This window comes from Pseudomonas sp. EB271-G4-1, from assembly GCF_058791355.1.
Genome location: NZ_JBYTEO010000043.1, coordinates 1 through 57,671, shown reverse-complemented (window position 1 = coordinate 57,671; position 57,671 = coordinate 1). Strand labels below are relative to the sequence as shown.

The 57,671-nt window shown below is 61.6% G+C and carries 40 protein-coding genes and 2 pseudogenes (1 of these 42 running past the window's edge); 33 read left to right on the top strand and 9 right to left on the bottom strand.

Going from position 1 to position 57,671, the window contains the following annotated elements; all coding sequences use genetic code 11:
• The 6 genes from AC3WWR_RS20735 to AC3WWR_RS20710 form a co-directional block, all read left to right on the top strand.
• Positions 1-817 carry the 3' portion of an aldehyde dehydrogenase (NADP(+)) gene (locus AC3WWR_RS20735; RefSeq protein ID WP_151142312.1) on the top strand. 764 nt of this gene lie to the left of the window's left edge, so the window shows 817 of its 1,581 coding nt (coding positions 765-1,581); its start codon lies beyond the left edge, outside the window; its stop codon occupies positions 815-817.
• A 90-nt stretch (positions 818-907) separates the two neighbouring features.
• Complete coding sequence (locus tag AC3WWR_RS20730; RefSeq protein ID WP_492599020.1) at positions 908-2,290, top strand: MFS transporter; 1,383 nt, start codon at positions 908-910, stop codon at positions 2,288-2,290.
• Positions 2,287-3,027 carry an SDR family oxidoreductase gene (locus AC3WWR_RS20725; protein WP_083349051.1) on the top strand — a complete coding sequence of 247 codons (741 nt, stop codon included), beginning with the start codon at positions 2,287-2,289 and terminating at the stop codon, positions 3,025-3,027. The genes AC3WWR_RS20730 and AC3WWR_RS20725 overlap by 4 nt, the downstream gene beginning before the upstream one ends.
• A 39-nt stretch (positions 3,028-3,066) precedes the next feature.
• On the top strand, positions 3,067-3,915 hold the full coding sequence (locus AC3WWR_RS20720) for an ureidoglycolate lyase (RefSeq protein WP_083349052.1): 849 nt from the start codon (positions 3,067-3,069) through the stop codon (positions 3,913-3,915).
• 126 nt (positions 3,916-4,041) lie between these two features.
• Positions 4,042-4,791 carry an electron transfer flavoprotein subunit beta/FixA family protein gene (locus tag AC3WWR_RS20715; RefSeq protein WP_083349053.1) on the top strand — a complete coding sequence of 250 codons (750 nt, stop codon included), beginning with the start codon at positions 4,042-4,044 and terminating at the stop codon, positions 4,789-4,791.
• The gene (locus AC3WWR_RS20710; RefSeq protein ID WP_083349054.1) at positions 4,791-5,732 is read left to right on the top strand and encodes an electron transfer flavoprotein subunit alpha/FixB family protein; all 942 of its coding nucleotides are present in this window, start codon (positions 4,791-4,793) and stop codon (positions 5,730-5,732) included. Before AC3WWR_RS20715 ends, AC3WWR_RS20710 begins: the two co-directional genes overlap by 1 nt.
• Positions 5,733-5,766: 34 nt before the next feature.
• Here AC3WWR_RS20710 and AC3WWR_RS20705 read toward each other — a convergent pair.
• Positions 5,767-5,949 (bottom strand): annotated as a pseudogene (locus AC3WWR_RS20705) (LysR family transcriptional regulator); the annotation flags it as partial.
• Positions 5,950-6,080: 131 nt separating this feature from the next.
• Here AC3WWR_RS20705 and AC3WWR_RS20700 point away from each other — a divergent pair.
• Positions 6,081-7,862: an acyl-CoA dehydrogenase C-terminal domain-containing protein gene (locus tag AC3WWR_RS20700; RefSeq protein ID WP_454865852.1), complete on the top strand. Its 1,782-nt coding sequence runs from the start codon at positions 6,081-6,083 to the stop codon at positions 7,860-7,862.
• A 204-nt stretch (positions 7,863-8,066) separates the two neighbouring features.
• Positions 8,067-9,251 carry an acetyl-CoA C-acyltransferase gene (locus AC3WWR_RS20695; RefSeq protein ID WP_020799135.1) on the top strand — a complete coding sequence of 395 codons (1,185 nt, stop codon included), beginning with the start codon at positions 8,067-8,069 and terminating at the stop codon, positions 9,249-9,251.
• Positions 9,252-9,299: 48 nt separating this feature from the next.
• Here AC3WWR_RS20695 and AC3WWR_RS20690 read toward each other — a convergent pair whose 3' ends face one another.
• Complete coding sequence (locus AC3WWR_RS20690; protein WP_020799133.1) at positions 9,300-11,996, bottom strand: winged helix-turn-helix domain-containing protein; 2,697 nt, start codon at positions 11,994-11,996, stop codon at positions 9,300-9,302.
• A 222-nt stretch (positions 11,997-12,218) separates the two neighbouring features.
• Between AC3WWR_RS20690 and AC3WWR_RS20685 the strand changes: the two genes are divergently transcribed.
• On the top strand, positions 12,219-12,971 hold the full coding sequence (locus AC3WWR_RS20685) for an SDR family NAD(P)-dependent oxidoreductase (RefSeq protein ID WP_151142304.1): 753 nt from the start codon (positions 12,219-12,221) through the stop codon (positions 12,969-12,971).
• Positions 12,972-13,300: 329 nt separating this feature from the next.
• Here AC3WWR_RS20685 and AC3WWR_RS20680 read toward each other — a convergent pair whose 3' ends face one another.
• The gene (locus AC3WWR_RS20680) at positions 13,301-14,362 is read right to left on the bottom strand and encodes an MBL fold metallo-hydrolase (RefSeq protein ID WP_492599019.1); all 1,062 of its coding nucleotides are present in this window, start codon (positions 14,360-14,362) and stop codon (positions 13,301-13,303) included.
• Between the two features lie 221 nt (positions 14,363-14,583).
• On the opposite strand from AC3WWR_RS20680, the gene AC3WWR_RS20675 reads away from it, so the two are divergent.
• From AC3WWR_RS20675 to AC3WWR_RS20630, 10 genes and pseudogenes are all read left to right on the top strand, one after another.
• Positions 14,584-16,278, top strand: a complete 1,695-nt coding sequence (locus tag AC3WWR_RS20675) for a DUF1302 domain-containing protein (RefSeq protein ID WP_492599018.1) — start codon at positions 14,584-14,586, stop codon at positions 16,276-16,278.
• A 99-nt stretch (positions 16,279-16,377) separates the two neighbouring features.
• A complete protein-coding gene (locus tag AC3WWR_RS20670) occupies positions 16,378-17,463 on the top strand; it encodes a WD40/YVTN/BNR-like repeat-containing protein (RefSeq protein WP_492599017.1) in 1,086 nt (361 codons plus the stop codon).
• Positions 17,463-19,955 (top strand): efflux RND transporter permease subunit, encoded by a 2,493-nt coding sequence (locus tag AC3WWR_RS20665; protein WP_020799128.1) that lies wholly within the window; start codon positions 17,463-17,465, stop codon positions 19,953-19,955. The genes AC3WWR_RS20670 and AC3WWR_RS20665 overlap by 1 nt, the downstream gene beginning before the upstream one ends.
• A gap of 25 nt (positions 19,956-19,980) precedes the next feature.
• The gene (locus AC3WWR_RS20660; protein ID WP_083349061.1) at positions 19,981-21,129 is read left to right on the top strand and encodes an acyl-CoA dehydrogenase family protein; all 1,149 of its coding nucleotides are present in this window, start codon (positions 19,981-19,983) and stop codon (positions 21,127-21,129) included.
• 120 nt (positions 21,130-21,249) lie between these two features.
• Entirely contained in the window at positions 21,250-22,395 is a 1,146-nt protein-coding gene (locus tag AC3WWR_RS20655; protein WP_454865855.1) for an acyl-CoA dehydrogenase family protein, read from the top strand.
• Positions 22,396-22,462: 67 nt separating this feature from the next.
• Positions 22,463-24,433: an alkyl/aryl-sulfatase gene (locus tag AC3WWR_RS20650; RefSeq protein WP_020799125.1), complete on the top strand. Its 1,971-nt coding sequence runs from the start codon at positions 22,463-22,465 to the stop codon at positions 24,431-24,433.
• Between the two features lie 252 nt (positions 24,434-24,685).
• Positions 24,686-26,116 carry a hypothetical protein gene (locus AC3WWR_RS20645; RefSeq protein ID WP_020799124.1) on the top strand — a complete coding sequence of 477 codons (1,431 nt, stop codon included), beginning with the start codon at positions 24,686-24,688 and terminating at the stop codon, positions 26,114-26,116.
• A 3-nt stretch (positions 26,117-26,119) separates the two neighbouring features.
• Positions 26,120-27,577: pseudogene (locus tag AC3WWR_RS20640) on the top strand (acyl-CoA reductase).
• A 144-nt stretch (positions 27,578-27,721) separates the two neighbouring features.
• A complete protein-coding gene (locus AC3WWR_RS20635) occupies positions 27,722-28,783 on the top strand; it encodes an NAD(P)-dependent alcohol dehydrogenase (protein WP_020799122.1) in 1,062 nt (353 codons plus the stop codon).
• Positions 28,784-28,892: 109 nt separating this feature from the next.
• Complete coding sequence (locus AC3WWR_RS20630) at positions 28,893-30,245, top strand: DUF1214 domain-containing protein (RefSeq protein ID WP_155943734.1); 1,353 nt, start codon at positions 28,893-28,895, stop codon at positions 30,243-30,245.
• Between the two features lie 234 nt (positions 30,246-30,479).
• Here the strand turns inward: AC3WWR_RS20630 and AC3WWR_RS20625 are convergent, their stop codons facing one another.
• From AC3WWR_RS20625 to AC3WWR_RS20610, 4 genes are all read right to left on the bottom strand, one after another.
• Entirely contained in the window at positions 30,480-32,051 is a 1,572-nt protein-coding gene (locus AC3WWR_RS20625) for an AMP-binding protein (protein ID WP_141195478.1), read from the bottom strand.
• A gap of 85 nt (positions 32,052-32,136) precedes the next feature.
• Complete coding sequence (locus tag AC3WWR_RS20620) at positions 32,137-33,057, bottom strand: SDR family NAD(P)-dependent oxidoreductase (RefSeq protein ID WP_042955605.1); 921 nt, start codon at positions 33,055-33,057, stop codon at positions 32,137-32,139.
• A gap of 87 nt (positions 33,058-33,144) precedes the next feature.
• Positions 33,145-34,389 (bottom strand): thiolase family protein, encoded by a 1,245-nt coding sequence (locus AC3WWR_RS20615; protein WP_020799117.1) that lies wholly within the window; start codon positions 34,387-34,389, stop codon positions 33,145-33,147.
• Positions 34,390-34,540: 151 nt separating this feature from the next.
• Positions 34,541-35,314 (bottom strand): enoyl-CoA hydratase/isomerase family protein, encoded by a 774-nt coding sequence (locus AC3WWR_RS20610; protein WP_020799116.1) that lies wholly within the window; start codon positions 35,312-35,314, stop codon positions 34,541-34,543.
• A 164-nt stretch (positions 35,315-35,478) separates the two neighbouring features.
• On the opposite strand from AC3WWR_RS20610, the gene AC3WWR_RS20605 reads away from it, so the two are divergent.
• The 8 genes from AC3WWR_RS20605 to AC3WWR_RS20570 all read left to right on the top strand — a co-directional run bounded on the left by AC3WWR_RS20605 (position 35,479) and on the right by AC3WWR_RS20570 (position 46,104).
• Positions 35,479-38,190 carry a winged helix-turn-helix domain-containing protein gene (locus AC3WWR_RS20605; protein ID WP_492599016.1) on the top strand — a complete coding sequence of 904 codons (2,712 nt, stop codon included), beginning with the start codon at positions 35,479-35,481 and terminating at the stop codon, positions 38,188-38,190.
• A 114-nt stretch (positions 38,191-38,304) separates the two neighbouring features.
• Positions 38,305-39,450 carry an acyl-CoA dehydrogenase family protein gene (locus tag AC3WWR_RS20600; protein ID WP_042955607.1) on the top strand — a complete coding sequence of 382 codons (1,146 nt, stop codon included), beginning with the start codon at positions 38,305-38,307 and terminating at the stop codon, positions 39,448-39,450.
• Between the two features lie 83 nt (positions 39,451-39,533).
• Positions 39,534-40,334, top strand: a complete 801-nt coding sequence (locus tag AC3WWR_RS20595; RefSeq protein ID WP_248677557.1) for an enoyl-CoA hydratase/isomerase family protein — start codon at positions 39,534-39,536, stop codon at positions 40,332-40,334.
• A gap of 130 nt (positions 40,335-40,464) precedes the next feature.
• Positions 40,465-41,652 carry a lipid-transfer protein gene (locus tag AC3WWR_RS20590; protein WP_020799112.1) on the top strand — a complete coding sequence of 396 codons (1,188 nt, stop codon included), beginning with the start codon at positions 40,465-40,467 and terminating at the stop codon, positions 41,650-41,652.
• A 13-nt stretch (positions 41,653-41,665) separates the two neighbouring features.
• Complete coding sequence (locus tag AC3WWR_RS20585; RefSeq protein WP_432669588.1) at positions 41,666-42,862, top strand: acyl-CoA dehydrogenase family protein; 1,197 nt, start codon at positions 41,666-41,668, stop codon at positions 42,860-42,862.
• Positions 42,863-42,877: 15 nt separating this feature from the next.
• The gene (locus AC3WWR_RS20580) at positions 42,878-44,017 is read left to right on the top strand and encodes an acyl-CoA dehydrogenase family protein (RefSeq protein WP_020799110.1); all 1,140 of its coding nucleotides are present in this window, start codon (positions 42,878-42,880) and stop codon (positions 44,015-44,017) included.
• A gap of 36 nt (positions 44,018-44,053) precedes the next feature.
• Positions 44,054-44,509, top strand: a complete 456-nt coding sequence (locus AC3WWR_RS20575; RefSeq protein ID WP_020799109.1) for a MaoC family dehydratase — start codon at positions 44,054-44,056, stop codon at positions 44,507-44,509.
• Between the two features lie 245 nt (positions 44,510-44,754).
• A complete protein-coding gene (locus AC3WWR_RS20570; RefSeq protein WP_371106616.1) occupies positions 44,755-46,104 on the top strand; it encodes a DUF1329 domain-containing protein in 1,350 nt (449 codons plus the stop codon).
• A 336-nt stretch (positions 46,105-46,440) separates the two neighbouring features.
• On the opposite strand, the gene AC3WWR_RS20565 is transcribed toward AC3WWR_RS20570, so the two are convergent.
• A complete protein-coding gene (locus tag AC3WWR_RS20565; RefSeq protein ID WP_020801051.1) occupies positions 46,441-48,018 on the bottom strand; it encodes an AMP-binding protein in 1,578 nt (525 codons plus the stop codon).
• 235 nt (positions 48,019-48,253) lie between these two features.
• Here AC3WWR_RS20565 and AC3WWR_RS20560 point away from each other — a divergent pair, with 235 nt between their 5' ends.
• Together AC3WWR_RS20560 and AC3WWR_RS20555 are read left to right on the top strand one after the other, a co-directional pair.
• Positions 48,254-49,198, top strand: a complete 945-nt coding sequence (locus tag AC3WWR_RS20560; protein WP_042955920.1) for a SphA family protein — start codon at positions 48,254-48,256, stop codon at positions 49,196-49,198.
• A 188-nt stretch (positions 49,199-49,386) separates the two neighbouring features.
• The gene (locus AC3WWR_RS20555) at positions 49,387-50,847 is read left to right on the top strand and encodes a flavin monoamine oxidase family protein (protein WP_020801053.1); all 1,461 of its coding nucleotides are present in this window, start codon (positions 49,387-49,389) and stop codon (positions 50,845-50,847) included.
• A 36-nt stretch (positions 50,848-50,883) separates the two neighbouring features.
• Here AC3WWR_RS20555 and qhpR read toward each other — a convergent pair whose 3' ends face one another.
• Positions 50,884-51,894 (bottom strand): AraC-like transcriptional regulator QhpR, encoded by a 1,011-nt coding sequence (qhpR, locus tag AC3WWR_RS20550; RefSeq protein WP_020801054.1) that lies wholly within the window; start codon positions 51,892-51,894, stop codon positions 50,884-50,886.
• Positions 51,895-52,153: 259 nt separating this feature from the next.
• Between qhpR and AC3WWR_RS20545 the strand changes: the two genes are divergently transcribed.
• The 4 genes from AC3WWR_RS20545 to AC3WWR_RS20530 all read left to right on the top strand — a co-directional run bounded on the left by AC3WWR_RS20545 (position 52,154) and on the right by AC3WWR_RS20530 (position 57,364).
• Complete coding sequence (locus AC3WWR_RS20545) at positions 52,154-53,602, top strand: arylsulfatase (RefSeq protein WP_083349068.1); 1,449 nt, start codon at positions 52,154-52,156, stop codon at positions 53,600-53,602.
• Positions 53,603-53,742: 140 nt separating this feature from the next.
• Positions 53,743-54,114 (top strand): c-type cytochrome, encoded by a 372-nt coding sequence (locus tag AC3WWR_RS20540; RefSeq protein ID WP_432669594.1) that lies wholly within the window; start codon positions 53,743-53,745, stop codon positions 54,112-54,114.
• Between the two features lie 102 nt (positions 54,115-54,216).
• Entirely contained in the window at positions 54,217-55,974 is a 1,758-nt protein-coding gene (locus AC3WWR_RS20535) for a DUF1302 domain-containing protein (RefSeq protein WP_083350154.1), read from the top strand.
• 19 nt (positions 55,975-55,993) lie between these two features.
• A complete protein-coding gene (locus AC3WWR_RS20530; protein WP_020801058.1) occupies positions 55,994-57,364 on the top strand; it encodes a DUF1329 domain-containing protein in 1,371 nt (456 codons plus the stop codon).
• Positions 57,365-57,671 lie beyond the last annotated feature (307 nt).

Genomic DNA, 57,671 nt, shown 5'->3' with positions numbered 1-57,671 from the left:
TGCGCAGCCGATCCCGGTGTTCGCCGAGATGAGCAGCATCAACCCGGTATTGGTATTGCCTCAAGCGTTGCAGGTTCGCGGCGAGCGTATCGCCAGCGAACTGGCGGCGTCGGTGGTCATGGGGGCGGGGCAGTTTTGCACCAATCCCGGCCTGGTCATCGGCATCCGCTCTGCGGCGTTCAGCGGGTTCGTGCAGACCCTCGCGGCTTTGTTGGCCGATCAATCGCCGCAAACCCTGCTCAATGCCGGTGGCCTGCGCAGTTATGTGCAGGGTTGCGAAGCGTTGCTGGCGCACCCGCAAATCACCCGGCTGGCCGGCCAGGCGCAGCAGGGCAACCAGGCTTGTGCCCAGTTGTTCCAGGCCGATGTCAGCCTGCTGCTGACAGGTAATGAACTGTTGCAGGAAGAAATCTTCGGCCCGGCCACCGTGGTGGTTGAAGTCGCTGATCGAGCTGAGCTGTTGGCGGCCTTGCAAGGGTTGCGCGGTCAGTTGACAGCGACATTGGTGGGTGAACTCGAGGAGCTTGAAGCGTCTGCCGACCTGGTCGCGCTGCTTGAGCATAAAGTCGGCCGCGTACTGATCAATGGCTATCCAACGGGTGTGGAAGTCTGCGAGGCCATGGTCCACGGCGGCCCTTGGCCGGCGACGTCGGATGCCCGTGGCACGTCGGTAGGGACTTTGGCCATCGATCGCTTCCTGCGTCCGGTGTGCTATCAGAACTTCCCTGATGCCTTGCTCCCGCAAGCCCTGCAGAACCGCAACCCATTGGGGCTTGCGCGCCTGGTCAATGGAGAAAAAACCACAGCGGCACTCTAGTCATCGTTCCATCGCCGAGTGAACGGTTCGCTCGGCCTGACCCATTCGATAAAAACAATCAGGCATGTCCACATGCCCAGGGGTTACCTCATGCAAACGATATCCGAGCAAATACCTGCGCAGGCGAGCGCTGGCGAGCTCGACTTTGAAGACCGGACCTACCGCAAGGTCATCTGGCGCATCCTGCCCGTCCTGCTCCTGTGCTATATGGCGGCCTACCTGGACCGGGTCAACATCGGCTTTGCCAAGCTCGACATGCTCAACGAGCTGCAATTCAGCAATACCGTCTATGCCTTGGGCGCCAGTATGTTCTTCTGGGGCTACTTCCTCTTTGAAGTGCCGAGCAACCTGTTGCTGCATCGCTACGGTGCACGCTTCTGGATTGCGCGGATCATGTTGACCTGGGCCGTGATCTCCATGGCCGTAGCCTTCACCGTACCGCTGGCGGGTTTTTTCCATATCGAATCGAGCACCATGTTCTACGTGCTGCGTTTCCTGTTGGGGATCTGTGAAGCCGGCTTCTTCCCCGGGGTGATTCTCTACCTCAACTACTGGTTTCCGACCCATCGGCAAAGCCGGGTGATGTCCGGATTCCTGATGGCCATGCCGATCAGCCTGACCTTGGGCGGTATCCTTTCCGGTTGGTTGATGAACAGCATGCAAGGTGTGCATGGTATGTCCGGCTGGCAGTGGATGCTGATCATCGAAGGCATTCCTTCGGTAATCATGGCGTTCGTCGTGATCGTCTGCCTGGCCAATAACATCGACTCCGCCAAATGGCTGTCGGCTGCGGAAAAAGCCTTGCTCAAGGCTAATCTGCAAACCGACAACCAGGGCAAGGCCTCGCGCTTGAGCGAAGTGTTCTTCAACCCGCGGGTGTGGCTGCTGGTGCTGATCCTGCTGACCTTCAACACCGGATTCTACGGCCTGGCGTTCTGGATGCCCTCGATCATCAAGAGCACGGGTATCACCAACAGCCTGCACATTGGCTTGCTGACCGCCATTCCCTATGCCGTGGCAGTCGTGGCAATGCTGCTCAACGCCCGCCACTCCAACCGCACCGGTGAGCGACGCATGCACGCGGCGATTCCGGCATTCATCGGTGGCGTCGGCCTGATCCTCAGCGCTTACTTTGCGAACAACCTGGTGCTGTCGGTGTTCTTCCTCAGTATCGCCGCTTCCGGGATTCTCAGCCTGATGCCGATTTTCTGGACCCTCCCGGGAACCGTGCTGTCGGGTGTCGCTGCGGCAGCCGGCATCGGCATGATCAACGCCTTCGGCAATCTGTCTGGCTTCACCGGTTCGATGATCACTGCCGTGGCGGAGAACCTCACCGGCAATATCAACAACGGAACTTATGTATTGGCGCTGTGCCTGTTCGTCAGCGGCGGGCTGATCCTGGCCATTCCCGCATCGATGCTCGGCAGGACTGCCAAAACCGCAATCACTCTCGCGAAGCTGGAGACGGCATGAACCTGCAGGACAAACGCGTGCTGATCACGGCAGCAGGCCAAGGCATCGGCATGGCCAGCGCCCTGGCCTTTGCCAGGGCCGGTGCCGAGGTGTTTGCCACGGACATCGATATCCAGGGGTTGGCGGGCGTCGAGGGCATCACTGCCCTCAGCCTGGACGTGACGTCAGCCCGTGCCATCGGCGAAACCAGTGAACGTATCGGTGGACTGGACGTACTTTTCAACTGCGCGGGTTATGTGGCCAGTGGCAACATTCTCGAATGTGACGAAGCGTCCTGGGCGCGTTCGATGGACATCAACGTCACCGCCATGTACCGGATGATCCGCACGTTCTTGCCTGGCATGCTGGAGCGTGGTGGCGGTTCGATCATCAACATGTCTTCGGTGGTATCGAGCGTCAAAGGCGTGCCCAACCGATTCGCCTATGCTGCCAGCAAGGCCGCCGTGGTGGGATTGACCAAAGCCGTTGCCGCTGACTTCATTGGCCAGGGCATTCGCTGCAATGCGATTTGCCCGGGTACCGTGGAGTCGCCGTCGCTGCGCCAGCGCATTGCTGTCCAGGCCGCGCAACAAGGCGTTGACGAAGCGCAGGTCTACCGGCAATTCCTCGACCGCCAGCCCATGGGACGAATCGGCAGCGCCGAAGAGATCGCCCAGTTGGCCTTGTACCTGGGCAGCGATGCGTCTGCCTATACCACGGGCGGTGTGCATGTCATCGATGGCGGCATGAGCATCTGACACCCGCTTTGCACTATTGCGTTCAAGCAGGAGAACCACATGAAACTGTTGCGTTATGGCGAAAAGGGGTCGGAGAAGCCGGGCCTGCTGGATGCCGACAATCAAATCCGCGATCTCTCTGGGCACGTGCAGGATATCACCGGGCAGGTCCTGAGCCCTGAAAGCCTGGCAACGCTTGCTGCGATCGATCCAGCCAGCCTGCCGATCGTTGCCGGGCAGCCGCGTATTGGTGCTTGTGTGGGGCAAGTCGGGAAGTTTATCTGCATCGGGCTGAACTACGCCGACCATGCGGCAGAGTCGAACATGGAAGTGCCCAAGGAGCCAATCATCTTCGGCAAATGGACCAGTGCCATCTGCGGCCCGAACGACAACCTTGAGATTCCGCGGGGCTCGCTCAAGACTGATTGGGAGGTGGAACTTGGCGTGGTCATCGGCAAAGGCGGGCGATACATCGATGAAGCCAACGCCATGGAGCATGTCGCCGGCTACTGCGTGATCAACGATGTCTCTGAGCGTGAATGGCAACTGGAGCGCGGCGGTACCTGGGACAAGGGCAAAGGCTTCGACACGTTCGGCCCGCTCGGCCCGTGGCTGGTCACCCGGGATGAAATTGCCGACCCTCATGCCCTGGACCTGTGGCTGGAGGTTGACGGCCACCGCTACCAGCAAGGCAACACGCGCACGCTGATCTTCAATGTGCCGCAACTGATTGCCTACCTGAGTCGCTGCATGAGCCTGCAACCGGGCGATGTGATTTCCACGGGCACGCCACCGGGCGTCGGGCTGGGCATCAAGCCGCAGCCGGTGTTCCTGCGTGCGGGGCAGACGATTCGCCTGGGCATCGCGGGCTTGGGCGAGCAGCGACAGGTGACCGTGCAAGCGGATTGACCAAGGATAACGACGCCGAAGGAGGGGGGTGTACGGACGTATCACCCACCCATTCAAGGGAGGGTAAGGCATGTCGCCCTTTGGGTAAGCTTCGAATACCCAATCTTTATGCAGGCGACAATTCCAATGAAAGTAATGGCTGCAGTAAAGCGAGTGGTCGACTACAACGTCAAAGTCCGGGTGAAGGCGGACGGTACTGGCGTCGACCTCTCCAACGTGAAAATGGCAATGAACCCCTTTTGCGAAATCGCCGTGGAAGAAGCGGTTCGCCTCAAGGAACAAGGGGTCGCCAGCGAAGTGGTAGTAGTCACCGTGGGTTCTTCGGGTGCGCAGGAGCAGTTGCGCACCGCACTGGCGCTGGGTGCTGATCGTGCCATTCTCGTCGAAGCGGCAGATGACCTGGGTTCGCTGGCGGTTGCCAGGCTGCTCAAGGCGGTGGTCGACAAGGAACAACCGCAATTGGTGATCCTCGGCAAGCAAGCGATCGACAGTGATAACAACCAGACTGGCCAGATGCTTGCTGCATTGAGCGGCTACGGTCAGGGCACGTTCGCCTCCAAAGTCGAAATCAGCGGCGACAGCGTAGCCGTCACCCGTGAAATCGACGGCGGCGCGCAGACCGTTTCCCTGAAGCTGCCGGCCATCGTCACCACCGACCTGCGTTTGAACGAGCCGCGCTACGCGTCCCTGCCCAATATCATGAAAGCCAAAAAGAAGCCTCTCGAGACGCTGACTCCCGACGCTTTGGGCGTTTCCACTGTCTCCACCAACAAGACCCTAAAAGTCGAGGCCCCGGCGGCACGCAGCGCGGGAATCAAGGTCAAGTCGGTGGCAGAACTGGTCGAGAAACTGAAAAACGAAGCGAAGGTGATCTGATGACTATTTTGGTAATTGCTGAACACGACAACCACACAGTGGCTGCGGCCACACTGAATACCGTGGCTGCCGCTGCCAAAATCGGTGGTGAGGTGCACGTGTTGGTGGCAGGTGCCGGCGTGGCTGCGGTGGCTGAAGCCGCCGCAAGGATCGTGGGTGTGGCCAAGGTTTTGCTGGCCGACAACGTTGCGTACGCCCATCAACTGCCTGAGAACGTTGCGCCGCTGGTGACCGGGCTGGTGCTGGAACAGCGCTCGATCTACAACCACGTCCTGGCCCCGGCGACGTCCAACGGCAAAAATGTCCTGCCCCGGGTTGCCGCCGCGCTGGACGTCGACCAGATTTCCGAGATCATCGCCGTGCAAAGCGCCGACACCTTCCAGCGTCCCATCTACGCCGGTAACGCCATTGCCACCGTGCAATCCAACGCCTCGGTGAAAGTGATCACCGTGCGCGCTACCGGTTTCGATCCGGTGGCCGCTGTTGGCGGCTCGGCAACCGTCGAAGTCGTTGACACGCTTTACGACGCCGGCACTTCCAGCTTCGTTGGCGAAACCCTGGCTAAATCCGACCGCCCCGAGCTGACCGCCGCCAAGGTCATCGTTTCGGGGGGGCGTGGTATGCAGAACGGTGACAACTTCAAGCACCTGTACGCGCTGGCGGACAAACTCGGCGCAGGTGTCGGCGCTTCGCGTGCGGCGGTCGACGCAGGTTTTGTCGCCAACGACATGCAGGTCGGGCAGACCGGCAAGATCGTAGCGCCGCAGCTGTACATTGCCGTCGGTATTTCCGGCGCGATCCAGCACTTGGCGGGGATGAAGGACTCCAAAGTGATCGTGGCGATCAACAAGGACGAAGAAGCGCCGATCTTCCAGGTGGCGGATTACGGGCTGGTGGCGGATTTGTTCGAAGCCGTGCCGGAGTTTGAGCGACTGGTTTGATTTTTCACGTGCTGAATTGGAGTTCGCTCATAGAGCGCATGCGCCGCCCAACCCGTACCAACAGCGGGTCATCGAGTTGTTCGCGCAAACGCGCCAGGGCGTTGCTCACGGTTGGCTGGCTGAGCGCCAGGCGCGAGGCAGCGCGGGAGACGTTCTGCTCGCGCAGCAGCACATCGAGGATGCGCAGCAGGTTGAGATCGAAGTTGGTTGTATTCACTTAGCAAATATCACGCATATGAAAATGAAATTTCTCAAATATTAGGCGGCTGCTTAGGGTGTCGGCAATCCTTGTTTTTCTACTTGGAATATGGGTGTGGGCAAACTTTTTGACGATGTGGAGAGTAGGGCATGAGTTATCAAGCGCCGCTGCGCGATATGCGTTTTGTGCTGCACGAACTGTTTGACGTGAGCGGGCATTGCCAGCAACTGGACAACGGTCTGGACCGCGACACCATCGACGGAGTTCTCGAAGAGGCCGCGCGGTTTGCCGCCGAAGTAGTAGCACCGCTCAACCGCAACAGCGACGAGCAGGGCTGTCGGTTGCAGGATGGCGAGGTGACCACGCCGGATGGTTTTCGCCAGGCTTATAAACAGTTTGTCGAGCAGGGCTGGGCGAGCATGACCGGACCGCTGGAGTTCGGCGGGCAAGGCTTCCCGCAGATGCTGTCGGCGAGTTTCCACGAGATGCTGATGAGTGCCTCGTTGTCGTTTCGCGTCTACTCCGGGCTGACCGAAGGCACGGTCCTGGCCCTGGATCGCCATGGCAGCGCCGAACTCAAGCAGCGATACCTTGCGCAACTGGTCAGCGGCGAGTGGACGGGCACCATGTGCCTCACCGAACCCCAGGCCGGCTCAGACCTGGCACTGCTGCGCACCCGCGCCCAGCCCCAGTTGGATGGCAGCTACCAGCTCAGCGGCAGCAAGATCTTCATCAGCGGCGGCGAACAGGATTTGAGCGACAACATCATTCACCTGGTGCTCGCTCGATTGCCGGATGCACCGCCGGGTATCAAAGGGATCAGCCTGTTCCTGGTACCCAAGCGGCTGCTCGACGCCGATGGATCGCCCGCTGCGCGCAATGCCCTGAGCTGCGGGGCGCTGGAGCACAAGATGGGCATCAAGGGTGCGTCTACCTGCGTGATGAATTTCGACGGCGCCACGGGTTGGTTGGTCGGTCAGCCGAATCAAGGCCTGGCCTGCATGTTCACGATGATGAACGATGCGCGCTTCCAGGTTGGATTGCAGGGCCTGGGCATTGCCGAAGCGGCATTCCAGGGCGGCCTGGCCTATGCGCGCGAACGCTTGCAATCACGCGCCATCAAAGGTCCCGTGGCACTGGACAAGCCTGCCGATCCGATCATCGTTCACCCTGACGTACGGCGCATGCTGCTGATCCAGAAGACCCTCAGTGAAGGCTGCCGGATGCTTGCGGCCTATGCGGCCAGGCAACTGGATCTGGAGCACGGCGCCAGCGATCCGGCGGCACGTGAAGCCGCGGCCCGTCGTGCCGCTTTCCTCATTCCTGTGGTCAAGGCGTTCTTCACCGATTGCGGCCAGGAGGTGGCCAGCCTTGGCGTGCAGCTGTACGGCGGCCATGGGTTTATCCGCGAGTGGGGCATGGAGCAGTTGATGCGCGACAGCCGCATCACCCAGCTTTACGAAGGCACCAACGGCATCCAGGCACTGGACCTGATCCGTCGCAAGTTACTCGGTGATGGCGGCAGCGAACTCAACGCGTTGATCGACGAGTTGGCCACGCAGGTGCATCAGGCGACGGCTCAGCCAGAGATGGCCGAGCGGGTCGGACAGCGCCTTGAAGAGTGGCGAGCGCTGGGCCACTCGGTGCTGCAAGCCTGTCGCCACGATCCCGAGGAAATCGGCGCGGTGTCGGTGGATTTCCTCGCCTACTCGGCGTACGTGATGTTGGCGGCGCTGTGGTTGCAGGCGGCTGTACGTGCCAGCCAGGCATTGGCGGCGGGCAGTGGTGACGCGGCGTTCTACCAGGCCAAGCTGCAATCGGCGGACTTTTATCTGCGCCGGGTCCTGCCACGGGCCGGCGCGCATCGAGAGGCCTTGCTGGCCGGTGCGGGCTGCCTGATGGCCATGCCGGAGCGATCCTTCGCGTTCTGAAAAACCTGGGCTGTAACCTCAAAAGGGGGGGGCGGCCCAGCCAGTGAGCTGGCTACGCTTGCCCCACCCGGATCCTCTCGTTCTCATTAATCCACCTGCCCAACAGATGGACACTCGAACGCCGGAAATCGCCCGGTCCCTATCCCTCACCCCCAGCGGGCGGCACGTTGCCGCCTCTGCGACTGATCGTTGGAGCGCAATACCATGCAAGACGCCGTTATCGTTTCCACTGCCCGCACGCCCATCGCCAAGGCCTTCCGAGGGGCGTTCAACGATTTCAAATCGCCGTCGATGAGCGCGGTGGCGATTCGCGCCGCCGTCGAACGCGCGGCCATCGAGCCGGGCGAAATCGATGACCTGGTGCTGGGCACCGCCATGCAAAGCGGCACTGCAGCAACCAATCTGGCGCGCCTGTCTGCCTTGGCGGCTGGCTTGCCATTGTCGGTCAGCGGCCAGACCATCGATCGCCAATGCGCTTCGGGCCTGATGGCGATTGCCATTGCCGCCAAACAGATCATGGTGGATGGCATGCAGGTGACCATCGGTGCCGGTCAGGAGCAGATCAGCCTGGTACAAAACCCGCACACGCAATTCGCCGCCAATGAGCAGGATGCCAATGTGCAGCGCATGGCCGAGCATGCCTATATGCCGATGCTGCAGACCGCAGAAATCGTTGCCCGGCGCTACAACATCAGTCGCGAAGCCCAGGACGCCTACAGCCTGCAATCCCAGCAACGTACCGCAGCGGCCCAGGCAGCCGGCTTGTTCGCCGACGAGATCATACCGGTCAGCGTGCGCAAGAAAGTCGTCGACAAGCAAAGCGGTGCCATTAGCTACGAAGATGTGCGCCTGACCCTGGACGAAGGCAATCGCCCGCAAACCACCCTGGCCAATCTGCAAGCTCTGGCGCCAGTGCGCGAAGGCGGTTGCATCACCGCGGGCAATGCCAGTCAATTGTCCGATGGCGCCAGCGCGTGTGTGTTGATGAGCGGTGCATTGGCAGCCCGTTCCTCGGTAAGTCCATTGGGCTTGTATCGCGGCATCGCGGTGGCAGGTTTGGCGCCGGAAGAGATGGGCATCGGCCCGGTGCTGGCAATCCCCAAATTGCTCCGTCAGCACGGCCTGCGCGTGGATGATATCGGGCTGTGGGAAATCAACGAGGCCTTTGCCTGTCAGGTGTTGTATAGCGCGCAAACACTGGGCATCGACCCCGCAAAACTGAACGTCAATGGCGGGTCGATCGCCATCGGTCATCCCTACGGCATGAGTGGCGCGCGCATGGTTGGCCACGCGTTACTGGAGGGCAAACGCCGTGGGGTGAAGTACGTGGTGGTGAGCATGTGCGTCGGCGGTGGCATGGGCGCCGCCGGTTTATTCGAAGTGCTCTGATTTTCCCGGGCGCGCCATGTCATCTGGACGGCGCGCAATTGGCAAAAATCAGTCGATCAGCTTGTGATTGCGTGCCCAGACCATGGCGTCGTACCGGCTCGAAACGCCCAGCTTGGCGTAGATGTTGCGCAGGTTCCATTTCACCGTGTCCAGGCTGATGTCCAGCGTGTGGGCGATGCGCTTGCTCGACATGGCCTGGGAAACGAGGCTGAGGATCTCGCGTTCGCGTGGCGTCAATTGCGGCGCTTGCCCGGTGGTCGTGGTCCGCCGCGAACGTGATGTCGGGAGGGGCGGCGCGCAAGGGCCGGTGAGCTTGCCGAGCAGTTCGTCGACGTACTGACGCAGGGGGGTGTCCAGGGGGCTTTGGGATAGACGCGAAAGCAGTTTCTCGCTCAATGCCCCTTCATCCAGCAAGGTACGGACCAGCCCCAGGCGTCGCCCGTTCTCCACGGCCTCACGGAGTCGTGCGAGGGAGTCTTCCGGGCGATCGAGATCATCCAGCACGCCGGCACGCAGCAGGTCGGCGAGCACGCCAAGGCGGTGGCGCTGGAAACTATCGGCGTAGTGTCTCACTTCGTCCAAGGCTTGCAGGGCGGCTTGGGAGTCGACGCTAGTGAGAATCCGCGCCCGCGCCAAAGCGGCAATGGCCGGCAGTTCTGCCCGGCCACCGTGCTCGCTGCTGTGGTCGCGGGCAATCTCTTCGAGGGTTTGCAACAACTCCACGGCCTGATTACGCTGGCCCTTGACCAGGCTCACGCGGATCTGTTCGCCCAATAACTGAGCCACTGGGCGAATTTGTCCGAGGCTGCGCAGGTGGGAAATTTGCTGGCGCAGGAAGGCGAGGGCGGTATCCGGGCCTTTTTGCAACAGGTCCAGGCGGCTGCGGCTGATGTTGGTGCGCACAATGACATCGGGAACGGAGGAGTGCAGTAAGCCAGAGCGGTTGGCGATCAACTCGCGCGCGTCATCGATCCGGTCAAGCTCGTAAAACGCATCGGCCAGCAGGCTGGCACAGAGGTTGGCGCAGATCGATCGATGCCCACCCTCGCGTGTGGAGCGCTCGAGCAGTTCGGATACCAGCGGTTCGGCCACGCCGATTTCGCCGCAAACGATATAGGTGGTCAAGCGTGCCGATTCCGCGACCAATGCCATGTCATTGCCGCGATCCTGCGGGGGTATAGGATGAATGTCGAACAGGCGTCGGGCATCGGCATAGCGTCCCGCCGTGTAATAGGCCACGCACAGTGCCGCCAGCAGCATGTAGCGTAAGAAGGGATTGTCCATAGGTGCATCACGCACAGGTTCCAGCAAGGCAATGGTACGCTCGCTGTCATCTTCCTGCACGGCGATGGCGGCATGGATCAGCGGTATGCCGCTGGCCAGTTCAGGGTGTTCGCTCAGGCCACTGGCCTGTAGACGCTCTAGCCAGGCTTTTGCACGTTCCGGACGCGAGGTCAGCGAAACCGTGATGCAGGCCAGGAACAGCAGGCGCTGGTGGCGAAACAGCACGTCCTCGGGCAAACGCTCCAACAGGCGTAAGGTCGGAGCGAGATAAGCCAGGCTCCAGGTCTTTGGCGCGCTCTGCTCTATCACCTGAATGGCAAACTCGACGTCGTCGCCCAGGCTGGCGTGGCGAACTGCCTCGGTCAGGCAGCTGTGTCCGGCGAACCAATGGGCTGCGAGGCGGTGCAAGGCACGGATGTCCTTTTTTCGACGCTCCAGGCGTGCGCTGAGGAATTCCCCGAACAGCGGCTGGAAGCGATACCAGGTCATGCGGTCTTCGGAGTCGACCCGATTGATCAGCAGGTTCTCGTCTTCCATGCGCTGAAGCAGTTCACCGGCGTTGGCATGGCCGGTCACGGCAGCGGCCATCGGGGCGTTGAAGCGGCGGAAGATCGACAACGTTTCGGCAACTTCGACCAGTTCTTCGGGCAGGTGCGCCACCACTTCTTCGCTCAGGTAGCTTTGCAGGTCGCTTGAGCGCCAGACCAGATCGTTGAGAATCGAGCGGGTTGAAGGGCGGTTCTTGAGCATGATGACGATCAGTTGCAGGCAAGAGGGCCAGCCGCTGGTCAGTTCCTGGATCAGGCTCAGTTCATCGGCATTGATCTTGTCCGTGCCCAGGTTCTCCTCCACGAAGGTGCGGGTCTCGGCCAGGTCAAACGGCAGTTCGACGCTTTCGATTTCAGCCAGTTGGTCCATGACGCGCAGTCGAGAGAGGCTTAACGGCGGATTGACCCGCGACACGAGCACCAGGTGCAGGTTGCCCGGACTCTGGTCGAGCAGCTTTTGAATCAGCTTGTGGGCAAGAGGGGTTTCCACATGGTGATAGTCGTCGACAATCAGGTAGAGCTCTTTGCTCAACTGGGTCGCAGCCTCGACGATAATCGCGACGCAGGCTTGCAACGCAGGCTCCGTGGTGTCCTCGCGGAGCAGGTCAACGTCCACTTCAATGCCCAACCGCCGCAATCCTTCGAAAAACGCTGAGCAGAAGGCGGTGTAGCCCTTGTCCTCGACCGTCAGCGACACCCAGGCCACTTCCGCGCCGGCCATGAGCCGGTCCTGGCGCCACTGCGCCATCAGGGTCGTTTTACCGTAACCCGCAGCGCCGGTGACCAGCGCCAATTTGCAATGCTGCATGCGCTGAAGCTGAGCGAGCAGCGCGGTGCGAGGCACATGGCGGGTACCGATGCGCGGTGGTGAAAACTTGGTCGAAACCAGATGTCTGGCTGGGGTGTCTGGCAACTTCTTATCCTCGCGCCACGGTCACGGCGACTCACGCGCCGGGCGAAACTAGCCAACCTGTCGATGCAGGTCAAGATTTTACGATAGCTGCAGTTAAGCGCTTGTGGGATCAGGAGGTGCTCCAGTCAGTTCATGTCCTTCCGCAATGGGAGGGACGAGCGGGTGGATTTGTTTTTTAAGATCCGCCAGGTCCCCAATCCGGGTGCCAACGAAGGAATCACAATGAAACTGGATAATAAAGTAGCCGTCGTCACGGGCGCGGCATCAGGGCTTGGCCTGGCCACTTGCAAGGCGCTGGCGGCCGCGGGAGCCCAGGTAGTGGGGTTTGACCTGGATCAACAACGGCTCGATGCCGCGCTGGATGGCATCACCGGTATCACCGGCATCGCGGTCGACGTTGCCGACGAAGCCAGTGTCAGGGCGGGTATCGATACGGTGGTGCAGCGCTTTGGCGGGGTGCATGTGGCGGTGAACTGCGCGGGGATCCTGGGCCCCTGCAAGACGCTATCCAAAGGCCAGCTGTTTCCGACCGAGCTGTGGAACCGGGTGTTGGGGGTCAACCTCACGGGGACTTTCAATATCATCCGCCACGCGGCGTTGGCCATGTCCACGAACACACCCGAAGACAGTGGCGAGCGCGGTGTGATCATCAACACCGCCTCGGGTGCTGCCCGTGAGGGGCAGATGGGGCAGGCGGCCTACAGTGCGAGCAAGGCCGGCATCATAGGCATGACGCTGCCGATTGCCCGCGACCTGGCTGAACACGGCATACGCGTGGTGAGCCTGGCGCCAGGACTGTTCGAGTCCGGGATGTCCGCCAGCATGCCGGAAAAAGTCTCGGAAACCATCGTCAACGGTTTGCTGTTCCCACGCCGCATGGGCCATCCGCAAGAATTCGCCGCGCTGGTGCGACATGTGGTCGAAAACGCCTACCTCAACGCGCTGACCCTGGACATACAGTGCGGCACTCGTTGAGTTGAACACGATCCTTGGCGGTGGCCCGGGTCATTATCGATCGCGTGAGGGCCTGAATCCTCTGTAGGAGCGAGCATGCTCGCGATAAACCCGAGAACGCCGCGGGGTATCAGGCTTGCCGCGTTATCGTTGACTTCCATCGCGAGCATGCTCGCTCCTACGCACACCGCAGCGACAAGGGATTGAGACAGTAGACGACCCTCGCGAGCGAGCGCGTGAGCGGCCTGAGTCTTCTGTAGGAGCGAGCATGCTCGCGATAAACCCGAGAACGCCGCGGGGTATCAGGCTTCCCGCGTTATCGTTGACGACCCTCGCGGGCATGCTCGCTCCTACAGGGGGGCGTACCAGGCTACGCCTTGTTCATCAAGAGAGACACTGACCTCACCGCGCAGCAACAAGTGGTTGAGGCAGGCCAGGGTTTCGCCGGTCGCCAGGGTGAAGCGGGTGGGGTCGTCGTTGCATACGGCGGTGCTGAACAGCAGCGTGAACAGATCGATGGCGCGTGCGGGCTCGTGCAAGCCTGCGCGTAACCGATCCAGCGCTCCCCATGCATCGGCTTGCAGTTGTTCGATGCGTGCATGCAGGCCCCGGAAAGGTTTACCGTGAGACGGCAGCACCAGCACGTCGTCGGGCACACGACGACGCAGGGTGGCCAGGGATTCAAGCCAGTCGCTCAGCGGATCGGCATCCGGCTCGCTGGGCTGCACCGAGACGTTGGACGAGATACGCGGCAGCACCTGGTCGCCGGATATCAGCAGATTGCGGTCGGCGTCATACAGGCAAGCGTGTTCCGGCGAATGGCCGGCGCCCACCACCACTTCCCATGAATGCCCGCCGATGTTCAGCCGCTCGCCGTCGCGTATGCGTCGGTAGCTATCGGGCAAGGGCGAGATCATGCGGCTGAAACTGCCGAAGCGCTGGCGGTATCGCTCCAGGGTCGGCCCGTCCCATCCGGCGCGCCGGTAGAACGCCAGCGTCTCCTCTGGCGCCGCGCGTGCGCTATCGCTGGCCAGCAGGCGGCCTTGCAGGTACTCCAGGCGCGTCATCCACAAGCGACTGCCGGTGTGCCGGGTCAGCCAGCCGGCCATTCCGACATGGTCCGGATGAAGATGGGTGGCGATGACCCGGGTCAGCGGAGCCTCGCGTAACGTGCCTTCCAGCAACGGGCGCCATAGCGCAACTGTCTGCTCGTCATAAATGCCGCTATCGACCAGTGTGGTGCCAGCCCCGTCAGCCAGGAGCCAGACGTTGATGGCGCCCAGGGACACCGGCAGCGGTAGCCGCAGCCACTGCACGCCCGGCGCTATCGGTTCGGGTGCTCCGGCGGTGGGCAGCATGGCGAAAGGGTAGCTGATCGGCGCGCCCGCGCTGGCCGGTGTGTCGTGCGTCATGGTGTTCTCCCGTTTGTTGTTACCGCCGCCGCACCCGGTCAGGTGCGCAATCAGCTCGATGGGCCAGACGTTACCGGAGGGGGGGTAGGGGGGGCACCCCCCTTTCAGAAAGGGGGGGGAGGACATCGGGCTGACGCTGGCACCCTTCGGAGCACTCGATCACTGATTGAGTGGCTTGCGAACCTGGATGTCCAGGTTCACCCAGGGGAGGAGGCACCCAGATGAATAACAAGAACAAATCGAATCAAAGTCATCCCGCCAGTTCTCATGCATTGAAGGCTACGGTCGTGGCCATGTGCGCGATTGCCTGCGGCAGCGCCAGTGCTATCGAGATCGATACCGGTAACGAAGACATCCAGCTGCGTTGGGACAACACCCTGCGCTACAACTTGGGTATGCGTACCGAAGGGCAGGACAGGGCGATCCTGGGCAACCCGAACAACGATGACGGCGACCGCAACTTCGACAAGCATCGACTGGTCAACAATCGCCTGGACGTACTCACAGAGTCGGACCTCATCTACAAGGGCAAGTATGGCGCCCGTGTCAGCGCCGCCCTATGGTATGACGCCGCCTATGCTGGAGATCTGGACAACGATAGCGTTGCCACCTCCAACCACCTCAACTCCAGTGGTCGCCCAGCCACCGGTCTAAGCCGCTACACCGACCGCTACTACGAAGGCCCGTCCGGTGAATGGATGGACGCCTTCGTGTTTGGCGAGTACGAAATGGGGGACATGCCGCTCAAGGCGCGCCTGGGTCGGCATACGGTCAACTGGGGTGAGTCGTTGCTCGGGGCTGGCGCCATCCATGGTATCTCCTACGGCCAGGCGCCACTGGATCAGGGCAAGGCATTGGCCTTGCCGGGGATCGAGGCCAAGGAACTGTACCTGCCGCGCAACCAGATTTCCGCGCAGTTGCAAGTCAACCCAGAGTGGTCGTTTGCTGCGCAGTATTTCTTCGAATGGCGGCCTTCGCGCGTGCCTGAGTCCGGCAGTTACCTGGGCTTCGCCGACATCTACCAGCAAGGTGGCGAGTCGTTCATCCTCAGCCCGACCCTGCGCGCCATCCATGGCGACGACATCGAGCCGCGCAACTCCGGTGACTGGGGCGTGATGACGCGCTGGAGCCCGGAATGGCTGGACGGCACCCTGGGGTTCTACGTACGCCAGTTCTCCGACACCCTGCCGCAGGTCATTCTGCTGGCCAACGCCCGCCCGCAGTACTACCTCAACTACGCCGACAAAATCGACATGTACGGCATCAGCCTGTCGAAGGAAATCGCCGGCATCAGCGTCGGTGCCGACCTCAACTACCGTCGCAACATGCCGCTGGTGAGTTCGGCGGCGCGGGTCACCTCGACCGCGCAACTGCCGGACGACGGCGACATTCTCGGCGCCCGTGGCGACACCCTGCACGGTGTGCTCAACGCTATCGGCACCGTCAGCCCGACACCGTTCTTCGATGGCGCCAATTGGTCTACCGAGCTGACCTGGAGCCGCTGGATCTCGGTCAACGACGACCCGCTGCACCTGTTCAAGGGCTCGTCTGCCTACAAGGCCGTACCGACCAACATCGACGAAGTGTCCCGCGACGCCTACGGCATCGCCATCAACTTCACGCCCAACTGGTATCAGGTGTTCCCCGGTGGCGACCTGTCGCTGCCGATCAGTTACTCCCAGGGCCTCTCCGGCAACTCGGCGGTGGCGTCCGGTGGCAACAAGGATGCTGGCAGCTACGCGGTGGGCCTGGCGCTCGATCTCTACAGTCGCTACCGCTTCGACCTGAAGTACGTGGACTACTTCGGTGACTACTCGACCAACCCGGTGACCGGCGCGGCCCTGACCCCGAGTGGCAGCCAGGCTTTGCTGGAAGACCGTGGTGCGGTGTTCTTCACCTTCAAGACCACGCTTTGAGCTGCGCTTGACGTAATCGCAAGTCCGCCCACGGCGGTCCCGCCGCGGACCGCCGTTGGTGCAATGCGCGCCCGCGCGCAACTGATGTGAGGTGACAACGTGTTCAAACAACTCTTGCGACCACCGCTGCTGATCCTGACCACGCTTCTGGCGGTGCCGGCGTTCGCCCAGTCGGGCTTTGTCTCGCCCCTCGACACGCCTGCGTTGCAAAGCGCCAAGGCGATCCAGGCACCCATCAACGCGTTGGCCAGGGCCGCAGGAAGGCTGATCGCGGCCGGCCAGCGCGGCCATATTCTTTATTCAGACAACGCCACCGACTGGGTCCAGGCCCAGGTGCCGGTCAGCTCGGACCTGACGGCACTGGCGTTTCCCACTGCCAACCAGGGCTGGGCCGTTGGCCACGAAGGCGTTGTGTTGCACAGCAGCGACTCGGGAAAAACCTGGACCAAACAGCTCGACGGTCAGCAGATCGCCGCGATCCTGCTCAAGCAATACGGCAACCCCGCCAACCCGGATGATCCCCAGGCGCAGCGCTTGCAACAGGATGCGCAATTGTTCGCCACCCAGGGCGCCGACAAACCGCTGCTGGACGTGTGGTTTGCCGATGAACGCACCGGGTTCGTCACCGGCGCGTTCAATTTGATCCTGCGTACCGAGGATGGTGGCCAGACCTGGACCGCCTGGCAGGACCGAATCGACAACCCGCGCAGCATGCACCTGTATGGCCTGCGCCCGGCAGCCGGCACGCTGTTCATGGTCGCCGAACAAGGCCTGGTGCTGAAACTGGACCCCGCCAGCCAGCGTTTCGTCAAGGTCGAACTGCCCTATGAGGGCACGTTGTTCGGCCTGCTCGGCGACGACCGTCTGGTGCTCGTCTACGGCCTGCGCGGCAATGCCTTGCGCAGTCTCGATGGCGGGGCAAGCTGGAGCACGGTCGACACCGGCATCAAGGAGGGCATCACCAGCGGCCTGATCGCCGAAGACGGCTCGATCCTGCTGGCCAGCCAAACCGGCCAATTGCTGCGCTCCACCGACCGCGGGGCAACGTTCAGCCGAGTCCCACTGGACCACGTGGCACCCAACTTCGCACTGGCACCCGCCGCCAACGGGGCCGTCGCCCTGGCGGGACTGGGTGGCGTGCGCGTGCAAAGCCTGCAACAGAACAAGCAAGTCGGAGAGCTGTGATGGGTATCCACAACGCCAGCGACAACCTGCAGTCCATCAGCAACATTGCTGATTTCAATCACCAGTCAGGCAGTCGTCTGGAGCGGTTGATCTTCAACCATCGGCTGCTGGTCATCCTGCTTTGCAGCGTGGTCACGGTCATCCTCGGCTGGGATTCGTCGCGCCTGACGCTCAATGCCGCGTTTGAGAAAACCATCCCGCTGAACCAGCCGTACATTCGTAACTTCCTGGAAAACCGCGACGAGCTCAAGGGCCTGGGCAATGCCGTGCGGGTGGTGGTGGAGAACCGCAAGGGCGATATTTTCGATCCCGCGTACCTGCAGGCACTCAAGCAAATCAACGATGAGCTGTTCCTGACGCCGGGTGTCGACCGGGCTAACGTCAAGTCCCTGTGGATGCCGGTGGTGCGCTGGAACGAGGTCACCGAAGAGGGCTTCGCCGGGGGACCGGTGATGCCAGACAACTACACCGGCTCCCAGGCCAGTACCGACGCCTTGCGCCAGAACATTGGCCGGGCGCAGTTGCTGGGTAATCTGGTGGGGACCGATTTCCGTTCCAGCATGATTTTCGTGCCGCTGCTGGACAAAGACATCAATACCGGCCAGCCGCTGGATTATTGGGAGTTGTCCAAGCGCCTGGAGGGCATCCGCGCGCAGTTCTCCGGTACCCAGGGCAGCGCTGACCTGGACATCCGCATTGTCGGTTTCTCCAAGGTCGTGGGCGATCTGCTCGACGGCTTGCAGCAGATGATCCTGTACTTCGCCGTGGCGGCGGTGATCGCCGCGCTGATCATTTTTGCCTGGACCCGTTGTGTGCGCAGCACCGTGCTGGTGCTGGGCTGTTCCTGCATCGCCGTGTTGTGGCAGCTCGGCCTGATTGCCCGCCTGGGTTACGCGCTGGACCCTTATTCGATTCTCGTGCCGTTCCTGGTGTTCGCCATTGGCGTGTCCCATGGTGCGCAGAAAATGAACGGGATCATGCAGGACGTGGCCCGTGGCACCCATCGGCTGGTCGCCGCCCGCTACACGTTCCGCCGCCTGTTCCTGGCCGGGGTCACGGCGCTGGTGGCCGACGCCGTGGGCTTTGGCGTGTTGATATTGATCGACATCCCGGTGATCCAGGACCTCGCAATCACCGCGTCCATCGGCGTTGCCCTGCTGGTGTTCACCAACCTGATTCTGCTGCCGGTGATGCTGTCCTACACCGGCGTCAGTCCCAAGGCTGCGGCGCGTAGCCTGCGCAAAGAACAGCGTGAAACGAGCGGGGCCTGGCGTCTGCTGGAGCGTTTCACCGAGCGCCGCTGGGCCACGGCATTGCTGCTGGGCTCGGCGTTGCTGACGGTGGCGGGCTTTGTCGTCAGCACCCATCTGCAAATCGGCGATCTGGATGCCGGGGCTTCGGAACTGCGACCCAACTCGCGCTACAACCTGGACAACGCCTATATCAACAGCAAGTACTCGCTGTCTTCCGACCAGTTCGCGGTCATCGTCAAGACCAAGGCCGAGGGCTGCCTGGAATACCAGACACTGGTCGATGCCGACCGACTGGGCTGGGTCCTGCAGCAAGTGCCGGGGGTGCAAAGCACGGTGTCCTTGGCCGATGCGGTGCGCAAGATCACGGCGGGTTCCTACGAGGGCAGTCCCAAGTGGATGTCGATCTCGCCCAACCAGGACGTACTCAACTATGCGGCGCGGACCGCGAGCACCAGCAATCCGGAACTGTTCAACAACGACTGTTCGGTGATGCCGGTGGTGGCCTACCTCTCCGATCATAAGGCGCAGACACTCGATCAAGTGGTGCAGGCCGCGCAAGCCTTTGCCAGCGCGCACAGCACGCCGGACCGCCAGTTCCTGCTGGCCGCCGGCAGCGCCGGGATCGAAGCGGCCACGAACATCGTGGTCAAGAAGGCCAACCTGACCATGTTGATGTACGTGTACGCGGCGGTCATCGTGCTGTGCTTCATCACCTTTCGCAGCTGGCGCGCGGTGGTGGTGGCCGTGGTACCGCTGGTGATCACTTCGATTCTGTGCGAAGCGTTGATGGTGCTGCTGGGCATGGGCGTCAAGGTCGCGACCCTGCCGGTGATCGCACTCGGGGTGGGTATCGGCGTCGACTACGCCCTGTATCTGTTGAGCATCCAGCTGGCCCGTCAACGTGCAGGCGACACCTTGGCCCAGGCCTACCGACATGCCTTGCGGTTCACTGGCAAAGTCGTGGCGCTGGTGGGCGTGACCCTGGCCGCGGGGGTGATCACCTGGGCGTTCTCACCCATCAAGTTCCAGGCCGACATGGGCATCCTGCTGACCTTCATGTTCCTGTGGAACATGCTCGGCGCCCTGGCCCTGATCCCGGCGCTGTCGCACTTCCTGCTCAGGAACGAGCATGTCTGCGGTTCGCCGACGGTCACCCCGGCAACCACAGACACATCCACCGTCATTGCATCCAAGGTCCGGACTGTACAGCGTGTACAGGCCGATCCGAACCCTGTCTGACCCCCTGAATTCATAAGGAATCACCATGAGCGATACAAACGCAGCGTTCCTCGGCGAACAGGAACTCATGATCCGCGATTCGGCGCGCAAGGTTGCCGCCGAAGTAGTTGCCCCCACGGCTGCCGAACGTGATCGCAGTGCCGCCTGGCCTCGCAATGAGCTGCAAGCCGTTGCCGAACTGGGCTTCCTCGGCATGCTGATCCCTGAAGAGTACGGCGGTGCCGGTGCCAGCTTCGTCGAGTACTGCCTGGCCATCGAGGAGTTCGCCGCCGCTGACACCGGCTTCGCCACCCTGATTCACGTCCATAACTCAGTGGGCCTGACCGTGGCGCGACTGGGTAACGAACAACAGAAGCGCAAATACCTGCCGGACCTGGCCAGCGGTAAACGCATCGGTGCCTTTTTGCTCAGCGAGCCGCACGCCGGCTCCGACACGGCAGCGTTCCGCACTCAGGCACGGCGCGAAGGCGAGCACTACGTCATCAATGGCAGCAAGCAATTCATCTCCAACGGCAACGAAGCGGGCCTGGGCCTGGTGCTGGCGGTCACTGACAAGGCTGCCGGCAAGAAGGGCAGCAGCCTGCTGATGGTCGACCCGCAGGAAAGTCCCGGTTACGTCGTGGCTCGCGTCGAGCACAAGATGGGCCAGCGCTCGGCCCATGTCGCGCAAATCCAGCTGGACCAATGCCGGGTACCGGTGGCCAACCTGCTGGGCGAAGAAGGCGCTGGCTATCGCAACGTGATGGGGTCGTTGTCGGAAGGACGGGTGGCGATTGCCGCTGTCGCCACCGGCACCGCTCGCGCTGCGCTGGACTCGGCGGTGGGCTATGCCAAGGAACGCGAAGCCTACGGCGAGCCGATCATCAAACTGCAAGGGGTGGCGTTCGACCTTGCCGACATGGCCGCGCAAGTGGATGTCGCCCACCACTACATGGTTCATGCCGCGCGATTGTGTGAAGCACACGTGCCCTGCGCCAAGGAAGCCTCGGTGGCCAAGCTGTTCGCCAGCGAAATGGCGGAGAAGGTGTGCTCCGACGCGCTGCAGATCCACGGAGGCTATGGCTACCTCAATGATTTCCCGGTGGAGCGTTACTGCCGGGACGTACGGGTGACCAAAATCTATGAAGGCACCAGCCATATCCAGAAATTGATCATCGCGCGCAGCCTGGCCTGACATGTGTGCAGCCCCCCTCTACTTGGAGGGGGTGACCGGACAGCTATCGGGCATAACCTGTTGTTCAAAGCGGGCTCGAATACGCCGGTGGATTCGCGACGATTGGCAGGGAACCAGACCATGCAGATACAGAACTCGACCGATGCACAGCGTCATGCAGTGGACAGCTTCCGTATCTTCCTTGCGACGGAGGTGGCGCCGGTCGCCAGTGCGTTCCGGGGTGGGCCGATTCCCCGGGAGAGAATGCGCGAAATCGCCCAGGGCATCGCCGAATTCGGCCTGCCCGGCGCCAGTATTGCGCCGCACCTGGGTGGCATGGGTTTATCGGTGGTCACCGAAGCCATGCTCCTGGCAGAGTTGTGCGTGGTTTCCAGCGAAATCGCCCACTGCGTCATCGTCAACATGCTCGTCGCCAGCGTCCTGGTCGAATTGCCTGAAGCGCAGCAACCGCTGCGCGAACGCTACCTGCCGGACTTGCTCGCCGGTCGCCGCTTCGGCGGCTATTACCTGCATCAGGCCGATGCTCAGGCAACGCTAACCGAAGGGGGCGTCAACGCCTGGACCACGGCGCACGGTTGGGTCATCAACGGTGCCCACGAGCGGGTGTGCAACGGCCATTACTCGGACATCCTCATTACCGGGATGCTGACCGAGGAGGGCGTGTCATGTCATGTGCTGGTGGACCGTGAGCAGCAGGGTTACTCCTCGCGCATCATCGACAGATCGACCCCGACCGGCACGTTCAATACCCGGGTGTCCTTCAACAATGTGCGCGTGCCGGCCGGCCATACGATCTGGCAAGAACAGGAAGGCCAGGCCGGGCTGCTGGAAAAGATCGACGCCGGCGCAGCCTTGCTGTCGATCGGCCTGGCCCGGTCGGTTCTGGAGGCGTGCATCAACAACGCGCGAAATCCTGACGATTGCGGCAGGGCGGCGGCATCGCAGCCGTTGGTGGCACTCAGGATTGCCGAGATGGCGACCCGAATCGAAGCGGCGAAACTCATGTGCTTTCAGGCCTATTCGCTGATCGATAACGACACTCCCTGCCAGATTCAGGCGTGCATGGCCCGCTGGCTAGCCAGTGAAACGCTGCTCAAGGCTTGCCAGGACGCGCTGCAGCTGCCCGGTGGCAAGGGGGTGAGCGCCGCATTGGACCTTGAGCGCATGGTGCGAGAGTCCATCGTGCTACCGGCGCCCAACGGCCTGACCGACCGGCAAAAATTGTCCATCGCCAAGGCGCTCACGGGCATCAGTACCGCGGGCTGACGGCTGTATTGACGGCGGCCACCCCGGCACGCCTGACTTATCACTCTGAACCATTCAAGGATTTTGTATGCGCTATTGCCTTGTTGCACTGTCTGTTGCCTTCGCCCTGTCCAGCAGCTTGTCATGGGCCGAGGACGCCCCGATCACGCCCGCAAAAGCTGCCAGCCCGACAACGGCGGCTGTCAACCAGGCGGTGCTCAAACAATTGCCGTTTCAGGATCGCGCCGACTATGAAGCCGCGCGGCGCGGGTTGGTCGCCGCCTTTGAGGGCGAAATCAAGGATGCCAATGGCAAGACCGTGTGGAATTCCCACCAGTACGACTTCCTCAAGCAAGAGCAGGCCCCGGACACGGTGAACCCCAGCCTGTGGCGTTTGGCGCAGCTCAATGCCAATGCGGGCTTGTTCCAGGTCACCGACAGAATCTACCAGGTGCGTGGTATCGACCTGGCTAACATGACCATCATCGAAGGTGACGATGGCCTGATCATCATCGACCCGCTCTACGTCACCGAAACCGCGAAGGCTGGCCTTGAAATGTACTACCGCAATCGCCCGCGCAAACCGGTGGTGGCGGTGATCTATAGCCACAGCCATGTCGATCATTTCGGTGGTGTGCGTGGGGTGGTCGACGAAGCAGACGTCAAGGCCGGCAAGGTTCGCATCTATGCGCCAGGCGGTTTCATGGAACACGCCATCCAGGAAAACGTCCTGGCGGGTACCGCGATGTTTCGTCGCGGCATGTTCCAGAGTGGCGGCGCGGTGGCCGGTAGCGAGCGGGGGCAGGTGGATTCGGGGATAGGCAAAGGTGTGCCGGTGGGCGGCACGATCAGCCTGATCGCACCGAGCGACCTGATCGTAAAACCGGAGGAAACCCACGATATTTCCGGTGTGCAGGTGGTATTCCAACTCACCCCGGGAACCGAGGCCCCCTCGGAGATGAACCTGTACCTGCCGCAAATGCAGGCGCTCTGTATTTCCGAGAACGCCGTGCGCTCGATGCACAACCTGCTCACGCCCCGTGGTGCCGAAGTGCGTGACGGTAAAGCCTGGGCGCATTTTCTCGACGACGCGCTGGTGCGCTATGGCGACAAGGCACAGGTGATGTTCGCTCAACACAACTGGCCGACCTGGGGCGGGGACAATATCCGCAACATGCTGGCCGATGAGCGTGACATGTACGCCTTTATCAACAACCGGACCCTGAACTTGCTCAACCAGGGCATGAATCCGCTGGAAATTGCCGACGCGGTGAAGAAGTTGCCCGGCGACCTCGATCAGAAGTGGTATGCCAGGGGCTACTACGGCACGCTGAGCTTCAACACCCGCGCGGTGTACCAGCGCTATCTGGGCTTCTACGACGGCAATCCGTCGACGCTTGACCCACTGCCTCCGGTCGAAGCCGGCAAACACTACGTGCAAGCCATGGGCGGGGCTGACAAGGTATTGGCGCAGATGCGCGCGGCAATGGACAGCGGCGATTACCGTTGGGCAGCCCAGTTGGGCAATCATCTGGTGTTCGCCGAGCCCGAGAACAAGGCGGCACGCGAAGCCCAGGCCGATGCGCTGGAGCAATTGGGTTACCGCAGCGAATCGGCGATCTGGCGCAACATGTACCTCACCGGCGTACAAGAGTTGCGTCAGATCAAGCCGCAGCAGGGCGCCCGTGCCACGGCCGACCTGATCCGGGCGGCGACGCCGACCATGTTCATGGACCTGCTGGCCGTGCGCATGGATTCGGACAAAGCCCAAGGCCACGACATGACCCTGAACTGGAACTTCGATGATCTTGACCAGCATTTTGCCTTGACCCTGCGCAATGGAGTGCTGACCTACCGCGAACAGGCCAGCCATGCCAAGGCCGATGTGTCGGTCACGATGAGCAAGGCCGTGCTGGACCGGATCAGCCTGCGCCAGCTCGACTTCCCGACGGCGCTCAAACAGGGGGATATCAAGCTTGCAGGGGACGCAGACCGCTTCAAGGCGATGCTCGGCATGCTGACCAGCTTCCAGCCAATGTTCAACGTCGTGACGCCCTGAGCGGTGGCACGTTGAGGCTCGTTGGTTGACGCACAAGCCATGCGCTGCTTTCCAGGGAAGACCCGGAACAACCCGGCGCATGGTTCATAAAAATAGAAAAAATCCATTATAAAACAGAGTGTTGAGGTGGTTTTACCGATACCGGAATACGGAAATGATTTTGCCTGGCGCGCCCTTAAACTGAATCCGCCATCAAGGCCGTTACGCATCGACGGCCAAGGCACGATCCCGTGAATCCCCGGAGACAGTCCCGTGACAAGAACAATAGAAGAACAGGTCGATCTGCTGCTGAGCGATCCGGCGGCCCTGGTCGGGCATAGCCTGCAAAACTGGAAGCAAATGCCTGCCGAACAGATCAATGCGCTGCAGCTGGCCGGGCTGAAACGGCGTTTCGGCGAAATGCGCGACCGTATCGCGGTGTTGAAGAAACTGGCGGACGCCGAGGGCATCGAGCGAATCGAACAACTGGACGACGTGGTGCCCCTGCTGTTCGAGCACACCCTGTTCAAGTCCTACCCGCCATCGCTACTGGAAAAAAACAACTTCGCCGCGATCAACAAATGGTTGGGCAAGCTGGTGGTTCCGGAACTGGCCGAGAAGATTGCCGCCGTCGACGTCACTGCGTGCAAAGGACTGGACGACTGGTTTGAAACCATGGACAGCGCCATTCCCGAGCTGTGCCTGAGCCATACGTCGGGCACTTCCGGGACGCTGTCGTTTTTGCCGTGCAGTGCCCGTGAGTTCGAAAAAGCTTCCCAGGTGCGCAAACTCTACGCCTGGAACATGACCGGCGCGGACACGCCGGACCCGGACCTGCACACGGCGTATCCGTACTACCGCAAAGGCTACCTCAGCCACCTGCGCGGCATGGGCTCGCTGGTGCGGGTACTGCTGCCCGATCTCTCACACTTCCACCCGGCCTATCCCTCGACCCTGTCCAGCGACGTACTGCGCCTGGGCGCCAGGCTGCGGGCCGCCCACGCCAATGGCACGCTGGATCGCCTGGTGGTGGCGCCTGAGCTGCTGGCCAAGAAAAAAGCCTTCGACCAGCAGCAGGCCGAGATGCCGCAGCACCTGGCGGCCTTTTTCGATGACATCGCGACCCGTCTCAAGGGCAAGCGCGTGTACATCGGCGGTACCTGGAACCTGCTGCACAACATGGCCGTGGCCGGCCTGGAGCGTGGCCTGGAAGGGGTGTTCCATCCCGATTCCTACATCATCACCACCGGCGGCGCCAAAGGCGTAGTGCCGCCCGAGAACTGGCGCGAAGACGTGATGCGCTTCCTGGGGGTGAAGACGCTGAACGAGTCCTATGCCATGTCGGAGGTGGTCAGTGGTTCGCACCTCAAATGCGAACAGGGCAACTACCACTTCTCGCACACCGCGATTCCCTTCCTGCTCGACCCTGAAACCAGCAAGCCGCTGCCGCGCCACGGGCGCCAGACCGGGCGCGCGGCGTTCTTCGACCTTGGTGCCGATATCCACTGGGGCGGTTTCATCACGGGCGACGAAGTCACCATCGAGTGGGATCAACCCTGCACCTGCGGGCGCCATAGCCGCTACGTGGTTGGGGCGATCCAGCGCTACAGCGAAAAGAACGGCGGCGACGACAAGATCACCTGCGCCGCATCCGAGCAGTCCCATCGCGAAGCGATGGATTTCCTCAACACCCTGGAAGGCTGAGCCATGTCCCATCCCATTGCTCCGATGATCATTCGTGGTCAAGTCATCACCGATAACCTGATCGAAGTGGGCGGTCGCGGCGGCGACCTGAGTTTTCTCACCCCCGACGCCAGCAAGTACATCGACCAGTTGCCCCTGGGCAATCCGGCGAAGCTCGCCGACCTGTACCGCTTGAGTTTCGACGACATTCTCGATTACGCCGTCGAACTCGGTGCGCGCCTGGACCTGGACAAGAACCAGTACCTGCAGGAAGCCTGTGAACTGTCGTTCCTCACGGCGCCGACCACCCCGACCATCGTCAAGGGCTCCTACATGGGCCTCAAGCACTTGCTGTCCCGTGAGTTCATCACCGAGATGGCAGAAAGCACGGTGGGTATCAAATACCTGGAAGGCTGGGTTCCGCAGACACTGCTCGACGGCACCGAACTGGAAGTGCGCTGCTTTGGCGCCCGGACCTTGCACATCGTCGCCGGCAACGCAGTGTCCCTGTCGTTGTGGACCATCATCCGCAACATGGTGCTGCGCAGCGACGCGATCATCAAGGCGCCGTCCAACGACCCGTTCACGGCGCTGGCCATCGCCCGCACCATGGTCGACATGGCGCCGGATCATCCGCTGACCAAACACCTTTCGGTGGCTTACTGGAAGGGCGGCGACGAGGCGTTCGAGCAGCGCCTTTACCAACCGCAGAACCTGGAAAAAATCGTCGCCTGGGGCGGTTTCGCCTCGATGAAGCACGTGACCAAATACATCCAGCCCGGCCTTGAACTGATTTCCCTGGACCCCAAGCGCAGCGCCAGCATCATTGGCCAGGAGGCCTTCTACAACGAAGAGAACATGCGCGAAGCGGCGGTGCGCCTGGCGGCCGACATCGGTGCAATCAACCAGAAGGGCTGTGTCTGCGCGCGTGTGGTGTATGTGCAGAGCGGCACGGACGAGCAGGGCCTGGAGCGGATCAACACCTTTGGCCAGTATGTCTATGAAGCCATGCTGGGCTTGCCCAATACCCTGAGCACCGCGCCCAAGCGTTACGACCAGGGCCTGAAGGCCCACGTCGACGCGCTGCGCCTGGATGACGAGTGGTAAAAGGTCATCGGTGGCAAGGAAGGCGAGGGCGCGATTATCTGCTCGCAATTGCCGGAACCGGTGTCCTTCGCCGCCAGCCTCGATGACCGGACTGCCAACCTGGTGCCGGTCGACGACTTGAGCGAAATGATGGCGGCGGTTGACGCCTACACCCAAACCGTCGGCGTCTATCCCGAAAGCATCAAGGATCAACTCAAGGATGTGCTGCCGCTGTATGGCGCTCAACGCATCGTTTCCCTGGGCTACGCCGCTGCCATGAAGTTTGCCGCGCCCCAGGATTCCATCGAGCCGATGCGTCGCATGGGCAAGTGGATTTCCAACCAGATCGCCGCACCAGAAACCAGTGCCGCGCCCTGGTTGCGGCCTTCGATCTGACACCATTCCCTGTAGGAGCGAGCCTGCTCGCGAAAAACGTCCAGGCAACGCGGGCATTCAGACACCCCGCGTCATCGATAGCGACCATCGCGAGCACGCTCGCTCCTACAGGGGAGCGCTCATTCAATCTGTGGAGAAATGAACATGACCACCTGCATCGGCTATGGCGTCCATGAAGCCAACGCTCCCCTCGAACCCCTGCGCTTCGAACGCCGTGAGCTGCGCGCCGACGATGTCGCCATCGATATCGACTACTGCGGCGTCTGCCATTCCGACCTGCATTACGTGCATAACGACTGGAAAAGCACGCGGTTTCCCTGTGTGCCGGGCCATGAAATCGTCGGTCGGGTCACTGCCGTGGGGCCTGCTGTCAATCGTTATCGTCCCGGTGATCGGGTGGCTGTCGGTTGCATGGTCGACAGCTGCCAGCAATGTGCGGCCTGCGAGCAACATCAGGAGCCGCATTGCACCCAGGGCATGACACCCACCTATAACGGCCTGGACCGCATCAGCGGCGAGGTGACCCGCGGCGGTTACGCCCAACACATCGTGGTACGCGAGCGTTTCGTGTTGCGGGTACCGCCGGCGCTGGATCCGCGCTTCACCGGTCCGTTGCTGTGTGCCGGCATCACTGTCTGGACGCCGATGCGCGAGCATGACGTCAAGACCGGTACGCGCCTGGCGGTCATCGGGCTGGGCGGACTGGGCCACATGGCGGTCAAGCTCGGCGTTGCGTTGGGCGCCGAGGTCACCGTGATCACCACTTCACCCGGCAAGGCCGAGGACGCCCTGGCGCTTGGCGCGCATCATGTACTGTTGTCGTCCGACCCGCAGGCCATGAAAACCGCCGCCAGCAGCTTCGACCTGATTCTGGACACCATCCCGCGCGGCCACAACGTCAACCCTTACCTGATGCTGCTGGGCCGCAATGGCAAACTTGTGCTGGTTGGCGCCCTGGAACCGCTGGAGCCGATTCACGGTGCATTGCTGGCGATCAACAACCGTTCGATCACCGGCGCGTTGATCGGTGGACTGGAGCAGACCCAGGAGTTGCTGGACTTCTGCGCCGAGCATCAAGTGCTGCCAAGTTGCGAAATGATCGACATCCAGGACATCAACCAGGCGTTCACCCGCATGCAGAACAATGACGTGAAGTATCGATTCGTGATCGACATGGCGTCGCTCAAGGATGTCGACGTGGCCTGACATCGGTTCTCCCCTCGGCTAGCATCCTCATACCTCCCTTAACGAGAGGGGCGGTATGGGGCTGGCAGAGGCATAACGGTTCGTTCATGGACCACGATGGAGAACAACAATGTCCGTTAGATCGCACCTTATGCGCTGCAGTGGCGCTTTTGCCGCTTCCGTCCTCGCGTTGGCCATCCAGGCCGGAGCAGCCTGCGCAGACGAAGCACCTCCCGCCTCGCCACCTGCCTTCACCGATCAACAAGTCAGCGATGCCTATATCTACCTGCTCGGGCGCTTGCTGGTCATGCGCCAGCAGCAGCTGGACTTTCAGGACGGCATGACCTGGAACCAGTTGGTGCACCGTAAACCCGGTGCGGTTGACTGGCCCAATCCCAATCTCGACGTCGCCTATTCGGAAGCCTGGATCGCCGTCGATGAACGCAGTTGTACCCAGGTAAGCGTGCCGAAGGTCACCAATCGCTATTACACGGTGCAATTTCTCAATGGCTGGGGGGAAACCCTGGCCAACATAAATGAACGTGTGTTCGCCGACCATCCGTATGGTGAGTTCGCGGTGTGCCTCAGAGGTGCAAAAGTGGATCTGCCGGCCAATACCCGGCGAATCGACCTGCCCGTACGCACGGCCCGGGTGCTGTCGCGGGTCGAGTTGGGGGCCGATCGGCAGGTGGCCGAGCAACTGCAGCATCAGTTCACAATGCGCGCGACGGGCTCGCCAGAGCTGCCGTCGACACCGCACGGGCCGGTATTCGAGCTGTACAGGTTGCCGACGGTGGAGGCCTTCGATGCCGCTGCGGCGGCACTTGAGGAGCCCGATCTCAATCCAGGCATGCAGACGCTGCAAGCGCAAGTGCGTGCCATTGCCGAACAGATCAAGCAACCTGGCGAACGTGCGCGCATCGACCAGCAAATCAAGACCCGTACCTTTGCGGCCCTTGCCAGCGCAGCGGCCACCATCGGTCCGGGTACCGTGCGCAACGGTTGGGTGCGCCCGGCGGTTTCCGGGGCTTATGGCGAGGATTACCTGACCCGGACGCTGATCGATCTGGGCGGCATCTGGGCCAACACCAGCGCGGAGGTCAACTATTACCGTGGCGCGCGGGATGCTGATGGTCAGGTCCTTGATGGCGGGAAAAGCTACTCGCTGACATTCCCGCGTGAACAATTGCCTTCCGGGTTCGCACGGTACTTCTGGTCCGTCACGGCCACTAACAGCAAAACCTTCCGGGTGTTGCCCAACGCGCTTGACCGCTTTTTGCTGAACAACCAATCCGACCTTCACTACAACGCCGATGGCTCCCTCACGCTGTATTTCGGACCGCAATTGCCCCAGGGCGCGGCCGAAAACAATTGGCTGCCGACGGTGGCAGGCGAGCCGTTCCGACTGATGCTGCGCTACTACGGCGGCAAGGGCCCGGTGGCCAGCGGCGAATATTTCCCCCCGGCGCTGGTGCGGCTATGAGGCGCTGACCTGTAGGAGCGGGCTTGCCCGCGATGGTCGTTAACGATAACGCGGGCTACCTGGATGCCCGCGTTGCCCGGCGTTTTTCGCGAGCAGGCTCATTCCCACAACGGCCGGGCCCGCCAACCCAGGCCAGCCTGACGAAAAAAAGCCCTGATGTCCCCAGCCTGACCAAGGGCGGTAGGGGACATCAGGGCGAAAACGAAGGGGTAAACGTTCAGAACAAACAGAGGTTCAGGACACGCAACGCGCCTTGTCTTTCCAGTACTTTTCACGCACCTGACGGCGCAGCACCTTGCCCACCACACTGAGCGGCAGGGCCTCGACGAACTGGATGGACTTGGGCGCCTTGAAGCGGCCCAGGCGACCCTTGACGTGTTCGATCAGCGCGTCGACCGACACGACCTGGCCATTCTTGAGGATCACTTCGGCGTGCACCGCCTCACCCCATTCCTCATGGGGAATGCCCACGACGGCCGAGTTCAGCACCGCGGGGTGAGCATTGAGCGCCGCTTCCACCTCGATGGCATACACGTTGAAACCACCGGTGATGATCATGTCCTTCTTGCGGTCGACCAGGTACAGGAAACCCTCCTGATCGATGTAGCCCAGGTCGCCGGATTTCCAGTAACCATTGTGGAACTCCTGCGCGGTGCCTTGCGGGTTGTTGAAGTAACCCGAAATGGTGCCCCGGGACCGCACCCACAGCTCACCCGTGGTGCCCAGCGGAACTTCCTGGCCATTGTCATCGACGATCAGGATCTCGGCACCGACGGCGATGCGCCCGGCCGAGGACAGCTGCTTCTCGTTCTGGGTCAAGTGGTCGGCCTTGCCCAGCAACGCTACGGCGTGCAAACACTCAGTGGCGCCATAAATCTGCATGAAAATATTGCCGAAGCGCTCCTGGGCCTGGCGCAGTTTCGCCGGGCTCATTGGTGCGGCCCCATAGGCCATGGTCTGCAGTGAGGACAGGTCAAACTCGCGCGCCTCGGGCAATTCCAGCAGGCGATAGATCATGGTTGGCACGAGCAGGGTCATGGTGACCTTTTCCGCTTCGATATTGCGGCACAGGCGAGCCAGGTCCGGGATGTTCTGGGTCAGGGTGCAGCCGCCGCGAAACAGCGTCGGCAGCAGGCCCAGCCCGGAGCCGTGGCTGATCGGCGCCATGTGCAGGAAGCGGGTATCCGGCTGATAGGGTTGCTCGGCTTCCAGATACATCGAATCGCGCAGCGCCATCCAGTTTTCGATGGTGTAGGCAACACACTTGCTCTGGCCGGTGGTGCCCCCGGTGAAGCGATAGACCAGGGTGTCCTTTTGTGTGTCGTTGTCGACGCCCGGATTGTGATCCGGCACGCCTTCGAGCAGGTCCCAGAAGTACAGCAACCCGTCACGCGGGTGTTCGGGAGGATCCATGCAGACGACGGTGATGCCTTGATCGTGAAGCGCATCAAAGTAACGATCGATCAACGCGTTTTCGATGAACACCACTTTTGGGCGCAGGAACTCTATTTGCCAGCGGTGCTCCTCGAACGCGTCGCGATAGTTCGCGTAGGCCGCGGCGGCGTCGCCCTTGAGCGCCGTCCAGGCATGGAACAGCGAGATGTTGTCGTTTTCCAGGATGCAGAGGTAGACATCCCCGCGGCACAGCCCAAGTCGCCCACGCAACATGTTGACGATGCGATTGGTCAGCGAATGGAATTCACGGAAGTTGTAGCGGCGATTGCGCTCGATGTTGACCAGGGCTTCCCGATCGCCGAACCGCACGGCCAGGTTACCGACCGTGTGTGCGAAGTTCATTATTGTCATTATTCATTCTCCGTCCGGGCGTGTGGCTGCACGCCCGTTGCGATCATCGTCGCGAGTTTAACCCGGGGCATGGCCCCGGGAATACTCAGGCCTGTTGAGCCTTGATAGCCGCCATGGCCGTGTCAATGAAAACCTTGACCTGCTGGTTGGCGTCGAAGCGTTCGACGGCAGTGCCCCAGTCGGTGATACGCGCGATGTTCGCCTCGATGGCTTCGGGTGTCAGGTCTTCGTTGCCGATGAATACCGGAGTGGTCTCTTCCATGCGCACGGCCGAGAACACACCGGCGCCGGCACCCAGGATCAGCTTGGTCGGTGCGTTTTCGCTGACCAGGAACAGCGCGCCCGGGGTTACCTGCTCAGGTCGGCTGGCCGCCAGCAGTTCGGCCGGCATTACGTCTTCGGTCATGCGCGTGGCCGCCATCGGCGCCAGGGTGTTGACCAGGATGTTGTTCTTGCGACCTTCGATGGCGAGCATGTTCATCAGGCCCACTACCGCCATCTTCGCCGCGCCGTAGTTGGCCTGGCCGAAGTTGCCGAACAGGCCGGCGGCAGAAGTGGTCATCAGCACGCGACCATAGTTTTGCTCGCGCATCAGGTCCCACACTGCCTTGGTGCAATTGATCGAGCCCATCAGGTGAACATTGATCACCGCATGGATATCGGCCATTTCCATCTTGGCGAACGACTTGTCGCGCAGGATCCCGGCGTTGTTGATCAGGATGTCGACGCGACCGAAGGCTTCGACCGTTTGCTTGACCATGGCCTGGACTTGTTCGTAGTCGGCCACGTTAGCGCCGTTGGCAATGGCAACACCGCCGGCCTGGCGGATTTCCTCGACCACGGCCAGGGCCGCATCGGACGAACTGCCGGAACCGTCACGGCTACCGCCGAAATCATTGATCACAACCTTCGCGCCGCGCGCAGCCAGGTTCAACGCATGAACGCGCCCAAGGCCATTGCCGGCGCCGGTGACGATAGCGACGCGATCATCAAAACGAATGGTCATCATGTTTTCCTCTGGTGAAATAATAGTAGGTGGAGTGCGGCGCAGGAAATGCGTGGTTTCCTCGAAGACGCCGACCTCCATAAACGATCAGGCGCGGCCGAAAATGCCGACGTGCTCGGTGGACTCTTCGACGCGCCACAGGCCGCCGCCGTTGCCTTGCAAGGCGATACGCGCGCCTTCGACCTGACGCGGACCGCAGTTGCCGCGCAGTTGCTCGACCAGTTCAAAGATCTGGCCGATGCCGGTGGCACCAATCGGATGCCCCTTGGATTCCAGGCCGCCAGACGGGTTGACCGGCAACCGGCCGCCCAGGGCGCTGTCGCCATTTTCCGCCATCACACCGCTCATGCCCGGCTCGCACAGGCCCAGGGCCTCGATCGCCAGCAGTTCGCCGACGGCGGTGGCGTCATGCACTTCAGCCACATCGACATCTTGCGGGCTGATGCCGGCCTGCTCGAAGGCCGCCTTGCCGGCCAGGTGGGTGCATCCCTTGTCGAAGTCGTCGGCGGCACGGGCCGAGGCCGAGCGCACCACGCTGGCCAGGACCTTGATGGCCCGGTTCCTGTTGAAGCCGTATTTCTTCATGGCCGATTCAGTGCACAGGATCGCGGCAGCCGCGCCGTCGGAAATCGGCGAGCACATCGGCAGGGTGATCGGGTAGGTGATCGGCGGGGCGGCGAGGATTTCCTCGATGCTCATGGCATTACGGTACTGGGAGCGCTCGTTGTGCACTGAGTGGCCGTGGTTCTTCGAGGATACGGCGGCCAGTTGACGCTGGGTAATGCCGTAGCGCTCCATCAGGCCGCCACGGCCCAGGGCGGCGTAGACGTCCATGAACGGGCTGTAGGGTTTTTCGGATTGCGAACCGGCAGGCGGCACGATGCCCTTGCCCATGCTCGCCAGGTAGTTCTTGTTTTCCTCGAAGGTTTCGATGTCCCAGGCAGACTCGAAGGCCGAGAACATCTTCGATTTGTCGCTGTAGAACATCTTTTCGGCGCCTACTGCCAATGCCACTTCTGCAGCGCCGGCCTGCAACTGGGTCACGGCCAGGTTAAAGGCATGGCTCGACGAGGCGCAGGCCCCTTCGATGTTGAAGATCGGGATGCCGTCCAGGCCCAGCGGCAGCAGCGCCACTTGTCCACGGATCATGTGCTGGCCATCGAAGTGGCCCTGGGTGCAGTTGCCGAAGAAACCGACCTGAATCCACTTTCGGTCGCAGTCGGCATCTTTAAGGGCGTCTTCCACTGCCCAGGCGGTCAGTTGCTTGATGGTCTTGTCGGTGTGACGGCCGAAGGCGGTCATGCCGACGCCGACGATGTATACGTTTTCCATCGTTACCTCGAATAGTCAGAAAAGGCAGGCGCAGGCCTCTGTAGGAGCGGGCATGCTCGCAATGGAGGTCATCGATCACGCGGGCTGTCTGTTTGCCCGCGCTGGCATGACGTTTTTCGCGAGCATGCTCGCTCCTGCAGGGGAGGCGTAATCAGTAACCCTTGAAATCAGGTTTGCGTTTCTCGGCGAAGGCGCGCACGCCTTCGGCCATGTCGTAGGAGCGCTGGTGGTCGCGCAGTTCCAGCAGCTCCTGGCGCAATGCATCGGCGCGGGATTTGTCGCCGGCTTCGTCGGCGACTTTCTTCATCTTGCGCAGCACCAGCGGGCTTTTCCCGGCGAGCTTGTCGCCCAGGGCCTGGACGCGTTCGACCAGTTCGCCGTCGGCCACCACTTCGCTGACCAGGCCATAGTTCTTCATGTCCTGGGCGGGCAGGGCGTCACCGGTGAACAACATGTACTTGGCAACGTTCTCGGGGATCTTGCGTGGCAATACCGCGGCACCGCCGCCGCCCGGGAACACACCGAAGTTTGAATGGGCATCACCAAAACGTGCGCTTTGCGCGGCGATTACCAGGTCGCAGCACAATACGGCTTCCAGGCCACCGGCCAGGGCGAGCCCGTTGACCGCGGCAATCACCGGTTTGGGGAATGCGCGCAGCGCGTCGAAGAAGGTGACGATGGTGTCCAGCAGGTCTTTTTCGCCGGGCTGCGGGGTTCCGCCAGCCTTGAGGTCGGCGCCGGCGCAAAACGCCGCACCGGTGGCGGTCAGGGCGATCACCCGCACCTGATCGTCGTGTTCCCAGGCGTTCAGGCGGGCGGTCATGGCCTCCAGCATTTCACGGTTGAGGGCATTCATGGCTTTTGGACGGGTCAGGGTGATCCAGCCCACCTGGCCCTTGATGTCAAAAGAAACGGACTCGCTCATCTCCAATCCTCGATCTCATGCAATTGACGTTTCTGTCTGGATTGAAAATTACGCGACTCCCGAGAGCGCTATCCCCCCCCCTTGCGGACGGGGCGAGCGCCGCTTCGTCTGTTGCAGGATAGGCGTCACATCCAGGCAACATGCCAAGGGCGGAGAAGTCAATAATGCAGACAAATGTCATCAACGCCGGCGATCTACTGGTCGCCACCAAGTTCGCGCCGCCGCGCCTGAGCGCCCGGCACATTCCCCGTGCACACCTGCTGAACCGCTTGCGCGAATCGCAACACTGCAGTGCAACCCTGATTACTGGCGGCGCCGGGTTCGGTAAAACCATTTTGCTCGCCCAATGGCGCCTGGAACTGATGAAGGCCGGGCTGGACGTGGCCTGGGTATCGTTCAGCCTCGATGACCGCCAGTTCGCCAGCTTCCTGTCCTATCTGCTGGCCGCCTTGCAACGCCTGGGCATTGCAATGGATCAGGACTGGCTCAACAGCGACGGCAGCGAACAGTCGATCAACGCCTTGATCGCCCTGATCACCCACGCCGTACAAGACCTCGAAAGAGAGTTGCACCTGCTGCTCGACGATTTTCAACACGTCGAATCACCGAGCGCGCACCGCTTGATGCAGAAATTGCTCGATCATTGCCCAGGCAACCTGCACATCACCATTGCCTCGAGGACCACGCCGCCACTGAGCCTGGGCCGCTTGCGCATGCAAGGGCATGTCGCCGAGATCGACACCGTAGAATTGCCGTTCGATGTCGATGAAACCCAGGCATTCTTCAAGCAAAACCTCAGCGTTTTGCCACTCACCGCCGACGAGGAACGCCTGATCCATGACCTGACCAGCGGCTGGCCGGCCAGCCTGCAGCCCATCGCCACCATGCTGCGGGTGCGGCCAACGCGGCGTTCGCAACTGCGTTCGATCCTGCGCAACTCGGCGGACCTGCAGGCTTACCTGACCGAGGACGTGGTGGCCTGCCTGCCGCCGCAGCTGCTGGAATTCATGGAAAAGGTCTCGATCCTGCGGCGCTTCAACGCTGAGGTCGGCGAATTTGTCAGTGGCTGTCCCCATGCGCAGGACATGATCAAGCGCGCCGAGGATGAGAATCTGCTGATCCAGCGCATCGAATCAGACGACAGTACGCCCTGGTATCGCTTCCATCCTCTGTTCGGCGAGTTTCTCAACCAGCGCCTGGCGGCCCGTGGCGAGGTGGTGGTGCAGGCGCTTCATCGGCACGCCAGCCAGTGGTTTGCCGAGCATGATTATCTGGTGGAGGCGGTGCGCCACGCCAATCTGGGCGGCGATCGCGATTACGCGGTCAAGGCCATGGAGCAAGCGGCGTCCAGTATCTGGAGCATGGCCTACACCAGCCCGATGCTGCATTTGCTCGAACGCCTGCCCCAGGACACGCTGTTCGCTCATCCGCAACTGTTCATCATGGGCTGCCTGACCTATGCCTTCACCGCCCGGCCGGAAAAAGCCGAGCGCTGGGTGGAGCAGATCCGCCGCAGCGAAGCCTCACGCAACCCCGCGATCTCCTCGAAACTGGTGCTGGCCGACGCCGCGATTGCCCTGACACTGGATCAGCCGCTACGGGTCATCGGCCTGCTGGAACCGACCTTGCAGACGCCATTGGAAAACCGCTCGTTGCGCTACATCAGTCTCTCGGGACTGGCCACTGCCTATTTGTCGGTGGGGCGTGTAGATGACGCGCGCAAGCTCCATGAGCAGCACCCGATAGACCTGCAGTATCGCGACAACGACATGGCCATGGTCTTCGAATCCACCCGGGCGCTGACCAGCCTGCGCGAAGGCAATGCACGCCAGGCGCAAAGCATCGGGGCCAGCGTGACCGAGCGTGCCGAGCAAGCCTATGGACGCGATTCGGTTTCCGCCAATCTGTGCGCCGCCACACTCTGCGACGCTTATTACGAACTGGACCAGCTGGACGAGGCGTTGCGGGTCCTGGCCAACCGCAGCGGGATCCTGCGCTCATCCATGCCCGAAGTGATGGGCCGGGCCTCGCTGTGTCGTGCGCGCATCACCTTGCAGCGCGAATCGGCCCAGGCGGCCTTGAGTTTCCTCGAAACCCAGGGCGCGCACTTTCACGTGCTGGGCCTGGACCGGTTGCTGGCAATGATGCTGGCCGAGCAAGTCCGGGTGCTGATTGAGCAGGGTGAAAGTCGTCGCGCCGGCGAACTGGTGACGCGACTGGCTGCGCTGGAGGCGGCCCAGCGGCCAAATGCCGAAACCCGCGGGGAAATCCGTTGCCAAGTGGCGATGTCCAGGGTGCGACTTGCACTGGCCGGGCGTGACCCTGGCCTTGCGCTGGAACAGTTGCAGGCCGTCAGCGTCTATGCCGAGCAGTCGGCGCGGGGACGCACGCGGGTTCGCCTGCTTCTGCTCAGTGCCCTGGCGCACGACATGCTCGGCCAGCCAGAGCAGGCGTTGACGTACTTGCAACAGGCCATGCAAGCGAGTGCCCGGATGGGGTTAGTGCGCACACTGCTCGACGAAGGCCCGGCGGTGCTCGCATTGCTGAATCAATGGCAAGGCGAAATCGCCCGGGACATTTCTGTCGCCGAGTATCTGGACGCGCTGCTCAACCGCGAAAACTTGCACGAGGTACCCGTGCAGGTAGCCGTTGCCCCCAGGAAGATGAACGACGGGCCACGAGCCACCCTGACCCCACGTGAGCTGGAAATCCTCGGTTTGGTCGCCCAGGCGATGTCGAACAAGCGCATCGCCCTGACGCTCAACATCACCTTCGGCACCGTGAAGTGGAACGTGAAAAACATCCTCGCCAAGCTCGGTGTGTCGAGCCGCTACGCGGCGATCTCCCTGGCTCGCCAGCAAGGCCTGCTCAAGTAACCGGATGCGGGCGGCAGCCCGCGCACCCTCCCGAGACGGGAGGCGCATGCGATGTCGGCCACCGCGCATGCTCAGGTCAGCATCGATTACCCGACCCGGTACAAGAGGAAGACCATGAGTGATACATCCGCAGCATTCCTGAGTGAGCAGGAAATCATGATTCGCGACGCTGCCCGCAAGGTGGCGCAAGAAGTAGTGGGCGCCACCGCCGCCGAACGCGACCGCACGGGTGCCTGGCCCCATGCTGAGCTCAAGGCCGTGGCCGACCTGGGCTTCCTGGGCATGCAGATTCCCGAGGAGGCGGGCGGAGCGGGCATGTCCTTTCCGGAATACTGCCTGTGCATCGAGGAGTTTGCCGCCGCCGATGCCGGTTTTGCGACCATTTTGCATGTTCATAATGGTATGACCGACATGCTGCATCGCTTCGGCACCGAGTTGCAGAAGCAGAAATACCTAGCCGGGATGATTAGCGGCGAGCTGATTGCCGCCGGCCTGCTGACCGAACCCCAGGCCGGTTCCGACACCGCCGCGTTTCGCACCACGGCGCGCCGCGATGGCGACCATTACGTGCTCAACGGCAGCAAGCAGTTCATCTCCAATGGCAGCGAAGCAGGCATCGCCTTTGCCATCGCCGCCACCACCGAAACCACCGAAGGCCGCAAGGGCCCGAGCATGTTCATCATCGACCCGCGTGAGCCCGGTTACATCGTCACGCGCGTGGAAAGCAAGATGGGCCAGCGCTCGGCGCATGTAGCGGCCATTCAACTGGATAACTGCCGCGTGCCGGCCCATAACCTGCTGGCGGAGGAGGGCACCGCTTACAAACGCTTGATGGCGACCCTGTCCGAAGGCCGTATCGGCATCGCCGCCGTGGCCGTGGGCGCCGCCCGCGCCGCGCTGGAAGCGGCGGTGAAGTATGCCAACGAGCGTGAAGCCTACGGTGCACCGATCATCAAGTTGCAAGGCGTGGCGTTCGACCTGGCGGACATGGCCACCCAGTTCGAAGTCGCCCAGCACTACATGCTGCACGCCTCGCGCCTGCACTACGCCGGCGTGCCCTGCGCCAAGGAAGCGTCCATCGCCAAGCTGTTCGCCAGCGAAATGGCCGAGAAAGTCTGCTCCGAAGCGCTGCAAATTCATGGCGGCTACGGCTACCTCAGCGATTTTCCGGTGGAGCGCTATTGCCGTGACGTGCGCGTGACCAAGATCTACGAGGGCACCAGCCACATCCAGAAGGTGATCATCGCCCGCAATTTGTAACGGGCGGCGTTCGTGTTCCTGACCATCGCACCCTGGGCACGGCCGGCATGCACCGGCCGGTGTCGCATCAGGAGGAGTTGAATGTGACTGACAGTGCAGTGCTGTACGAAAAAATCGGCAAGACAGCGTTGATCACCCTGAATCGTCCGCACAAACGCAACGCGTTCGAAGCGGCCATCAATGAAGCCTTGCCCGTGGCGCTGATGACGGCGCGGGACGATCGTTCGATTCGTTCCATTGTCCTGACTGGCGCTGGCGGGGCCTTTTGCTCGGGCTTTGACCTGGGTAGCCTGGAGGAGGGTGACGACCCCGCGTTTGCCGGACGCCAGCTGGTGCTGGGTTTTCATGAATGGTTCGCCAGCCTGGTCGACTTGGGCAAACCAGTGATCGCGGCAGTCGATGGCGCGGCCGTAGGGGCGGGGTTCTCGCTGGCGCTGGCCGCGGACTTCATGTTCGTTACGCCGCGTGCCCGGCTGCTGCCAACCTTCCTGAGCCTGGGGCTGGTGCCAGACCTGTCGATGCTGTACGTGCTGCCCAGGGTGGTGGGGTTGGCCAAGGCCAAGGAACTGATATTTTGCGCCCGGCCGCTCGATGCACAGCAGGCACTGGCGCTGGGCCTGGCCCAGGCGGTCATTGACCAGGAGCAGTTGCTGGACGGCGCCTTGCAGTTCGCTCGCCAGTTCGATGACGCACCGCCCGATGCGTTAGGATTGGCCAAGACCCTGCTCAACCGCTCGTTCGAGACCGACCGCCACGCGATGACCCAGTTCGAAGCCAGCGCCCAGTCATTGTGCGGGGCCAGTCGATACCATGCCGAAGCCGTGAACCGCTTCCTTGGCAAGCAAGGGTTGCCTTATCCCGGTGCGGTGCTGCCACAGCCATGAAGCCCCAAAGAGGGAGGGGCAACCGGCCATGGGGCCTGCCTATCCTTGAGACTCAAGACCTGCCGAGCGCCATTGCCCGGCGCAGAACGCCCAGGGCGCCGGCAGGGTTTTCAATACTGAGGAGTAAGACATGATGCAGAAAGTCGTCGTCGCGGGTGTAGGTATGATCCCCTTCGTCAAGCCTGGCCAGAGCGAGACCTATGCGGTCATGGGCGAGCAGGCCGTGCGGTTGGCACTGGCGGATGCCGGCGTAGGTTACGAGTCGGTCCAGCAGGCATATGCCAGCTACGTCTTCGGTGATTCCACCAGCGGCCAGCGTGTGCTGTATAACGTCGGCATGACCGGTATCCCGGTGATCAACGTCAACAACAATTGTGCCAGCGGCTCAACGGCGCTGTTCCTGGCCAACCAGGCGATCGCCAGCGGCATGGTGGATATCGTCCTGGCCTTCGGTTTCGAACAGATGGTGCCCGGCGCCATTCCCAGCTCCTTCCCGGACCGTCCGAGCCCGTTGGAGCCGTTCCTCGATCAGTGCGATGAAGCGATTCCCGGTGCGGCGCAGATTCCGGCAGCACTGCGTATCTTCGGCAGCGCGGGCGTGGAGCACATGAATCGTTTCGGCACGCCGCTGGAAACCTTCGCTAAAATTCGCGCCAAGGCCAGCCGTCACGCGGCGAACAATCCCAAAGCCGTATTCCGTAAAGTGGTGACTACCGAAGAGGTCATGGCCGATCAAGTAGTGTGGCCGGGCGTCATGACGCGCCTGATGGCCTGCCCGCCGACCTGCGGTGCCGCCGCGGTGGTGTTGTGCAGCGAATCCTATGCGAAAAAGCACGGCCTGGATCGCAGCGTATCGATTGCCGGTCAAGCCCTCACCACCGATGGCGCGGAGACCTTCAAGTCGGGCGACATGCGTGATGTTGCCGGTTATTCGATGTCCCGCGCGGCGGCGCGCAAGGCTTACGAAATGGCCGGCATCGGTGTCGAGGACGTGCACGTCGTCGAGCTCCACGACTGTTTCGCCCAGAATGAGTTGCTGACTTACGAATCGTTGGGCCTGTGCCCGGAAGGTGGGGCGCAGAAGTTTGTCGACGATGGCGACAACACCTACGGCGGACGCTACGTGGTCAACCCGTCTGGCGGCCTGCTTTCCAAGGGCCATCCGATTGGCGCGACGGGCCTGGCGCAATGCACCGAGCTGGTTCAGCAACTGCGTGGTCGCGCGGAGCAGCGCCAGGTCGAGGGCGCACGCATTGCCTTGCAACACAACGTTGGCATCGGTGGCGCCTGCGTCGTCACCCTGTACCGCAAAGACTGACAGGGGAACCGCGATGGATTTTCAACCTGATGCCAGCCTCGAAGCATTCCGCGAGCAAGTGCGCGGCTTCCTTCGCGACCAGGTCCCCGCGGACCTGAAAGGGCAACAGCGCTGCACGCGCTCGCCGCGAGAGCAGATCACACGCTGGCAAAAGCTCCTCACCGAACGCGGCTGGGGTGCGCCTTACTGGCCCAAGGAGCACGGTGGCACAGGTTGGTCGGTGCCGCAGATCCTGGTGTTCGATGACGAGTGCAGCGCGGCGGGCACGCCCACCCTGGATGGCTTCGTGCACAAGATGCTTGGCCCGGTGCTCAATAGCTTCGCCACGCCTGAGCAAAAGGCCGAACACCTGCCTCCGGTGTTCAATGGCGAGCGCTTGTGGTGCCAGGGCTTTTCGGAGCCGGGCGCAGGTTCCGACCTGGCATCGCTGCGCACCCGTGCCGAGCGCGATGGCGACCATTATGTGGTCAATGGCCAGAAAATCTGGACCAGTTATGCCCATGACGCGGACTGGATCTTCCTGCTGGTGCGCACTAACACGGATGTGAAGAAGCAGGCCGGGATCAGCTTTTTGCTGGTGGACATGCGCACGCCCGGCATCACCGTGCGCCCGATCCGCAGCATCGATGATGCGCATCACTTGAATGAAACCTTTTTCGACAATGTACGGGTGCCGGTAGCCAACCTGATCGGTGGCGAAGGGCAGGGTTGGAGCATCACCAAGTTTTTGCTCAACAACGAACATGCCACCGTTGCCGACCTGCCCGAGCTCAAGCGCTACATGCGCGAGCTGCGGCTGATCGGCAGCACGCTGCAAGTGGATGACCAGCCACTTTTCGAGCAGACCGGGTTTGCCCTGAAGCTGGCACGCCTGGATGCCGAACTGCAGGCCATCGAAATGCTGGTGCAACGGGTGGCACGCCTGGAACAACAGCACAATCCGGCGTCGCACACCTTGGGCTCGATCCTCAAGATCCGCGCCACCGAACTGCAGCAGCGCATGACCGAAGCGCAAATCGAGGCGCTGGCTGACTACGGTGCGATTGCCTATCCGCATCCCCACGAGGCGGACCCGCAACAGCCGTTCCCGCAACAGGCACTGGCACGAGGCATCAGCCATGACATGTTCCTGCGCCGTGCCTCGACCATTTACGGCGGCACCAGTGAAGTGCAGCGGGGCATTATCGCCAAGATGCTGTTCCAACTCTGATATCAGGAAACCGCTATGGATTTCGAATTCACTTCGGAACAACGACTGTTGCAGGACAGCCTGCGACGCTATGTAGACAAGGCCTACAGTTTCGAGGCACGCACCGCCTTGCTCAAGGCGGGCAAGGACGGGAGTGCGGACAACTGGGGCCTGTTCGCCGCCAACGGCTGGTTGATGGCCGCGTTGCCGGAAGAATACGGCGGCCTTGGCGGCACGCTGGTGGACACGGTGATCATCGCCCAGGAACTGGGGCGTGGATTGGTACTGGAACCCTTCATGGCTTGTGCTGTGCTGGCGGCCCAGACGCTGTTGGCAACAGGCAGCGAGGCGCAAAAAGCGCGACTTGTACCGCAACTGGCCGATGGGACCTACCGCATTGCGCTGGCCTATGGCGAGGCTGGTTCACGGGGCATGCCATTGCCGGTGACCCTTCAGGCGGAACCGGTGCATGACGGATTTCGCCTGTCCGGGCGCAAGAGCCTGGTGCTCGGTGCCGTGGGAGCCAAGGCGTTTATCGTCTCGGCGCAAATCCCCCAGGCACCGGGCATCAGCCTGCTGTTGGTCGATGCCGATCGTCCGGGCCTGACCTGCCAGACGCTGCCTTTGCACGACGGCACCTGGGCGCAGGCGTTGCACTTCGATGGTGTCGAGGTTGGCGCCGATGCCTTGTTAGGCGAAGCGGGGCAGGGTTTGTCGGGGTTACGCCAAGGCCTGGCCAACGGCATCGTTGCTCTGTGCGCAGAGCTGGTCGGCGGGATGGAAAAAACCATTGAAGTCACAGCCGATTACCTCAAGGTGCGCCAGCAATTCGGTGTGCCCATCGGTTCATTCCAGGCATTGCAGCACCGGATGGCGGATATGGCGGCGGAGCTGGAACTGGCACGTTCAAGCCTGCACGCGGCCCTGGATGCCATGGCCAATGATGACGCGGTCACTCGTGACAGGACGGTGTCGGCCAGCAAGATGCTCATTTGTCGCGCGGCCAAGTCGGTTTGCGGCCAGGGCATCCAGTTGCACGGCGGCATCGGCATGACCGAGGAGTACCTGGTCGGCCATTACTACAAACGGGCCGTCGTCGCCGATTTGCTCCTGGGCAGCAGCGACAGCCACGAAGCCGCTTGCGCGGCCGCACTGCAGGCGCAACTGCGCGCCTGATCCGCCATTGAACAGATTATCGAGAGCACAACAACAATGAAAAGCTACGAAACCCTGGCCGAACTGCAAGGCCTCGTCGGCGAAGTCGTGGGCACTAGTGACTGGGTGGCCATCGACCAAGATCGAATCAATACCTTTGCGCAAGCCACCGGGGATCACCAGTGGATTCATACCGACCCCGAACGCGCCGCCCAAGGGCCATTCGGCAAGACGATCGCCCATGGCTTCCTGACCCTGAGCCTGCTACCCACCTTCATGACCAACGCGTTCGAACTGCGCAACGTGAAGATGGGCGTGAACTACGGCATGAACAAGGTACGCTTCGTCCAGCCGGTGCCAGTGGACAGTCGGTTACGCGGGCACTTCAAGGTGCTGTCCTTCGAGCCGCTGGAAGGTAACGGTGCCCAAGTGACCTACGAGATGATCGTGGAGATCGAGGGCGCCGCCAAACCCGCGTGTGTGGCCGAGACCATCCTTCGGGTATTCGCCTGAGCCATAACGCCTGCAACGCCGTTTTGACAAAACGCCACGCGCATTCCCATGCCGCGTGGCGTTTGCGTTTTTCAGCCTGACAAAAAGTCTGCCCCTCCCTTTGTGCGCCAATAAGGGGGGGGCGAAGACAGGGGGCGGTTGGTTAAAAAAACACTGCCGGGACGGGACGTTATTCCGCAGTTCCTTGAAGGGCAGGGCGTGCTTGGAAAGACGCTCAAACCATCATCCTAGAGGTTGGAGACATGATTAAACTCACAAGAACCCTGATTGCGCTTGGCCTGTTGGCTGCGCATGCAGGCGTGCTCCATGCAGCAGTATCAGAGCAAGAAGCCAAGCAATTGGGCACCAGCTTGACCCCCGTGGGTGCCGAGATGGCCGGTAATGCCGATGGCACCATTCCGGCCTATAACGGCGGGCTGAAAACCGCGCCCGCGGGCTTCGACAAAGCCTCGGGCATTCGTCCCGACCCCTTTGCCAATGAAAAGCCGCAGTTCTCGATCACAGCCAGCAACGTGGACACCTACGCCGATAAGCTCACGGAAGGAACCAAGGCACTGATCAAGAAACTGCCGGGTTTTCGCGTCGACGTTTATCCGACGCATCGCACCGTAGGCTACCCGCAGTTCGTGCTGGACAACACGTTGAAGAACGCCACCAGCGCCGCGCTGACCAATAATAACGAAACGCTGCAAGGCGCCCATGCCGGTGTACCGTTCCCGATTCCCAAGACCGGCATCGAAGTGATGTTCAACCACCTCGCGCGCTACCAGGGCCTGGCCTGGATCGCGCCCAAGTACGGCGCCTACAACGTCGATGCGGCGGGCAAACTGGTCACGTCTACGTTGGGCCGCTGGACCTACGAGATGCCTTACTACGATACGTCGAAAAGTGGCGACGACATTCTGCTTACCCGCGCCCGTGCCAATTACAGTGGCCCTGCACGCCGCGCGGGTGAGGCAGTGATGACATTCGACTACACCGCGACCGAGCGGGGGCGCAAGGCCTACCAGTATCTGCCTGGACAACGCCGTGTGCGCCTGGCCCCCGACCTGGCCTACGACACGCCGAACGCCAGTACCTCAGGGATGTCCACCATCGACGACATCAACCTGTTCAACGGCCGGATGGACCGCTTCGACTGGAAGCTGACAGGCAAGAAGGAGATGTACGTTCCGTACAACGCCTATCGCTTCGCCTACGCCGAGAATCCTGAGCAGGTGTTTGGCTCCAAATTCATCAATCCAGACCTGGTGCGCTGGGAGCGGCACCGCGTCTGGGTGGTAGAGGCGACCCTCAAGCCTGGCATGCGCCACATTTACTCCAAACGCACTTTCTACATCGACGAAGACAGCTGGACCGCCGTGGCGGTGGACCAATACGACGGTCGCGGTCAACTGTGGCGGCCTGGCTTCAACTACCTCCATCAGATGTATGACGCCGTTGCCGTCAACAGCACCGCCGGACACTACGACCTGATTGCGGGCACCTATTACATCAACGTCTGGCCGGGCAAGGCCGGCGTACAGGTCATGGACAAGCTCAGCCCGGACAATGGCTGGAGCTCCGATAGCCTGGCGGGGGCCGGGGTTCGCTGATCACTGCTGGACTGTCCATTGTGGTGGAACGGGACCGACTTGCGCGGTTCCGTTTTTTTTGGCTTGTAGAAACAGGAGTGCATAACCATTGTGCATGGCTCAGGTCATGCGTCGTCAGCGGAACGCGGAGCGTCCCTGGCGGCATTCCCACGCAGAGCGTGGGAACGATCAAAAGCCAAAGCAATAGCGAGCCCTGCTGATCATTCCCACGCGCAGGAAAGGAATGCATCCTGTGACGCTCCGCGTCACCATTGCACATGGCTCAGGTCAGGTGTCGTCAGTGGAACGCGGAGCGTCCCTGGCGGCATTCTTTTGCTGCGCGTGGGAACGATCAGATCAAGAAACCCGCCGCGACTGATCCACCCAATAGCCCTCCCGAACCTGTCGCCGCAGCACCTTGCCAACCGCGCTCAAGGGCAGGGCCTCCACCAGTTTCACCGACTTGGGTGCCTTGAAGCGGCCAAGGCGCTCCTTGACCAGGGCGATCAGTTCTTCTTCAGCGACGATCATTCCCGGTTTAAGCACGACTTCGGCATGTACCGCCTCACCCCACTTGTCATGGGGAATGCCGACCACAGCCGACATCGACACCGCGGGGTGACTATTGAGCGTCGATTCGACCTCCACGGCGTAGACATTGAACCCTCCAGTAATGATCACGTCTTTCTTGCGATCGACGATGAACACATAACCGGCCTCGTCCACGTAGCCCAGATCACCAGACTTCCAGAAACCCTCGCTGAACTCAGCAGCGGTGCCCTGGGGATTGTTGTGATAGCCGCTGATGGTTCCGCGCCCACGTAGCCAGATTTCACCGGTGACGCCATTGGCAACGCGATTGCCCGCCTCATCGACGATCTTCAATTCGATGCCCGTGGCAGGCCGTCCGGCAGAGGCCAGGCGTCCCGTTTCGACCGCACAGAGGTGGTCGGCCTTGGTCAGGGTGCACACCGCCTGGGCGCATTCGGTGGCGCCGTACAGCTGGAAAAAGATGTTGCCGAAACGCTCCCGCGATTGCTTGAGCTTGCTCGGGCTCATAGGCGCCGCGCCGTAATAGAGGGTCTGCAAGCTCGACAGATCGTATTGCGTGGCCTCGGGCAACTCCAGCAGCCAACCCACCAGCGTCGGCACCATCAGCGCCGTGGTAATCCGCTCCGCTTCGACATTGCTGCACCATGCCTTGAGGTCGGCGGCGTTCTGGGTCACGGTGCACCCGCCCCGAAACAGCGTGGGCAACAGCGACAGCCCCGAGCCATGGCTGATGGGCGCAATATGCAGGTAGCGAGTGTGTTCGTTGAGGGCCTGGCTCTGCTCGCTGTCGGCATACATCGAGTCGCGCGCCGCCAGCCAGTTATCGATGGTGTAGCGGGCGCATTTGCTCTTGCCGGTGGTGCCGCCGGTAAAGCGGTAGATCAGCGTGTCCTGGTACACATCGGATTCGACATCAGGCTCCTCATCCGATACCCCTTCCAGCAACGTCCAGAAGGACTGCGCGAAGCCACAATCGGCGGGAGGCTCATCCATGCACACCACGACGGCACCGCTGGCGCACAGCATTTCGCGGTAGCGCTGCAACAACGTGAGCTCGATGAAAATGACCTTGGGCGCGATGAACTCCACCTGCCAGCGATGTTCTTCAAGGGAATCGCGAAAGTTCGTATGCGCAATCGCTGCTTCGCCTTTAAACGCTGTCCAGGCGTGCAGCAACGACAGATTGTCGTTTTCCAGGATGCACATAGCCGTGTCGCCACGCTGCAAATGCAGGCGCGTACGCAAGGCGTTGGCGATGCGATTGGTCAGCCGATGCAACTGATCAAAGCGATAACGCCGGTTGCGCTCCACATTCACCAACGCCTCCTGGCTGGCATAGCGTTGCGCAACCTGAGCCATGACCCTGGAAAAATTCATCTTCATTGTGGTCTCCGTTGTTTGTTCTGGCTGGTGGAAAACGCATTCTAGGAAGGGGGCCAAGGTGTGCCGCGCCCCCCTTCTGGAGAGGGGGGAGGCTCGCGGTGTCGGTGCTAGAGTCAATGGATGTGCCGTAGGCAGGGGCAACGAAAAAAACCCCTCCAATAAATGGCGTTTTGCGTAACAGCCTCTGTAACCATTGCGCAGTCAGCCATGGGTTTGCAGTGAGTCGAGGGCTTCGATGACAACAGGGAACAGACTTGCATTGGGCCTGCTGGCCTTACTGCCCGCCATGCTGGCCCAGGCGGATAACGGCGGTATCGGTTTCTGGCTGCCAGGCCAGTTCGGCGCGTTGGCGGCGGTACCCACCGAGCCCGGCTGGAGCCTGCCGCTGATCTACTACCACGCCCACGCCAAGGACGACGCCAGCAAACCCGTTCCCCGAGGCGGACTGACAACGGTTGGCCTGGATGCGACAGCGGATATCCTGTTCGCCTTCCCGAGCTACACCTTCGCCGAGCCTTTGCTCGGCGCTCAGGCTGCCCTGGCAATGGGCGCAGCCGTGGCGCGCTCCGAAGGCAGTGTCGATCTCACGCTGACAGGCCCGCGGGGCCGGACCGTCTCCGGCAGTACCGACGACACGTTGAAAGGCGGCAGCGACCTTTATGTGATGGGCACCCTGAAATGGAACCATGGCGTTCACAATTTCATTGCCTACAGCATGGGAGACATTCCGGTCGGTGCCTACGACCCCAATCGCCTGGTTAACATCGGCCTGGGTCACGCCGCTCTGGATGCGGGAGGCGGCTACACCTATTTTGACAAGAAGAACGAGTTTTCCGCCGTGGCGGGACTGACGTACAACTGGGAAAACAGCGATATCGACTATCAGAACGGTGTCGATGCCCACCTTGACCTGAGCGCCTCGCACTTCATCAATGACCAGACTCACCTGGGCCTGGTTGGCTATGTCTACCAGCAGGTCACCGGCGATAGCGGCAGCGGTGCCACCTTTGGTGATTTCAAATCCAGGGTCAATGGCATTGGGCCCCAAGCCGGGCACTTCTTCAAAGTCGGTAAAGACCTTTGGTACGCCAACCTCAAGGGCTACTACGAGTTCGATGCGAAGAATCGGGCAGAAGGCTGGAACACCTGGTTATCCGTGGTCATTCCTCTATCGAATTGAACGCAATCGACCAAGGAGGCACGCACCCCGAGGCCCCGGTACCGGTAACAGTCGACCACGACGCTTGAAAACGTGCTTGGCACCCAAGGCTAAATCATTGGCATCCCCTGACAATTGCTGCGCCCCGTCTTCTGTCATGTTTACCCCAGACTGCCAACAGGCATCATGACGACATTCAAAGGTGGGGTATGGATAACAAGCAGGGGCAGGGCGTAAGTCGCCGCAAGTTTCTCAGAAATGCCGGCGTTGTCGGTGCGGCAGGGGCAGCGGTGTCGGCGGGTGCCGTTTCGATCGGTACCGCGGTGGCCGGTGACAAGGGCGGCGCCAAATGCGCTGATTGCGATTACGACGTAGTGGTCATCGGCGGCGGATTTGCCGGCGTCACCGCGGCGCGCGAGAGCATGAAGAACGGCTACAAGACCGTGATTCTCGAAGCTCGCAACCGGCTCGGCGGGCGTACGTTCAGCAGTGAGTTTGCCGGTCACAAGGTCGAGTTGGGCGGAACCTGGATCCACTGGACGCAGCCCAACGTCTGGGCCGAAGTACAGCGCTACGGCCTGGAACTCAAAGAGACGCCGGAGCCGTTTGTCGAAGAACAGCAGACGGTGCGCATTATTCACGAAGGCAAGGCCGTCGAGCCAAAGCTTGAGGAATTAATCGGTATTTCGAAGGCGGTAAAGGACTTCTTCGCCGATGCGCCCAAGCTCTGGGAGCGTCCCTACGACGCCAAGCATACCTGGGAGCAACTGCTCGCCGTCGATGGCATGACCGGCGCTGACCGTTTTGCGCAACTGAAGCTGACGCCGCTGGAGCGCAGCTTCATCGATGCCTATGTTGCCGGTATCGCCCATACCACCAGCGATCGCACGTCCTATCTGGAAACGGCGCGCTGGTGGTCGCTGCCCGGCTGGAACATGACAGCTTTCGTCGATGCCTGTGGTCGCTACAGCTTCAAGGACGGCACCATCAGCCTGATCAACGCGATGATCGAGGACGGCAAGCCGCAGGTGCGCTTGTCCACACCGGTGGCCAAGGTCGAAGAGCAGGGCAAGCGCGTGCTGATTACCACCGAAGGCGGGGAGGTGATCCGTGCCGGTGCGGTGATCGTAACAGTCCCGATGAACGTGTTGCCGCGTATCGCGTTCACCCCGGCGCTGGATCCGGCGCTGGTCCAGGCGGCGGAGGAAAAACACACTGGCAGTGGCATCAAGGTGTTCGTGCGCACCAAGGGCAAGTTGCCGGAAGCGGGCAAGCGGCTCGGCCTCGCCGGTTCCGCTCACCCGATCAACGTATTGGCGACCTATGCCAAGGCCGAGGATCACACCCTGTTCGTCGGGTTTGGCGCCGACCCTGCAAAACTCGATATCCAGGACCGTGACGCCGTGCAGGCGATGATGAGCTCCTTCTATCCGGACCTCGAAGTCGAAGCCTGTTACGGCTACGAATGGACCCTGGACCCGTATGCCCGCGGCACCTATTGCAGCTACAAGCCTAACTGGATACGCAAGTACTACGATCACTTCCAGAAGGATCGCGGTCGTGTGGTGTTTGGCCAGGGCGACCACGGCGAAGGCTGGCGCGGTTTCATTGACGGCGCTATCAGTGCCGGCAGCCAGGCTGCATTGCGCACGCACAAACTGTTGGGCTGACGAACCGGCCGGCGGGGCGCATCCCCGCCGGCTTCCTTACTCAGGCTTTTGCTGACGAAATTCCCGCGGCGTCATCCCGACCCAGCGACGGAATGCGCGGGTGAAAGAACTGGCCTCGTTATAGCCCAGACGCTGGGCTATTTCCGTCAGGCTTTGTGGGGACTGGCGAACGAGATCGATCGCCAGCGCCTGGCGTATTTCCTCCACCAACTCGGCAAATTCCACTTCAAGTTCCTGCAACCGCCGTTGCAGTGTGCGCTTGCTCATGCACAGGTGGCGCGCCACCTGATCGATGCCGATCTTGCCGTTGCTGATGTTGGCTTCAATCACCATGCCGATCCGGGTGGTCAGGTCGGTGTCGGCCAACCGGCGGCGGCGCTCGGCCTCCAGCCCCGGCAACAATGCCTGGAACAGGCGCGGATCGGCCGTCACCAAGGGTTGATCAAGCATCTCGCCGGGCCAGGCCATCACGTTCTTCGGCTGGTCGAAACGCAATGGACATTTGAACGCAGCCTTGTGCAGTTCGATATCGACCGGCTGCGGATGCGCGAAATCGACACGTAACGGCGCAAACCGCTCACCGGTGATCTCGCGCAAAAGGGCGTACAGCGTTCCGATAGCGAACTCGGCGTCCTGGCGCCGGTGCAGAACACTGGGGTCGGTGATCTGGTAGCTGATTTCCAGACGACCCGCCTGCAGGCACCAGTCGAGCTCATTGGCCTGGGCGTGCACCACGATGTAGCGGCTGGCGGATACAAGCATCGCACGCACGTCCGGTGCGCTGCGCGCGGCATGACCGACCCCGCCCAACAGGCTGCTGTTGATACCGCTGCACAGCAAACCCAGGCCCATGCGCAACCCGAGGCTGGCGTCGCCATGGGCGGCGGCGACTTCCAGCAGGGCGTTGTATTGGCTCAACGGAATGGTGGCATCCGGTCGTTCCAGTAGCCCTTCGTCCAGGCCGACGGTCGCCAGGTGAGGGCGAAAAATGTCGGCATGACGCTGCAGCAGGGCTTCGGCATAAACGGTGTGTTTCAGACGAGACATACGAAATCGCTCCTGGCACGGCGGGTGGATCCCGTTCGCGTGAAATCGGGGATCAGCAAAAACGATGGCATGCACAATCCCGAGCGAATCCTAACAAGTGACGCAACGCCGCTCCCCCCTCCTTAGGTGGGGCGCGCGAAATTGGCGCCGAATGAAAAGTGTCTGGCATCCGCGGGCAATTACGGCAGTGGGGGGCGGCCTATGGTCTGGCCACGCTGGCGATTGTCATGCCGACAACCATCGCGCACTGGAGATTGAAATGAGAAACCTATTGGCATGCCTGGCCTTGCCAGGTGTTCTGTTGGCGAGTCCGTTTGTGGTTGCCCAGGACGCGGCGCCCAACATCGTCGTCTTACTGTTCGACAACCTCGGATATGGCGAACTCGGTGTTTATGGCGGCGGCGCGCTGCGCGGGGCCGAGACGCCGCGCATCGACCAGTTGGCCGCTGAAGGGATGCGTTTCACCGACTTCAATGTCGAGGCGCAGTGCACGCCTTCGCGGTCGGCGTTGATGACCGGCCGCTTTCCGATCCGCTCCGGGACGTACAAGGTGCCTCGTCCCGGCCAGCCCGATGGCCTGACCCTGTGGGAAGTCACCTTGCCTGAGCTGCTGTCGGCCAAGGGATATGCGACGGGCATCTGGGGCAAGTGGCACCTGGGCAGCAGCGAGGAGCGCTTTCCGACCCAGCAGGGATTTGACGAATGGTACGGCGTGCCGCGTACCTACGATGAGGCCATGTGGTCGGCTTCGGACGTAGCCAGCGGCCTGACGCCGGCCATTGGTAGCAAACAGGGCTGGGACCAGAAGCTGGCGCCGGCGCAGTTTATTTACGAGGCCCGCAAGGGCGAGGCGCCAAAGGCCGTCAAGAAACTCGATCTCGACACCCGGCGAACCATGGATGAAGAAATCACCCAGCGGGCAACGGCGTTCATCAACCACAATGCACAATCGGGCAAACCCTTTTTCGCCTACGTGTCCTTCTCGCAACCCCACATGCCCACGCAGCCAAATCCAGCGTTTGCCGGTAAAACAGGCAATGGTTCATGGGCCGACGTGCTCGCCGAGATCGACTTTCGGACCGGACAAGTGCTCGATGCCCTGAAAGCGGCGGGGGTCGAACAAAATACCCTGGTAGTGCTGGCCAGCGACAACGGTGGCGAGTCCACCTATCCGTGGCAGGGTGCCAACGGTCCGTGGCGCGGGACTTACTTCACCGCCATGGAGGGCAGCCTGCGGGCGCCGTTCATTCTGCGTTGGCCAGGTCATGTTTCGACTGGCAAGGTCAGCAACGAGATCGTCCATATCGTCGATCTCTACACCACCCTGGCCCATGCCGCAGGGGCCGAGATACCCACCGACCGCGCCGTGGACGGGGTCGACCAGATGGCGTTCTTCACCGGCAAACAGCCCAAATCCAACCGTGAAGGTTTCCCGGCCTATGTCGCCGATCGCCTGTCGGCGGTGAAATGGCGTAACTGGAAACTGCAATTGATCTTGCAAGACGATATGTACGATCCGCCGCAAACACTGGCGCTACCGCGTCTGTACAACCTGCTTACGGACCTTCGTGAGGAACACAACGTGGCAGCGCAGAATACCTGGGTGATCACGCCCATGATGAGCATCGTCGGCGCCTTGAAGACAAGCCTTGCCAAATACCCGCCTATCGAAAGCGGCACGCCTGATCCGTACGTTCCATCGCACTGACGGCATCGAGCCGTCCATGCCCGAGGCGCCTTTCGCCATCGATTGGCGCCCAATGGCAAATCTCTGGCGTTGACCAGCGATTAGTCAGTCCCCGCGGATGTCACCTTAGGTTCACCACCAATACTGCTGGGGAACCTCCTATGCGCTACCTGATTCAACCGCTTGCCGGCCTGTCGCTGCTGGCGCTCAGTCATGCCATTGCGGCTGCCGAGTGCGATCCCGGCGCCGGTCAACAAGCGTTCCAGACCAAGTGTGCCGCCTGCCATGCCCTCGACGCCGACCGCGTCGGCCCGCGCCTCAATGGCGTGGTCGGTCGCCCCATCGGTTCGATACCGGGCTTCAAATACTCGAAGGACCTGGCCGGGGCGAACAGCGCCTGGACCGTCGAACAGCTGGATCGCTGGCTGACTTCCCCGGCACAAATGTTCCCTGACACGGCAATGGCGTTCGGTGGCCTGCGCAATGCCAGCGAGCGCCAGGCCGTGCTCTGTTTCCTGCAAACACAAGGCTGACCTTGCCGGGCGGGGAAGCCAAAGCCCGCCGATGGGTGACACATCAATAATAAGGAAAAAAAGTCTGTGCATATCACTCCTCTCAAGCGCTGCCTGCTGGCAATGGCCGTGGCGGCGGCAACGGCACCGGTTTGCGCTGCAAGCTTCGACCTCGGTGAGCTTCACGGCCAATTCGACTCGGCGTTGTCGATCGGTGCCAGTTGGGCCATGGCCGAACCCAAGTCCAAATTGATCGGTAGCGACAATGGCGGCACCGGCTTCTCTACCTCCGGTGACGACGGGCGCCAGAATTTCAAGAAAGGTGAAACCTATTCGAAGATCTTCAAGGGCGTGCATGACCTCGAACTGTCCTACGGCGACACCCGCGCTTTTGTCCGGGGCAAATACTGGTACGACTTCGAGCTGCAGGACGAACACCGTCCCTTCAAGGACATCAGCGACGATGGGCGTGTCATGTCCACGCGTTCCTCGGGCGCCGAATTTCTCGACGCGTTCGTCGCGCAACGCTACGAATTAGCCGATCGTCCGGGGGAAGTTCGCTTGGGCAAGCAGGTGGTGAGCTGGGGAGAAAGCCTGTTCATCGGCAACTCGATCAACGCGATCAACCCGCTGGACGTCTCGGCGCTGGTCCGGCCGGGCTCGGAACTCAAGGAAGGCCTGATTCCGGTCAACATGCTCTATGTCTCCCAAAGCCTGACGGAAAACCTTAACGTCGAGGGTTTCTACCAGTTGCAGTGGAAGCCCTACGCGCTGCCCAACTGCGGCACCTTCTTCGGGGCCGACCCCGTACCCAAGGGCTGTGATCGCAATCTCAACGCCGGCTTGGCCGACATCGCGCCGCTGGAGCCGATCGCCGCCAATGCCGGATTGGGTTTTGACATCCTCGACCGTCGCATCAGCAACGAGGGCGTCATCCTGCCGCGCGACAAGGACCACGAGGCGCGCGACAGCGGGCAGTTCGGTCTGGCCCTGCGTTGGCTCGGCGAGGGTACGGAGTACGGTGCCTATTACATCAACTACCACTCGCGTAAGCCCAAGTTCGCCTTGCGCACCGAGAGCGGCGTCGCCAACTTCATCCAGAACGACCCGGGTTTCGCCGCGTTGCCGTCGGACGAGCAGTTTGCCCTGGGCCTGGCCACCGGCGCCGGCAATACGCACTACTTCATCGATTACCCGGAAAACATCCACCTGTTCGGCTTGAGTTTCGCCACCGTGCTTCCCACCGGCACGGCGTGGAGCGGCGAAATCAGCTACCGCCCCAATGAACCACTGTCAATCAACACCGCCGACCTCTCCGGCGGTGCGCTGAACCCGGTGTTCCAGGCACTGACCGGGAGCATCGTCGAACCGACCGTACCCGCCGAAGAAGGGCAGGTCATCCAGGGCTGGAAGCGCAAGGAAGTCACCCAGGCGCAGACCACCTTGCTGCACCTGTTCGATCCGGTGATCGGTGCCGATTCGATGTCGCTGGCGGTGGAAATCGGCATGACCCACATCGGCGGGCTGGAAGGCCTGGACAAGCAGCGTTATGGCCGCGACTCGGTCTTCGGCGACTTGAGCCAGGCCGGGCGCCACGGCTACTACACGCAAAACTCCTGGGGTTACCGGGCGTTCAGCGCCCTGAAGTACACCAGCGTGTTCGCCGGGGTCAACCTCAGCCCCAATCTGGCGTGGTCCCACGATGTCGACGGCTACGGTCCGACCTTCAACGAAGGCTCCAAGGCCGTGAGCGTCGGCCTCGATGCCGACTACCGCAACACCTACACCGTCAGCCTGAGTTACACCGATTACTTCGGCGGCGACTTCAATACCGACATTGACCGCGACAACCTGTCGCTCAGCGTCGGCGTGACCTTTTGATCCCGGAGCCTTTGAAAACATGAAAGCATACGCACAGTTCACGAGCGCATCCCTTGCATTGATGCTGTTGGCCTCCAGCGTCATGGCCGCCGTCTCGCCCCAGCAGGCTGACCAGCTCGGCACCAGCCTGACCCCCCTTGGCGCGCAGAAAGAAGGCAATGCCAATGGCAGCATTCCGGCCTGGACCGGCGGGCTGCCGAAAAATGCCGGCCAGGTGGGCGCCAACGGGTTCCTCGCCGACCCTTTCGCCAGTGAGAAACCGCTGTTTATCATCACTGCGCAGAACGCCGAGCAGTACAAGGACAAGCTCAGCGCCGGGCAGTTGGCGCTGTTCAAACGCTTCCCCCAAAGTTATCGGATACCGGTCTACCCAACCCATCGTTCGGCGACGATTCCGCCAGACATCATGAAGCTGGCGAAGGACAGTGCCCTGCATGTCACGTCAACCGACGATGGCAACAACCTGGCCAACTTCGCCGACAGCGGCTACTACGCGTTTCCGATTCCGAGCAATGGTGTCGAGGTAGTCTGGAACCACATCACGCGATATCTCGGCGGCAGCTATCAGCGCAGCTTCATCCAGGCCACGCCACAGGTGAACGGCGACTACACGGCGGTGCGTTTCGAGGAAGAGCAAGTGTACCCCCGGCAAGTGACCGACCTGCCTGCCGGCGACGCGCAAAACCTGTTGTATTACTACAAGCAACGCGTGACGTCGCCAGCACGATTGGCCGGCACGGTTGCGCTCGTGCATGAGACCATCGATCAAGTCAAGGAGCCCCGTCGCGCCTGGGTCTACAACGCCGGTCAGCGTCGCGTGCGACGTGCCCCGCAACTGGCCTACGACGGGCCGGGCACTGCTTCCGACGGCCTGCGTACGGCGGACAACCTCGACATGTTCAACGGAGCACCTGATCGCTACGACTGGAAGTTGATTGGCAAGAAGGAAATGTACATTCCCTACAACAGCTATCGCCTGGAATCTTCTGCGCTGAAGTACGACGACATCGTCAAGGCCGGGCACCTCAACCCTGACCATACCCGCTATGAGCTGCACCGCGTATGGGAGGTGGAGGCGACCCTCAAGCCTGGCCAGCGCCATGTCTACGCCAAGCGTCATATGTACCTCGACGAAGACACCTGGCAACTGGCGGAAGTCGATCATTACGATCAGAAAGGCCAGCTATGGCGGGTAGCGGAGGGGCATGCGCTGTATCGATACGACGAACAGGCCAGCTACTTTGCCGCCGAAACCCTGTACGACTTGATCTCAGGTCGCTACATGGTGGTTGGGTTGCGCAACGAGGAACCGCGTAACACCGAGTACGGCCTGACCGCCAAGAACTTCGAATTCACCCCCGCAGCACTGCGCTCCGATGGACTGCGCTAACCCTTCTGAGATGCAGGCAGTGTGACCGACAGACGTGGGTGGTGATTTTGCGACCACCCCGTCAACCTCCCTTGAGGCGGCCTGATAGCCGACCTATTGTTGGTTGACTGAGTACATGTCCATTCATGCGGTAACGGTTGGGTTTCGCTCTTACTGTAGGAGCCAGGCTTGCCGGCGAAGGCGTTCTGACGGCCAATGGGGATTTTGTGACTGAGTACATATCCATTCCTGCGGTAACGGCCACTTAGGGTTTCGCCCTTACGGCGAGTCACTTGGAAAAACGGAACGCCGCCCGGCCCCAAGTAAC

Bases quoted from the DNA above. Each gene is read 5' to 3' on its own strand.
- AC3WWR_RS20730 (WP_492599020.1), top strand. From the start codon at position 908: ATGCAAACGATATCCGAGCAAATACCTGCGCAGGCGAGCGCTGGCGAG.
- AC3WWR_RS20725 (WP_083349051.1), top strand. From the start codon at position 2,287: ATGAACCTGCAGGACAAACGCGTGCTGATCACGGCAGCAGGCCAAGGC.
- AC3WWR_RS20720 (WP_083349052.1), top strand. From the start codon at position 3,067: ATGAAACTGTTGCGTTATGGCGAAAAGGGGTCGGAGAAGCCGGGCCTG.
- AC3WWR_RS20715 (WP_083349053.1), top strand. From the start codon at position 4,042: ATGAAAGTAATGGCTGCAGTAAAGCGAGTGGTCGACTACAACGTCAAA.
- AC3WWR_RS20710 (WP_083349054.1), top strand. From the start codon at position 4,791: ATGACTATTTTGGTAATTGCTGAACACGACAACCACACAGTGGCTGCG.
- AC3WWR_RS20700 (WP_454865852.1), top strand. From the start codon at position 6,081: ATGAGTTATCAAGCGCCGCTGCGCGATATGCGTTTTGTGCTGCACGAA.
- AC3WWR_RS20695 (WP_020799135.1), top strand. From the start codon at position 8,067: ATGCAAGACGCCGTTATCGTTTCCACTGCCCGCACGCCCATCGCCAAG.
- AC3WWR_RS20685 (WP_151142304.1), top strand. From the start codon at position 12,219: ATGAAACTGGATAATAAAGTAGCCGTCGTCACGGGCGCGGCATCAGGG.
- AC3WWR_RS20680 (WP_492599019.1), bottom strand. From the start codon at position 14,362: ATGACGCACGACACACCGGCCAGCGCGGGCGCGCCGATCAGCTACCCT.
- AC3WWR_RS20675 (WP_492599018.1), top strand. From the start codon at position 14,584: ATGAATAACAAGAACAAATCGAATCAAAGTCATCCCGCCAGTTCTCAT.
- AC3WWR_RS20665 (WP_020799128.1), top strand. From the start codon at position 17,463: ATGGGTATCCACAACGCCAGCGACAACCTGCAGTCCATCAGCAACATT.
- AC3WWR_RS20660 (WP_083349061.1), top strand. From the start codon at position 19,981: ATGAGCGATACAAACGCAGCGTTCCTCGGCGAACAGGAACTCATGATC.
- AC3WWR_RS20655 (WP_454865855.1), top strand. From the start codon at position 21,250: ATGCAGATACAGAACTCGACCGATGCACAGCGTCATGCAGTGGACAGC.
- AC3WWR_RS20650 (WP_020799125.1), top strand. From the start codon at position 22,463: ATGCGCTATTGCCTTGTTGCACTGTCTGTTGCCTTCGCCCTGTCCAGC.
- AC3WWR_RS20635 (WP_020799122.1), top strand. From the start codon at position 27,722: ATGACCACCTGCATCGGCTATGGCGTCCATGAAGCCAACGCTCCCCTC.
- AC3WWR_RS20630 (WP_155943734.1), top strand. From the start codon at position 28,893: ATGTCCGTTAGATCGCACCTTATGCGCTGCAGTGGCGCTTTTGCCGCT.
- AC3WWR_RS20625 (WP_141195478.1), bottom strand. From the start codon at position 32,051: ATGACAATAATGAACTTCGCACACACGGTCGGTAACCTGGCCGTGCGG.
- AC3WWR_RS20620 (WP_042955605.1), bottom strand. From the start codon at position 33,057: ATGACCATTCGTTTTGATGATCGCGTCGCTATCGTCACCGGCGCCGGC.
- AC3WWR_RS20615 (WP_020799117.1), bottom strand. From the start codon at position 34,389: ATGGAAAACGTATACATCGTCGGCGTCGGCATGACCGCCTTCGGCCGT.
- AC3WWR_RS20610 (WP_020799116.1), bottom strand. From the start codon at position 35,314: ATGAGCGAGTCCGTTTCTTTTGACATCAAGGGCCAGGTGGGCTGGATC.
- AC3WWR_RS20605 (WP_492599016.1), top strand. From the start codon at position 35,479: ATGCAGACAAATGTCATCAACGCCGGCGATCTACTGGTCGCCACCAAG.
- AC3WWR_RS20600 (WP_042955607.1), top strand. From the start codon at position 38,305: ATGAGTGATACATCCGCAGCATTCCTGAGTGAGCAGGAAATCATGATT.
- AC3WWR_RS20590 (WP_020799112.1), top strand. From the start codon at position 40,465: ATGATGCAGAAAGTCGTCGTCGCGGGTGTAGGTATGATCCCCTTCGTC.
- AC3WWR_RS20585 (WP_432669588.1), top strand. From the start codon at position 41,666: ATGGATTTTCAACCTGATGCCAGCCTCGAAGCATTCCGCGAGCAAGTG.
- AC3WWR_RS20580 (WP_020799110.1), top strand. From the start codon at position 42,878: ATGGATTTCGAATTCACTTCGGAACAACGACTGTTGCAGGACAGCCTG.
- AC3WWR_RS20575 (WP_020799109.1), top strand. From the start codon at position 44,054: ATGAAAAGCTACGAAACCCTGGCCGAACTGCAAGGCCTCGTCGGCGAA.
- AC3WWR_RS20565 (WP_020801051.1), bottom strand. From the start codon at position 48,018: ATGAAGATGAATTTTTCCAGGGTCATGGCTCAGGTTGCGCAACGCTAT.
- AC3WWR_RS20560 (WP_042955920.1), top strand. From the start codon at position 48,254: ATGACAACAGGGAACAGACTTGCATTGGGCCTGCTGGCCTTACTGCCC.
- AC3WWR_RS20555 (WP_020801053.1), top strand. From the start codon at position 49,387: ATGGATAACAAGCAGGGGCAGGGCGTAAGTCGCCGCAAGTTTCTCAGA.
- qhpR (WP_020801054.1), bottom strand. From the start codon at position 51,894: ATGTCTCGTCTGAAACACACCGTTTATGCCGAAGCCCTGCTGCAGCGT.
- AC3WWR_RS20545 (WP_083349068.1), top strand. From the start codon at position 52,154: ATGAGAAACCTATTGGCATGCCTGGCCTTGCCAGGTGTTCTGTTGGCG.
- AC3WWR_RS20540 (WP_432669594.1), top strand. From the start codon at position 53,743: ATGCGCTACCTGATTCAACCGCTTGCCGGCCTGTCGCTGCTGGCGCTC.
- AC3WWR_RS20535 (WP_083350154.1), top strand. From the start codon at position 54,217: ATGGCCGTGGCGGCGGCAACGGCACCGGTTTGCGCTGCAAGCTTCGAC.
- AC3WWR_RS20530 (WP_020801058.1), top strand. From the start codon at position 55,994: ATGAAAGCATACGCACAGTTCACGAGCGCATCCCTTGCATTGATGCTG.